This is a genomic window from Undibacterium sp. MH2W (assembly GCF_049340215.1).
Taxonomy (GTDB): Bacteria; Pseudomonadota; Gammaproteobacteria; order Burkholderiales; family Burkholderiaceae_D; genus Undibacterium.
The window spans coordinates 461,373-519,043 of the sequence record NZ_JBMPPA010000004.1 but is presented as its reverse complement, the minus strand read 5'-3'; the positions used below and the strand labels follow the sequence as shown (position 1 = coordinate 519,043).

General features: G+C 47.9%; 45 protein-coding genes and 2 riboswitches (2 of these 47 cut by a window edge). Of the genes, 31 read left to right on the top strand and 14 right to left on the bottom strand.

Annotated features, from left to right (window positions below; genetic code table 11):
* The 4 genes from ACO0K2_RS12900 to gcvP all read left to right on the top strand — a co-directional run.
* A protein-coding gene (locus tag ACO0K2_RS12900) for a penicillin acylase family protein (protein WP_423019371.1) crosses the window boundary here: on the top strand, positions 1 to 1,553 show its 3' portion. It extends 847 nt beyond the left edge of the window; 1,553 of the gene's 2,400 nt are visible here — the last part of the coding sequence; its start codon lies beyond the left edge, outside the window; the stop codon is at positions 1,551 to 1,553.
* Between the two features lie 139 nt (positions 1,554 to 1,692).
* Positions 1,693 to 1,814: riboswitch (glycine riboswitch) on the top strand.
* A 10-nt stretch (positions 1,815 to 1,824) separates the two neighbouring features.
* Positions 1,825 to 1,956: riboswitch (glycine riboswitch) on the top strand.
* A gap of 74 nt (positions 1,957 to 2,030) precedes the next feature.
* Positions 2,031 to 3,158: a glycine cleavage system aminomethyltransferase GcvT gene (gcvT, locus tag ACO0K2_RS12895; RefSeq protein WP_423019415.1), complete on the top strand. Its 1,128-nt coding sequence runs from the start codon at positions 2,031 to 2,033 to the stop codon at positions 3,156 to 3,158.
* 94 nt (positions 3,159 to 3,252) lie between these two features.
* Positions 3,253 to 3,630, top strand: a complete 378-nt coding sequence (gene gcvH / locus ACO0K2_RS12890) for a glycine cleavage system protein GcvH (RefSeq protein WP_423019369.1) — start codon at positions 3,253 to 3,255, stop codon at positions 3,628 to 3,630.
* An 84-nt stretch (positions 3,631 to 3,714) separates the two neighbouring features.
* Positions 3,715 to 6,603, top strand: coding sequence for an aminomethyl-transferring glycine dehydrogenase (gene gcvP, locus ACO0K2_RS12885; RefSeq protein ID WP_423019367.1), 2,889 nt, complete (start codon positions 3,715 to 3,717; stop codon positions 6,601 to 6,603).
* A gap of 217 nt (positions 6,604 to 6,820) precedes the next feature.
* Here gcvP and ACO0K2_RS12880 read toward each other — a convergent pair whose 3' ends face one another.
* The 3 genes from ACO0K2_RS12880 to ACO0K2_RS12870 are packed head-to-tail and all read right to left on the bottom strand — an operon-like array spanning position 6,821 to position 9,009.
* Complete coding sequence (locus tag ACO0K2_RS12880) at positions 6,821 to 7,792, bottom strand: diguanylate cyclase (protein ID WP_423019365.1); 972 nt, start codon at positions 7,790 to 7,792, stop codon at positions 6,821 to 6,823.
* A gap of 45 nt (positions 7,793 to 7,837) precedes the next feature.
* Positions 7,838 to 8,692: an HDOD domain-containing protein gene (locus ACO0K2_RS12875; RefSeq protein ID WP_423019363.1), complete on the bottom strand. Its 855-nt coding sequence runs from the start codon at positions 8,690 to 8,692 to the stop codon at positions 7,838 to 7,840.
* Positions 8,689 to 9,009, bottom strand: a complete 321-nt coding sequence (locus ACO0K2_RS12870) for a hypothetical protein (protein WP_423019361.1) — start codon at positions 9,007 to 9,009, stop codon at positions 8,689 to 8,691. The genes ACO0K2_RS12875 and ACO0K2_RS12870 overlap by 4 nt, the downstream gene beginning before the upstream one ends.
* 280 nt (positions 9,010 to 9,289) lie before the next feature.
* Between ACO0K2_RS12870 and ACO0K2_RS12865 the strand changes: the two genes are divergently transcribed.
* Positions 9,290 to 9,925, top strand: a complete 636-nt coding sequence (locus tag ACO0K2_RS12865; protein ID WP_423019359.1) for a DUF1345 domain-containing protein — start codon at positions 9,290 to 9,292, stop codon at positions 9,923 to 9,925.
* A gap of 83 nt (positions 9,926 to 10,008) precedes the next feature.
* On the opposite strand, the gene ACO0K2_RS12860 is transcribed toward ACO0K2_RS12865, so the two are convergent.
* Together ACO0K2_RS12860 and ACO0K2_RS12855 are read right to left on the bottom strand one after the other, a co-directional pair.
* The gene (locus tag ACO0K2_RS12860) at positions 10,009 to 11,775 is read right to left on the bottom strand and encodes a M14 family metallopeptidase (protein ID WP_423019357.1); all 1,767 of its coding nucleotides are present in this window, start codon (positions 11,773 to 11,775) and stop codon (positions 10,009 to 10,011) included.
* Positions 11,776 to 11,868: 93 nt separating this feature from the next.
* Positions 11,869 to 13,191, bottom strand: coding sequence for a TRZ/ATZ family hydrolase (locus tag ACO0K2_RS12855; protein ID WP_423019355.1), 1,323 nt, complete (start codon positions 13,189 to 13,191; stop codon positions 11,869 to 11,871).
* Between the two features lie 123 nt (positions 13,192 to 13,314).
* Between ACO0K2_RS12855 and ACO0K2_RS12850 the strand changes: the two genes are divergently transcribed.
* Both ACO0K2_RS12850 and maiA read left to right on the top strand, forming a co-directional pair.
* Positions 13,315 to 14,010, top strand: coding sequence for a fumarylacetoacetate hydrolase family protein (locus tag ACO0K2_RS12850; RefSeq protein ID WP_423019353.1), 696 nt, complete (start codon positions 13,315 to 13,317; stop codon positions 14,008 to 14,010).
* A gap of 92 nt (positions 14,011 to 14,102) precedes the next feature.
* A complete protein-coding gene (gene maiA, locus ACO0K2_RS12845; protein WP_423019351.1) occupies positions 14,103 to 14,759 on the top strand; it encodes a maleylacetoacetate isomerase in 657 nt (218 codons plus the stop codon).
* Between the two features lie 73 nt (positions 14,760 to 14,832).
* Here maiA and ACO0K2_RS12840 read toward each other — a convergent pair whose 3' ends face one another.
* Positions 14,833 to 15,468 carry a hypothetical protein gene (locus ACO0K2_RS12840; protein WP_423019349.1) on the bottom strand — a complete coding sequence of 212 codons (636 nt, stop codon included), beginning with the start codon at positions 15,466 to 15,468 and terminating at the stop codon, positions 14,833 to 14,835.
* A gap of 365 nt (positions 15,469 to 15,833) precedes the next feature.
* On the opposite strand from ACO0K2_RS12840, the gene pnuC reads away from it, so the two are divergent.
* Both pnuC and ACO0K2_RS12830 read left to right on the top strand, forming a co-directional pair.
* Entirely contained in the window at positions 15,834 to 16,424 is a 591-nt protein-coding gene (gene pnuC, locus ACO0K2_RS12835) for a nicotinamide riboside transporter PnuC (protein WP_423019347.1), read from the top strand.
* Entirely contained in the window at positions 16,412 to 16,969 is a 558-nt protein-coding gene (locus ACO0K2_RS12830) for an AAA family ATPase (protein WP_423019345.1), read from the top strand. The genes pnuC and ACO0K2_RS12830 overlap by 13 nt, the downstream gene beginning before the upstream one ends.
* 37 nt (positions 16,970 to 17,006) lie before the next feature.
* Here the strand turns inward: ACO0K2_RS12830 and ACO0K2_RS12825 are convergent, their stop codons facing one another.
* Both ACO0K2_RS12825 and rpoD read right to left on the bottom strand, forming a co-directional pair.
* Positions 17,007 to 18,326 carry a diguanylate cyclase domain-containing protein gene (locus ACO0K2_RS12825; protein ID WP_423019343.1) on the bottom strand — a complete coding sequence of 440 codons (1,320 nt, stop codon included), beginning with the start codon at positions 18,324 to 18,326 and terminating at the stop codon, positions 17,007 to 17,009.
* A gap of 231 nt (positions 18,327 to 18,557) precedes the next feature.
* The gene (gene rpoD, locus ACO0K2_RS12820; protein ID WP_423019341.1) at positions 18,558 to 21,494 is read right to left on the bottom strand and encodes an RNA polymerase sigma factor RpoD; all 2,937 of its coding nucleotides are present in this window, start codon (positions 21,492 to 21,494) and stop codon (positions 18,558 to 18,560) included.
* Positions 21,495 to 22,092: 598 nt separating this feature from the next.
* On the opposite strand from rpoD, the gene ACO0K2_RS12815 reads away from it, so the two are divergent.
* Together ACO0K2_RS12815 and ACO0K2_RS12810 are read left to right on the top strand one after the other, a co-directional pair.
* Positions 22,093 to 22,827: a c-type cytochrome gene (locus ACO0K2_RS12815; RefSeq protein ID WP_423019339.1), complete on the top strand. Its 735-nt coding sequence runs from the start codon at positions 22,093 to 22,095 to the stop codon at positions 22,825 to 22,827.
* A 60-nt stretch (positions 22,828 to 22,887) separates the two neighbouring features.
* Entirely contained in the window at positions 22,888 to 24,213 is a 1,326-nt protein-coding gene (locus tag ACO0K2_RS12810) for a c-type cytochrome (RefSeq protein WP_423019337.1), read from the top strand.
* Between the two features lie 70 nt (positions 24,214 to 24,283).
* On the opposite strand, the gene pstS (ACO0K2_RS12805) is transcribed toward ACO0K2_RS12810, so the two are convergent.
* Positions 24,284 to 25,288 carry a phosphate ABC transporter substrate-binding protein PstS gene (pstS, locus tag ACO0K2_RS12805; protein ID WP_423019335.1) on the bottom strand — a complete coding sequence of 335 codons (1,005 nt, stop codon included), beginning with the start codon at positions 25,286 to 25,288 and terminating at the stop codon, positions 24,284 to 24,286.
* Between the two features lie 218 nt (positions 25,289 to 25,506).
* Here pstS (ACO0K2_RS12805) and ACO0K2_RS12800 point away from each other — a divergent pair, with 218 nt between their 5' ends.
* The 3 genes from ACO0K2_RS12800 (at position 25,507) to ACO0K2_RS12790 (ending at position 27,860) form a co-directional block, all read left to right on the top strand.
* Positions 25,507 to 25,989 carry a hypothetical protein gene (locus ACO0K2_RS12800; RefSeq protein ID WP_423019333.1) on the top strand — a complete coding sequence of 161 codons (483 nt, stop codon included), beginning with the start codon at positions 25,507 to 25,509 and terminating at the stop codon, positions 25,987 to 25,989.
* A 219-nt stretch (positions 25,990 to 26,208) separates the two neighbouring features.
* Positions 26,209 to 26,973 carry a GNAT family N-acetyltransferase gene (locus ACO0K2_RS12795; protein ID WP_423019331.1) on the top strand — a complete coding sequence of 255 codons (765 nt, stop codon included), beginning with the start codon at positions 26,209 to 26,211 and terminating at the stop codon, positions 26,971 to 26,973.
* A 35-nt stretch (positions 26,974 to 27,008) separates the two neighbouring features.
* Complete coding sequence (locus tag ACO0K2_RS12790; RefSeq protein WP_423019413.1) at positions 27,009 to 27,860, top strand: UDP-2,3-diacylglucosamine diphosphatase; 852 nt, start codon at positions 27,009 to 27,011, stop codon at positions 27,858 to 27,860.
* A 244-nt stretch (positions 27,861 to 28,104) separates the two neighbouring features.
* Here ACO0K2_RS12790 and sixA read toward each other — a convergent pair whose 3' ends face one another.
* Together sixA and ppk1 are read right to left on the bottom strand one after the other, a co-directional pair.
* Entirely contained in the window at positions 28,105 to 28,584 is a 480-nt protein-coding gene (gene sixA / locus ACO0K2_RS12785) for a phosphohistidine phosphatase SixA (protein WP_423019329.1), read from the bottom strand.
* Positions 28,584 to 30,815, bottom strand: coding sequence for a polyphosphate kinase 1 (ppk1, locus tag ACO0K2_RS12780; RefSeq protein ID WP_423019327.1), 2,232 nt, complete (start codon positions 30,813 to 30,815; stop codon positions 28,584 to 28,586). Before ppk1 ends, sixA begins: the two co-directional genes overlap by 1 nt.
* A gap of 227 nt (positions 30,816 to 31,042) precedes the next feature.
* Here ppk1 and pstS (ACO0K2_RS12775) point away from each other — a divergent pair, with 227 nt between their 5' ends.
* From pstS (ACO0K2_RS12775) to ACO0K2_RS12730, 10 genes are all read left to right on the top strand, one after another.
* Positions 31,043 to 32,086: a phosphate ABC transporter substrate-binding protein PstS gene (gene pstS, locus ACO0K2_RS12775; RefSeq protein WP_423019325.1), complete on the top strand. Its 1,044-nt coding sequence runs from the start codon at positions 31,043 to 31,045 to the stop codon at positions 32,084 to 32,086.
* 218 nt (positions 32,087 to 32,304) lie between these two features.
* Complete coding sequence (pstC, locus tag ACO0K2_RS12770) at positions 32,305 to 33,237, top strand: phosphate ABC transporter permease subunit PstC (protein WP_423019411.1); 933 nt, start codon at positions 32,305 to 32,307, stop codon at positions 33,235 to 33,237.
* The gene (gene pstA, locus ACO0K2_RS12765) at positions 33,237 to 34,109 is read left to right on the top strand and encodes a phosphate ABC transporter permease PstA (protein WP_423019323.1); all 873 of its coding nucleotides are present in this window, start codon (positions 33,237 to 33,239) and stop codon (positions 34,107 to 34,109) included. Before pstC ends, pstA begins: the two co-directional genes overlap by 1 nt.
* A 13-nt stretch (positions 34,110 to 34,122) precedes the next feature.
* The gene (gene pstB, locus ACO0K2_RS12760; protein WP_423019321.1) at positions 34,123 to 34,902 is read left to right on the top strand and encodes a phosphate ABC transporter ATP-binding protein PstB; all 780 of its coding nucleotides are present in this window, start codon (positions 34,123 to 34,125) and stop codon (positions 34,900 to 34,902) included.
* A 130-nt stretch (positions 34,903 to 35,032) separates the two neighbouring features.
* Complete coding sequence (gene phoU, locus ACO0K2_RS12755) at positions 35,033 to 35,752, top strand: phosphate signaling complex protein PhoU (protein ID WP_423019319.1); 720 nt, start codon at positions 35,033 to 35,035, stop codon at positions 35,750 to 35,752.
* Positions 35,752 to 36,438 carry a phosphate regulon transcriptional regulator PhoB gene (phoB, locus tag ACO0K2_RS12750; protein ID WP_423019317.1) on the top strand — a complete coding sequence of 229 codons (687 nt, stop codon included), beginning with the start codon at positions 35,752 to 35,754 and terminating at the stop codon, positions 36,436 to 36,438. The genes phoU and phoB overlap by 1 nt, the downstream gene beginning before the upstream one ends.
* A 240-nt stretch (positions 36,439 to 36,678) precedes the next feature.
* On the top strand, positions 36,679 to 37,974 hold the full coding sequence (gene phoR / locus ACO0K2_RS12745) for a phosphate regulon sensor histidine kinase PhoR (RefSeq protein ID WP_423019315.1): 1,296 nt from the start codon (positions 36,679 to 36,681) through the stop codon (positions 37,972 to 37,974).
* Between the two features lie 154 nt (positions 37,975 to 38,128).
* A complete protein-coding gene (locus ACO0K2_RS12740; RefSeq protein ID WP_423019313.1) occupies positions 38,129 to 39,208 on the top strand; it encodes an HD domain-containing phosphohydrolase in 1,080 nt (359 codons plus the stop codon).
* Positions 39,209 to 39,331: 123 nt separating this feature from the next.
* The gene (locus ACO0K2_RS12735; RefSeq protein WP_423019311.1) at positions 39,332 to 40,480 is read left to right on the top strand and encodes an FIST signal transduction protein; all 1,149 of its coding nucleotides are present in this window, start codon (positions 39,332 to 39,334) and stop codon (positions 40,478 to 40,480) included.
* Positions 40,480 to 44,007, top strand: coding sequence for a response regulator (locus ACO0K2_RS12730; protein WP_423019309.1), 3,528 nt, complete (start codon positions 40,480 to 40,482; stop codon positions 44,005 to 44,007). Before ACO0K2_RS12735 ends, ACO0K2_RS12730 begins: the two co-directional genes overlap by 1 nt.
* Before the next feature lie 126 nt (positions 44,008 to 44,133).
* Here the strand turns inward: ACO0K2_RS12730 and ACO0K2_RS12725 are convergent, their stop codons facing one another.
* Together ACO0K2_RS12725 and metG are read right to left on the bottom strand one after the other, a co-directional pair.
* Positions 44,134 to 45,960, bottom strand: a complete 1,827-nt coding sequence (locus tag ACO0K2_RS12725; protein ID WP_423019307.1) for an aminopeptidase P family protein — start codon at positions 45,958 to 45,960, stop codon at positions 44,134 to 44,136.
* Positions 45,961 to 46,253: 293 nt separating this feature from the next.
* Positions 46,254 to 48,341 (bottom strand): methionine--tRNA ligase, encoded by a 2,088-nt coding sequence (metG, locus tag ACO0K2_RS12720; protein WP_423019305.1) that lies wholly within the window; start codon positions 48,339 to 48,341, stop codon positions 46,254 to 46,256.
* A 424-nt stretch (positions 48,342 to 48,765) separates the two neighbouring features.
* Here metG and ACO0K2_RS12715 point away from each other — a divergent pair, with 424 nt between their 5' ends.
* The 6 genes from ACO0K2_RS12715 (at position 48,766) to ACO0K2_RS12690 (ending at position 54,856) form a co-directional block, all read left to right on the top strand.
* Positions 48,766 to 50,619 (top strand): ABC transporter substrate binding protein, encoded by a 1,854-nt coding sequence (locus ACO0K2_RS12715; protein ID WP_423019303.1) that lies wholly within the window; start codon positions 48,766 to 48,768, stop codon positions 50,617 to 50,619.
* On the top strand, positions 50,616 to 51,254 hold the full coding sequence (locus tag ACO0K2_RS12710; RefSeq protein WP_423019301.1) for a response regulator transcription factor: 639 nt from the start codon (positions 50,616 to 50,618) through the stop codon (positions 51,252 to 51,254). The genes ACO0K2_RS12715 and ACO0K2_RS12710 overlap by 4 nt, the downstream gene beginning before the upstream one ends.
* Positions 51,255 to 51,436: 182 nt before the next feature.
* Positions 51,437 to 52,573, top strand: a complete 1,137-nt coding sequence (locus tag ACO0K2_RS12705; RefSeq protein ID WP_423019299.1) for an acyltransferase family protein — start codon at positions 51,437 to 51,439, stop codon at positions 52,571 to 52,573.
* Between the two features lie 301 nt (positions 52,574 to 52,874).
* On the top strand, positions 52,875 to 53,270 hold the full coding sequence (locus ACO0K2_RS12700) for a GFA family protein (protein ID WP_423019297.1): 396 nt from the start codon (positions 52,875 to 52,877) through the stop codon (positions 53,268 to 53,270).
* 60 nt (positions 53,271 to 53,330) lie between these two features.
* Positions 53,331 to 54,281 (top strand): hypothetical protein, encoded by a 951-nt coding sequence (locus ACO0K2_RS12695; RefSeq protein WP_423019295.1) that lies wholly within the window; start codon positions 53,331 to 53,333, stop codon positions 54,279 to 54,281.
* A gap of 128 nt (positions 54,282 to 54,409) precedes the next feature.
* Positions 54,410 to 54,856, top strand: coding sequence for a hypothetical protein (locus tag ACO0K2_RS12690; protein ID WP_423019293.1), 447 nt, complete (start codon positions 54,410 to 54,412; stop codon positions 54,854 to 54,856).
* 6 nt (positions 54,857 to 54,862) lie between these two features.
* On the opposite strand, the gene ACO0K2_RS12685 is transcribed toward ACO0K2_RS12690, so the two are convergent.
* Positions 54,863 to 55,894: a hypothetical protein gene (locus ACO0K2_RS12685; protein WP_423019291.1), complete on the bottom strand. Its 1,032-nt coding sequence runs from the start codon at positions 55,892 to 55,894 to the stop codon at positions 54,863 to 54,865.
* A 741-nt stretch (positions 55,895 to 56,635) separates the two neighbouring features.
* On the opposite strand from ACO0K2_RS12685, the gene urtA reads away from it, so the two are divergent.
* On the top strand, positions 56,636 to 57,671 hold the 5' portion of the coding sequence (gene urtA / locus ACO0K2_RS12680; protein WP_423019289.1) for an urea ABC transporter substrate-binding protein. 218 nt of this gene lie beyond the right edge of the window; the window shows 1,036 of its 1,254 coding nt (coding positions 1–1,036); its start codon is at positions 56,636 to 56,638; its stop codon lies off the right edge, out of view.

The following is a 57,671-nucleotide window of genomic DNA, read 5'->3' as shown; positions in this document are numbered from 1 at the left end:
TGTGGTATGAGGCGCAATTATCTGCCCCAGATTTTGAGTTGTACGGTCATTTCCAGGTCTTAAATCCGATGGCGCTCTTGGGACACAACCAGCAATTTGGCTGGAGTCTCACGATGTTCCAAAATGATGATATTGATTTGGTCGCCGAAAAAGTGAATCCAGAACATCCCAATCAAGTGTGGGTGCATGGTCAGTGGGTTGAGATGACAACGCGTGAAGAGCTCATTCAGGTCAAAGGCATGGCGCCAGTGAAGCTCTCATTACGCCATTCTCCACATGGACCCATTATTACGGATGCATTTAAAGACAATTATGGCGATGTGCCTATTGCGATGTGGTGGGCATTCCTCGAAACCGATAACCCTGTTCTTGATGCCTTTTATGAACTCAACCGTGCGGACACGTTGACCAAAGCCCGTCAGGCTGCCAGTAAGATTGGTGCGCCGGGGTTGAATGTCGTTTGGGCTAATGCGAAAGGGGATATTGCGTGGTGGGCGTCGGCGAAGCTGGTAAAACGGCCTGCGAATGTGAATCCTAACTTTATCCTTGATGGCACGTCCGCTGATGCGGATAAGACGGCGTTTTATGATTTTGCCGATAATCCTCACGAAGAAAACCCAGCGCGTGGATTTATCGTGTCGGCTAATTTTCAACCAGTTTCACCGACAGGCATCGCTATTCCGGGTTATTACAATTTATACGACCGAGGGCAGCGCTTGATTCAGCTCTTGGGTCAGCCGGGGATGAAATGGGATACGAAAAACTCCCAAGCGCTGCAATTGGATGTGAAAACAGGCTATGCCGATCGGGTGTTAAAGCCATTGCTCCCCGTCTTGAATCAAGTGATAAAGTCACCTGAGGATGGTCGTCTGCTGGATATTTTGACCAAGTGGGATGGAAATTACCAAACGAATTCCATCGCACCGACTTTATTCGCGCAATTGATCTACCAGATTGCTCACAACACGATGGCAACGCGCCTTGGCGAAGTCCAGTTTCAGAATTTGCTCAGAACGCGGGCATTAGATTTTGCCCTGCCACGGTTATTAGATGATCCGCAATCGGTGTGGTGGGGAACCTCTTCGGATTCCCATTTCGATGCGCGCCAGTCGATGCTCGCCGGTGCGTGGAATGACAGTATGGCGCACTTGCGTCAAACATATGGTAATGACACGACCAAGTGGCAGTGGGGCCTTGCCCATACGCTGACACATCGCCATCCGTTGGGGCAACAACCACCATTGGATAAGTTGTTTAATATCGGACCTTTTTCCGTGCCCGGCGGACGTGAAGTGCCTAACAATTTGTCCGGCCCCATTGGTCCTGCCCCTTGGTCGGTCGCTTATGGTCCTTCAACGCGCCGGTTGATTGATTTCGCTGATACGACGAAAGCGCTGGGGATTAACCCAGTTGGTCAGAGCGGCGTTTTGTTTGATGCTCATTACAACGATCAGGCGAAACTATTTGCCGCTGGCGAGTATGTGAATGAGCATACTGAAAAAACGGATGTCGCGTCCCATGCCCGAGAACATTTAGTGCTGCAGCCGCATTAATAATGATTATCTTCATGGTAACTTATTGTCATTCGATTCATCATTTGCAGCTCCGGAGGGGCTGCTGATGGGCTGCTTTTGGTAATTATTTGAATTTGAATATATCCAAGCTCATTCAAGCCTTATATAATCCTCGTACTTGATCGGGAGAGCACATTATTGAAACGAATCTCAAGGTTTTTGAAGAGATTGTGCAGTAGCTGATGTCGCCGAAGGGGCTAATACCCAAAAACTCTCAGGCAAAAGGACCGGTCAACGGGGTGTTCATGACGCCCCACACTCTGGAGAGTGGTAGCAGCACAATCGCTGAACTACCCACCGAAGGTGCGCACGAGATGGTAACGTCAGTAATAGTCTGACGTTGTTCTCGTAATCTCTCAGGTACCAGGACAGAGGGGTATGCGATTTTCGCATGCGATGGACATCGTCCGTCAGCGTGTGTTTGTTCGTCCCTTCTATTTTGGTAATGAGGTTCACATGACGCAAGCGACACCACTCAAGGCAACCCCTCTCAATGCAGCCCATCGTGCGGCTGGCGCAAAAATGGTCGATTTTGGCGGATGGGATATGCCAGTCAACTACGGTTCCCAAATCGAAGAACACCATGCGGTGCGCACAGATTGCGGTATGTTTGACGTTTCCCACATGTGCGTGGTCGACTTGCATGGCGACAACGTTCGTGGTTTTTTACGTGGCCTCGTGGCGAATAATGTCGACAAACTGCAAGTGCCTGGTAAAGCATTGTATTCGTGCATGCTCACACCAGAAGGTACTGTCATCGACGATCTGATCATCTACTTCTTCAGTGAAAACTGGTTCCGCCTTGTTGTTAATGCAGGTACGGCAGAAAAAGACGTGGCATGGATGAATGCCCGTAACGCGGAAACAAATAGTGGTCTCACAATTACCCAGCGCCGCGACGGTGCAAACGCTTTCGCACTCGTTGCTGTTCAAGGTCCTCATGCACGAGCAAAAGCATGGGAAGTATTGCCAGAAACAAAAGCAGCTAGTGCAGAAATCAAACCATTTAACGCCGTGATCGTTGCCGATACTTCTTTCGGTGAAGTCATGGTGGCGCGCACTGGCTACACAGGGGAAGATGGCTTTGAAATCGCGGTCGCTGCTGATCGCGTCACAGAATTATGGAATGCGTTAGCTGCAGCTGGCGTGAAACCAGCGGGTCTTGGTGCTCGCGACACACTGCGTCTCGAAGCGGGGATGAATCTGTATGGTCAGGACATGGACGAAACAGTGAATCCGCTCGACGCCGGTCTCGCTTGGACCATCGATCTGGTGAGTGAACGTGATTTCGTTGGTAAAAAAGCATTGCAAGAGCAGGGTCAGAAAGCGCAATTTTTGGGCTTAATCTTGCGTGAAAAAGGCGGTATCCTGCGTGCACATCAGAAGATTATGACAGCGCATGGCGAAGGTGAAATCACAAGTGGCACTTTCAGTCCAAGTATGCAGCAGGCGATTGCACTGGCACGTTTGCCGATGGGTGTAGCAATCGGTGATACGGTGCATGTCGTTATCCGTGACAAACAATTAGCGGCGACTGTGGTCAAGCTGCCATTCGTTCGTCAAGGTAAAGTATTGGTTGCTTAATTTCTACAGGATGCGAATCCCAAGGATATAAAACGGAATTCGCATCCACCCACGAAAAAAATTTATTACATCATCTTATTATTTGGAGTCCACCATGAATGTCCCAGCAGATTTGAAATACACATCCTCCCACGAATGGGTACGCGTAGAAGCCGACGGCACGTTAACCGTTGGTATTACTGAGTTTGCACAAGATGCCTTAGGCGACATCGTTTTTGTTGATTTGCCAAAAGTAGGTGCTGCATTAACTGCTGGTAAAGATTGCGCAGTGGTGGAATCTGTGAAAGCAGCTGGCGATATTTACGCGCCTGTATCAGGTGAAGTAGTTGCTGTTAACGAAACATTGGGCGATGCACCAGAATCGATTAACGCGGATGCGTTTGCTGCATGGTTGTTCAAGCTCAAACCAGCAAACATCGCCGACGTTGATGGCTTGATGAATGCTGAAGCTTACGCAAAAAATATTGGTTAATCTGCGCTGAACGTTGCACTGGCGGCGTGTCCGTCAGTGTGCTGTTGCATGCTGCTTTCCCCATCTTCTCTGTCTGCCCAAATCATGACCCGTCCTTCTTTACACCAACTGGAAGCGCACGACGCTTTCATCGCCCGCCACATTGCGCCATCTGATGCTGAACAGGCAAAGATGCTGGAAGTCCTTGGCTATGCAACCCGCAAAGCATTAATTGATGCGATTGTTCCTGAGAATATCCGTCGTCACGATGTCTTGCCACTCGCCAGTTTTACTGAACCGAAAACAGAGCAAGCTGCGTTGGCACAGCTCAAAGAATTAGCAGGAAAAAATCGTGTTCTGAAATCGTTTATTGGTCAGGGTTACTACAACACGTTCACTCCTGGCGTTGTTCTGCGTAACGTATTTGAAAACCCAGCGTGGTACACCGCCTATACGCCTTACCAGCCAGAAATCTCTCAAGGTCGTTTGGAAGCGATTTTGAACTTCCAGACCATGATTACTGATCTGACTGGTATGGATATCGCCAATGCGTCTATGCTTGACGAAGGAACTGCAGCCGCTGAGGCGATGACGCTGTTGCAACGTGTCGGCAAATCGAATTCCAATGTTTTCTACGTTGCCGCCGATATTCTCCCGCAAACACGTGAAGTTATCGCTACCCGCGCTAAACCGCTGGGCATCGAAGTTCGCACTTGCCACGGTACCGATGCCTTAGAGAACGAGTGTTTTGGCGTATTGCTGCAATACCCAAGTGTCGATGGTGAAATCCGTGATTACCGTGAATACGCCGCTGCGATCCACGCTAAAGGCGGTATGGTCATTGCTGCTGCAGATTTGTTGGCTTTGACGCTCATCACGCCACCAGGCGAGTGGGGCGCGGATGTCGTTGTTGGTAATAGTCAGCGTTTCGGTGTACCACTTGGATTTGGTGGTCCACACGCAGGCTACATGTCCACACGGGATGCTTTCAAACGTAGTATGCCAGGCCGTCTGGTTGGTGTGACGATCGATGCACAAGGCAAGCAGGCATATCGTTTGGCGCTTCAAACACGTGAGCAGCATATTCGCCGTGAAAAAGCGACGTCCAATATCTGTACAGCACAAGTTTTATTGGCGGTCATTGCATCGATGTATGCGGTGTACCATGGTCCAAAAGGCTTGCGTCAAATTGCGCAGCGCGTTCAGCGCTTTACCGGCATCCTCGCATCTGGTCTGAAAGACATTGGACTGACCATCGCTAACAGCACTTACTTTGACACACTGACAGTCAATGTTGCTGACGCATCCGCGGTTCATGCCGCTGCTGTCGCAAAAGGCTATAACTTACGTCAAATCAGTGCGACACAAGTCGGCGTTTCTTTGGATGAAACAGTGAGCCGTGAAGACGTGAGCAACCTGTGGGCGATCTTTGCACTTGGTCAATCCACACCCGATTTCAATACCATCGAAGCTGCCGTCAGCAACGCCGTGGATGCGATTCCGTCCGCATTGGTTCGTACTAGCGAATTCTTGACTCATCCAACATTCAATCGCTACCACGCAGAGCACGAAATGCTGCGCTACTTGCGTAGTTTGTCCGATAAAGATTTGGCGCTGGACCGCAGCATGATTCCGCTCGGCTCTTGCACCATGAAATTGAACGCAACGAGCGAAATGATTCCAGTGACATGGCCAGAATTCTCCAACATCCATCCATTCGCACCGAATGACCAAACGGTTGGTTACCGCGAAATGATTGATCAATTGGAAGCCATGTTGTGCGCAGCGACAGGCTATGCAGCAGTGTCGTTGCAACCGAATGCGGGTTCACAAGGTGAGTATGCTGGTTTGCTGGTGATTCAGGCTTACCACGCTTCACGTGGCGAAGCACATCGTAATATCTGCCTCATCCCATCTTCTGCGCATGGTACCAATCCAGCGTCAGCAGCGATGGTCGGTATGGAAGTCGTTGTGGTTGCTTGCGATGAACGCGGCAACGTTGACTTGGTTGATCTGCAAGCCAAAGCAGAAAAACATAGCGCGAATCTGGCTGCAGTGATGGTGACTTACCCATCGACACACGGTGTGTTTGAAGAAGGTATCCAGCAATTGTGCGAGATCGTCCATAGCCATGGTGGTCAGGTCTATGTCGATGGCGCTAACATGAACGCATTGGTGGGCGTTGCAGCACCGGGTCATTTTGGTGGTGACGTCAGTCATTTGAACTTGCACAAAACATTCTGTATCCCTCACGGTGGTGGTGGACCAGGTGTAGGTCCTGTGGCAGTTGGCGCACATTTGGCTAAATTCTTGCCGAATCAAAAATCGACTGGCTATCTCCGCAGTGAAGACGGTATTTCTGCAGTGAGTGCTGCGCCATTTGGCTCCGCAAGCATTCTGCCGATTTCTTGGATGTATATTGCGATGATGGGCGCTGAAGGCTTGAAAGCAGCGACAGAGACAGCGATTTTGGCAGCTAACTACATCGCCAAACGTCTCGCACCACATTATCCAGTCTTGTATGCAGGCCATGATGGGCTTGTTGCACATGAATGCATTCTGGATCTGCGTCCACTGACTGATGCCACTGGCATCAGCAATGAAGACGTCGCTAAGCGTTTGATCGACTTCGGTTTCCATGCGCCGACGATGAGCTTCCCAGTGCCTGGTACATTGATGATTGAGCCGACAGAAAGTGAATCACTGGCCGAACTCGATCGCTTTATCGATGCAATGATTGCTATCCGTGAAGAAATCGCGAAAGTCGCGAGTGGTGAGTTTGATCCAAAAGACAACCCGCTCAAACATGCGCCACACACGATTGAAACACTGATTTCTGGTGAATGGACGCGTTCTTACAGCCGTGAAACAGGTGCTTACCCAGTCGCTACATTGCGTCATCAAAAATACTGGGCGCCAGTTGGCCGTGCAGATAACGTTTATGGTGACCGTAATCTGTTCTGCTCTTGCGTTCCTTTGTCAGACTATCAGTAAGCGGTTTGCTCACACCCTTGAACTGACTGATTCTGTATTTTTATCAGTCAGCTTAATGTGCGAAATAGACTGAACGCATGAAAAAAGCGTAACACCGAAAGGTTGTTACGCTTTTTTTGTTTCAGATCAGTTTAAATAAACGCAGAAGAGATCGACCTCTCATTACTGATGCAATATGGATGATGATCGGAATGACAATGGCATCAGCAGAAGTTGATTAGGACGCCACTTGATTACGTCCTGCGTTTTTCGCTTTGTACAAGGCCATATCTGCTGCATTAATCAATTGGCCGCTATCTTGACCGATTTCTAGGCAGGCAACGCCAAATGATCCAGTGATGTGCGGCATGGCTTTACGATTATCTGGAAAAACGCTGGTCTTGGCGAGCTTTGAACACAAACGTTGTGCAACACCCGTCGCCGCTTTGAGCGACGTGCCAGGTAAAATGACCATCATCTCTTCACCACCGTAGCGGGCTGCAAAATCGGTGGGGCGCAAGCCAGCATTCAAGACCTTTGCCGCCGTTTGTAGGGCATCATCACCAAGAAGATGGCCGAATTCATCATTAAAGCGTTTGAAGTGATCCAGATCGACCATGATGATGCTGAGTGGATTGCCGGTGGCGTGGGCATTTTCTACCAAACCTGGTAATTGTGCATTCAGCCAAGCGCGGTTATGTAATCCAGTCAGGCCGTCCACCATCGATAACTGCCGATAAAATTCCCCGACCTTTTGGCGACTTCGAATCTGCGCGTTGGCAGCGCGAATCCTGAACGACAACAGTTGCAATAAGTTGCGTGCCACACCGTTCAGTTCATCAATGAGCCGCCACAATATTTCTGCTTCGATCACGAGCAATGCGCTGTCAGATAAAGCGCAGATCGTTGCTGAGTGAATTTCTTCATCTAACACTGAAATTTCACCAACACACTCTCCCGGTAGATACTGGGTAATGGCGTTTTCGATGTGGTTATTATCTTCATTCAGTTTCGTGACGCCCAGTGCCCCACTTAAGACGATAAACAAGCGCGAGCCGGAACTATTGGCGTCAAGCACCACTTGGCCTTTCGCCGCTTTGACGATAGGGCAGTGTTTGATGATTTCGCGACCTAACAGGAGGTTTTCTTCGTCAACGTCACGAAATAAGTGGATGTCTTCAAGATGATAATGCGTATCCTTGAAATACATCAGTTGTTCCAAAATTGTTTTATCCAAGTACATGATAACGTCTGTTCAAATGAGGATTTGGTTCAATGCTTCGAATCGCATTTCTGTTTCTTTGAAAATCGCCAAGTAATCCGCTTCCTTGAGTCCGAGCGTATCCCACGCCTGCTGAGATAAGGCCGGAACGAGTTCGTCGTCATTGTTAGCGAGATCTAACGCGTGCACGATTGCATTGGCAACGTGAACGACCGGTGCGAGGGCGTGAATGCCCTTGATGTCCGGATCATGATGACCTTTGATCGCCTCTTTCACTGCATCCGCGAAATGCCATTGCTGCGCCAGAGCAAGCCCTGCATCAATATGGTCAATGTGGAGGACGTGGCGTTCCGCTGCGATTAATTCGCAGTCATTCATGTGCCTGTAACTGAGTACCTCTGTATATTCTTCTGAATAATAAGTCACCAGCACTAGGCGACCTATATCGTGTAACAAGCCCGCCGTGAATGCAAAATCGTGCTTCATATGAAGTGCGCGTGAAATGAGCTCGGCGCAATTTGCCGTCGCGATACTATGACGCCAGAATCCACGGAAGTTGAATGCGGCGCATTCCGGGTGAGGGAATCGGTCAACCATAATGCTCATGCGGATCAGATTTTTAATATTCTGAACCCCAAGCATTGCCGCCGCTTGTTGTATGGTCACGACGTGCGAGTTGTGACCAAAATGCGACGAGTTTGCCAGCCTTAACAGTTTTGCAGTAAGCGCATGATCCATAGCGATTTTTTCGCTGATGGATTCTAGGCTGCTGTCTTCGTTGTCAAGTTCGTACAACAGTTCTTGAGCAACTTCAGGTAAGGTTGGTAAATCCTTAATATGCCTGACGATCGCATCAAGGCGTGATCGGATATCATCATCAGTGCTCATTGCAACTGCTCCTCGCGATAATGAACCAGATACTGTTTGAGCGTTTTCGCGGGTTCTTGATTTTCTTGCGTTCGAAATAATCGTTCGACTCGTGCTAATTTTTCTTGCTGTTCTTTTTTGACTTCGAGTGCATCAGCATCGTCCATTTGAACGCACAGCTGAAGGATATGATGGTGTCCGATTGATTGAAGCATGGACGCTGTGAGTTGAGTGCCTGCTGGAAGCAGAATGTGGCCGACTTTATCCAAGAGATCCTCAGCGAGCATCATCCCCTCGGTCACGTTAGCCAGTGGCAGGTAATGGCTATGTTTGCTCATACCTATTTACTCCAGTCTCGGTCATCAATGGGGTCACTTTACGCTTAAAGAAAGGAAAGTGATCGTTGATGACAACAGTGTACATCATTGATTCAAGGCAGCTTCTTTAATGAACATATAATAGCAAATCCTATTATATAAATCGCAAAAATGAAAAAATATGCTTCGACAATAGCGTGATCTGCGTATCTTCTGCATCAGTTAACCTCGGTAGAAATCACTTTTCATGTAATTTATTTAATCCTTTTTGACGATAACGATGCCCTCTACAAAAAATTTTATGCTTCACCGTCCGCGTCTTGTTTCCGCCTTTGTGCTGGCCTGCATTTGCTTGTTCTTTTTGCCAGAAACATGGCTATGGACGACCCGTGCTCTGTTTGCGTGGGATATCGCGGTGTGGGGTTATTTGGTGCTGATGGGGTGGTTGATGGTGCGGGCGAACAAGCATCGCGTTAAAGCGATGGCCATTCGCGAGGATCGTAGTGCAGTGACGGTGTTAGTGCTGATTTCGTTGTCCGCGATGATTAGTATCGGCGCGATTATTGTTGAGTTATCCGGCACCAAGGATTTGTCGTCCGATGTTCGCGCTTTTAAATACCTTTTTACAGGAATGACGGTGTTGGGATCGTGGTTTTTAGTTGCCGTGGTATTTTGTTTTCACTACGCGTTATTGTTTTATCGCTCCCCTGAATCGCAACGGGCACTGCAGTTTCCGGACGGGGAGCAAATGCCCGATTTCTGGGATTTTTTATATTTTTCATTTACCATCGCCGTCGCCGCGCAGACCTCGGATGTGGCTGTGATGTCGCGTAGCGCACGCAAAACGGTATTGGCGCAATCGGTTCTGAGTTTTTTCTTTAATGTGGCGGTACTCGGGTTTTCAATTAATATCGCCGCTAGCTTAGTTGGGAACTAAAAAAAACCACGTCAGTGATGCTGAACGTGGCCTTGGTGGAGCGCGTCGATCTTACCGATATCTCATGGTTTGTATCGCGATGTTTACTTTGGACCGATATTGGTTCGATAGATCGGATATTGTTGGTATTCCTGATCCCAGGAGCTATGCCTTCTGGCGAAAAATTCAAGACGCGCTTCCGGACTGGCGGCAAATGCCTTGTCCTCTTTTACTTTTCTCTCAAAGAGCTGTTTGAGTGCTGGATCTGCCGCTAGTTGTTCTCGCGCAACATCTTCAGCGACATAGGCCTCCATGTACTCTTTTTTCTCAAAATTGTTGTTAAAAAATCCCCAGCTTACCAAGGAATCAGGTGAGTCTGGTTCGAATAGTGCGGCTACCATTGCCGATTTAGGCTGCGCGATAGGAATAAATAGCGCACCCTTACCGAAAGAATGGTGACTGGAGATCCAGTCGCCTTGAAGGTTCAGCGGCTGATGGCTTTCGTTCGATGTCGGTGAAATGACGGCGCTACGTGTTTTAAATTGCTCTACGTCGATGTCACTCAACGGCATGGTCAATGCTTCAAATTGAATGCCGTGTACCCGAAGTTTTTCGAGAATAAGATGTGCATACGCTGCTGGTACCAGATAGCCGCCTTGAGGAAGCTTGACGGTTTTATCTGGAACCATCTCATTGCGTAGTTTTACCTTCCAAATCTGAGGGGTCGTTTCGTCATATCGGGTCATCAATGCGCCAGAGATGTCTGAAGGTTTTCGTGTATAGGCATACCCATGAAAATCGATCATGGTAAATTGATCGGTGGTCTTGTAGGTCAGAGGAATTGTTTGGCCAGCCAGATTCACTGACCGCATATCTGCCTCTAGTGCCTGTTTGCGCCACTCAGCGCCGTGTTGCGCCATTTGGTCTAACACCGAAATAATGGTATTTCGCGTAATTTTCACGCGTGTTGCGTAGTTTTTCCATGAGTGGGTTTCCACCAGAATGCCAAAGCGATTTCGTAACTGGAAATAACCGTGTGACAAGCGTGGTGAGGGCACGCGGTCGACAAAACCCGACATCGGATCGTCTATTTTGTCGAACTCCATGTAAAAGGGAAGGGGCATGGAGCCCTGCGCACTGAGATCTGACAGGATGTTTTGCTGGAAGAGCTTACCTGATTGTTGGAGTACCGTATCGCCTGCCTGAGAGGGTTGAATCTGCACGGAGATATCGTGCTCAAATTTCGCCCCGTCCGTCACGTGGAGATCAACAGTGACCAAGGGGTCCCACTGATTAATGAGGCGCAACATGGCCTGCATTTCGGGTGTATCTGCTTTCAGATAATCGCGATTTAAATTGAAGTTTTGCGCGGTTGTGCGCCAGCCCATCGCTTCCGGACCACGTTGATTGGGGCGGTTCCACTTGGCGAATCGTTCATGTCCATCAACGTTGAATACCGGTACAAATAACAGCACTTGGTTATCTAGCGCATTTTTTGCAGCAGTGTTATCCAGCGCTTCTCTTAAAGCGAGAAAGCCAGCGTCTTTTCCATCGATTTCACCAGCGTGAATTCCACCCTGTATCAAGGTGACAGGAACTTGTTTATCTTTGGCTAAATAGGGGACAAAAATGTTGGTGCGCGTGGCAATTAGTGCCATCATTGGGCGACCTTCGGCGGTGCGACCGAATTCTTGGCAGCGCACAAACTTGGGATAGTTTTTTTGAAAATTACGGCAAAGTGTTTCAACTTCCTCGTAACGCCCAGTTTGTTGGTACCCAGTTTGTTCTGCGATGGTCGATAGTTTTTCGACTGACAGAACAGGACTACTGAAGAATGCAAAGGCAAGATAGATAGAAAGACGTTTTATCATTTTTGCGAGTGTAAGAGGTGATTCGGATAGAGCCTAGAAAACGAACCAGCCATCTTACACTATGCATTGCGCATCAGATCACTCGGATGGTTTCTAATGTGTAACTTGATTTGCAATACGTTCTTGCCACCAGTGCGCCTTATCGAGTTGCTCTTCTTCGTCGATGTGGGTGAGCCCGTGGTTGAACATCAGGCAATGACCGTGGACCCACACGTGACTAATTTGGTTTCTACTTGCCGCGTACACGATTTGTGACACAGGATCAAATAAAGGCTGCGTTTCGATAGCGCTTAGGTCAATGGCAATGATATCTGCCAACTTACCTGGCAGAAGACTGCCTATCTCTTTGTCCATCCCCAGCGCTTTTGCACCAGAGAGCGTCGCCATCTTAAGTGCAGCGTGCGCATCCAGCGCCGTCGGATTGTTTGATTGGGCTTTTGCGAGTAGGGCAGCCATCCGCAGATCGCCCAACAAATCAAGTTTGTTATTGCTCGCTGCACCATCTGTACCGATGCCGACGTTGACACCTGCAATCTGCATCGCATGAATCGGCGCAAAACCTGACGCGAGTTTGAGGTTGCTCGCAGGGTTGTGCGCGATATGCACTCCCGTCTGCGCTAACATGACTATCTCTTCCTCGTTGGCATGCACCATATGCGCGGCAATTAACCGGTCGCTTAGTAGTCCTAGGTGATGTAAGCGTTTCAGCGGTCTCACGCCATATTGTTTCAAACTGTCGTTGACCTCTTGGGCTGTTTCGTGGATGTGGCAATGAATGCCCATCTCATGTTGTTCAGAAAGCGCAATAATTTTGTGGAAGGTGTCGTCGGACACTGTGTACGGGGCGTGAGGGGCGAGTCTGAATGAGACGCCTGTTTGATGATTAAATTCGTTTTTTGCCTCGATCGCTTTACTCAGGTATTCGTCCGCGTTTTGTGCATAACCGGTTGGAAATTCCAGCACGCTACAGCCCACAATCGTTCGCATTCCTGTATGTAGTCCGGCGCGAGCAACGGCGTCGTGATGGAAATACATGTCGTTGACGGTCGTCGTTCCGCCGCGTAGCATCTCTGCCATCGCATACACCGTGCCATCGAAAACAAACGCATCACTGACATGTTTTTTCTCTGCAGGCCAAATATGGTCGTTTAACCAGTCCATCAATGCTAAGTCATCCGCCAAACCACGTAACAGGCTCATGGCAGAATGTGCGTGAAGGTTGACAAAACCAGGTAGCAGCGCATGTTTGTCGAGCAAAATATGGTTTGCATCAGGATAGCCCTGCCTCGCCTCGGATTCTGGCAGAATAGCGATGATTTTTTCGTCTTGCATGACCAATGAATGGCCGCGAAGCACCGTTGCGGCGGGTTCGATGGGAATGATGTAGGCAGGATGAAGGCAGGTTATTTGTGTCATAGCAGTCCTCAAGGTGAGGCTTTCATTATAGCCGTCTTGAGGAAATGCGTTATATTTCAGCGAAGACGGCGTTCAACGGCGATAGCGCTACACTGGTACTGTATTTTCATTTTAGGAGACCTCATGGAACTGACTTTTGCTGCCCCATCAACGCCGGTAATTCCGGTCACTGGTTCAACCGCCTTATTTCCGGTTCACCGTATTTATTGTGTTGGACGAAATTACGCCGAGCATTCGATTGAAATGGGCGGTACAGGGCGTGAGGCACCTTTCTTCTTCATGAAGCCCGCTGATGCCGTGGTACCAGTGGCAGCCGGCGAGGTCGGGCACATGCCGTACCCAACAAAAACAAGTAATTTGCACCACGAGGTTGAACTGGTCGTTGCGATTGGTAAAGGTGGTGCCGCTATTCCTGTCGAGAAAGCACATCAACATATCTGGGGTTATGCCGTTGGATTGGACATGACTCGCCGTGATTTGCAGGCACAATCTAAGCAACAAGGTCGTCCATGGTGTACATCAAAGGGCTTTGATTTGTCCGCACCGATCGGGCCGATTTTGCCTGCTGCCGCAGCGTCTGATGTTGAGACAGCAGCGATCAGGCTAACGGTCAATGGTGTTGTTCGTCAGGAGAGTCAGCTCAATAAAATGACGTGGAATGTCAATGAAATTATTGCTGAGCTATCGCAGTTTTATACACTCCAACCTGGTGATCTGATTTTTACCGGAACCCCTGAAGGTGTTGGTGCTGTTGTCGCAGGCGATACCTTGGAAGCCAACATTGAGGGTATTGGGCAATTGACATTGAAGATCACCTGACTGAAGATCACCTGACCATTCGTGAGACCGACACGCTCGCTGTCGGTCAACGCAGCTTTAGATACAGGCACCGAAAGTAAAAAGGATAAAAAATGAAACTGTATAGCTATTTCAGAAGTTCCGCGTCTTACCGGGTTCGGATTGCGCTTAATTTAAAGGGGCTCGATTACGAGCAAGCCGCGATTCATTTGGTGAAGAACGGCGGTGAGCAATTGTCAGAAGCGTTCAAAACACTCAATCCTGAGGCACTTGTTCCGGCATTTGTTGATCAACATGGTGGTGAAGAGCATGTATTGACGCAGTCAATGGCGATTATTGAGTACCTCGATGAAGTCTATCCGCAGCATCCCTTGTTGCCCGCCGATCCCGTATCTCGTGCCCACATCCGCGCATTTGCGCTCTCAATTGCGTGTGAAGTACATCCGGTGAATAACTTGAGGATTCTCAAATATCTCACGAAGACACTGGGTGTCACAGAAGATCAAAAGAACGCATGGTATCGGCATTGGTGCGAAACCGGCTTGCTCGTCCTTGAGCAGAAGTTACAATCGCTCGGGCAACAGTGGAAGTATTGTTTTGGAGATGAACCGGGATTTGCTGATTGTTTCCTGATTCCACAGATCGCCAATGCGCAACGTTTTCAGTGTGATTTGTCGGCGATGCCACGCCTCATGCAGATTAACCAGCATTGCCTTGCGCATCCTGCCTTTATCAAAGCAATGCCAGCAAATCAGCCAGACGCAGAATAAACGTTGAACCTCATTGGTTTAACGTCTTTCTGTGCTGGCTTTTCTGTGATGTATCAGCGAGTTCGAGCCTGATTTAGTTCGGTAAGCCCGGATTGTGGTCAGGCTCAGCTAATGTGTCCTGAAGGACAGAAATTAACAACGATCGTGTTAATTTTGATTTGGTTGTGTAGCCATTAATCGCCAGTTGGTGGCTGACTAATTCTTCAGGGGCGTAGCCGGGTTGACCCGTGCGTAGCACAATGCGCAGTGCGGATTTGCCTAATTCATCGCGGATAACCGACACCAATTTGAGCCCCGCGTCGACGGTTTCCATCACCACATCCAATAAAATCAACGATAGATCAGGATGCTGGACGATGATTGCTTTTGCCTCTTTTGCTGAGTAGGCATGCAAAAATTCGAGTGGCCGACCGTGAATACGTACGCCGCTCAACGCTAGCAACGTTGTTTCATGGACGTTGGCATCGTCATCAGTGATGAGAATTTTCCAAGGGTGTAATTGTGACTTTTGCGGGACATTTTGACTGTCCTCTTCGAGGAAATCAATCATGTCATCCGCGTTAGAGGACGATGAGCCATCCTCCGGCGCGAAGTAATTGCAAAACATCGGGCTTGTCGAATTGAAGTGCGTTCTCAACATAGTTTTACCATTTGTAGCAACAAAGTTGCCTTTATCTAAGCAGAGCGTTTTACTGTGTTCGTAGTCCATCAGTCTTCTCCCTCTTGCTTTCGGTTGCCGTAGAGCCACTTTTTATCTTATTTTAAGACTATAGCTTAATCAAGATGTAAATCTGATGTTTTATTTGAAAAGTGATATTGAAACTAATTCTAACCGTATTTTTAACTCTTGTCGTAGCGCACATAAATAATTTGCAATTGTTTAACTTTTATTGTTTTATTCGAACCGCAAAGTATCTTTTGTCTGCACCTAAAAAGGGGAGGGAGTGATTGCGCGTTGGCGGTAAAACGTGTGTTTGAGAGGAAATAAATACGTAACCGCGCATTTTTGCAGCAAAACATGACACCTCAGTGTCTTTCGCCGATAATGCGGGCATTCAAATAATACGGATAAGTATGAACGACGCGATTGTGCTGTTAGGAATGACAACCAGCTTGTTAGAGTTGATTTCGTTTTTGTTGGCGGTGATGACCGTCGCCTTGACGATCCGTCAGGTTCACTGGGGGTGGTTATTTTCAATCCTCTCATCCGGGCTCTACGCTGCCGTATTTTTCGATGCGAAGCTCTACGGTGATATGGGCTTGCAAGTCATGTTTATTCTCCTGTCCTTCTGGGGGTGGTGGCAGTGGTGGCGCGGCGATGGTGAAGGGGAGCAATTGCATGTGACGTCGCTGACGCGGGCTCAGCAATTATTCGCTGTGCTGGCGTGGGCGGCATTGTTCGCGGTCTTGGTGTTTTTTCTTAAGGCGTATACAGATACCGATGTGCCCTACGCAGATGGGTTTTTAACGGCGGGGAGTTTGGTCGGACAGTTTTTACTCTCTAGAAAAAAGATTGAAAATTGGCTTGTCTGGATTCTGGTTGACGTGTTGTATGTTGGCTTATACGTGTATAAAAACCTGCACTTAACGGCATTGTTATATGCGGTGTTCGTCATCATGGCCATCATGGGCTTACGTTCTTGGAGTAAATCATGTCAGCAGTAACGTCTACATCGTCCGTTAAACAAGTACAAAAAATCGCCATACTAGGAGCGGAATCGTCCGGAAAGTCGGCGCTGGCAGAAGCGTTGGCAAGTTTTTATCACACAGTGTGGGTGCCTGAGTATTTGCGCGAGTTCGTTGAAGTGCAGGGACGGGTGCCCAAGGCAGAAGAGCAATTATTGATCGCAAAGACACAAATTCAGCGTGAAGACGAGGCGTTGCCGAGAGCGAGTGGCTGGCTATTTTGTGATACGACGCCGTTAATGACTGAGATTTATAGCGATTATTACTTTGACGGTGGCGAGTCAGCCTTGATTGGACTAGCATCGTCGCACGCATCTCGCTATGCGTTTACGCTCGTGACGGCACCTGATTTTCCTTGGGAAGCGGACGGACTCCAACGCGAATCACCTGCTGTCCGACAAGCCATTCACCAGTGTTTACTGGATGTTTTGGAGGAGCGTGAAATCCCGCATATGCTCATTGAAGGGAGTCTTCAAGAGCGGGTGAATCAGGTCGATTTTGCGCTGTCTTTTTTGACGCAATAAAAAGGCGTCTGGCATCGAAGTGCTTCTTCCCAAAAAATTACGCGTAGATCACGCTAATGTGCTGTGTTTTTGGTTTGTCTTCGTACATTCGGCGATCGGCAATCGTTAACAGTTGCGTCTGCGTCAAGCCGTCTTCTGGAAAGATCGCAGACCCGAAGCTCGCGCTGGCGTGGTAAGGGGTATGGTCAAATACCATCGTGTCTTGGAGTGACTTGATTAACTTCTCTTTGACGACGTCAATATGTTGCCGATCACTCGCTTGTTCAATAATGACCGTGAATTCGTCTCCGCCAGTGCGTGCAATGGTATCCGTATCTCGCAATACCTGACTAAATCGGTTGCTGACTTCTTTTAACAATGCATCACCTACCTGATGACCATAGGTGTCATTGACATGCTTAAAGTCATTTAAATCGATGACGATGAGGGCAAATCCCGTGTGATTTCTCTTGGCGCGGGAAACGACCTGGTCAAAACGATCGTTAAACAAGCGACGATTTGGCAGTCCCGTTAATTCGTCATGGGTGGCAAGGTGAATAATTAAGTCCATCCGGTTCTCTAGTAGGACCAAAATCATGCTGGCGGCAGCGAGAAATTTAGGTAAGTTCCAGACGCCGGATTCTACATGGCTGAAGGCCGCTTGCGCGTAGATGCTCATCAGTTCAGCAACAGGGAAGACGAGACCCCACAGCACAAAACTCAACGCGACAAACATGACGCCCATGGAGAGTTTTGGCGCTTGTCTTATAAAAAAATAGGCTACCGCGAGATAGCTCCAGCACAATTGCCAGATACTCGCCATTTCGAAGCCAAACCATTGGATCGTGGCATATAAAATAATCTGTGCAGTGAGAACCAAACCGATGGAGAGTTTTCGATGCCACTGTTGGTCGCCAGCATTGTCTGCCATCGCAAGCCACATGGAACTGAAGGCGGCGATCACCGCGAAAAGATAGGTGAGTTGGGAGAGAGATTGATTGGGTGCGAGCCCGGCAACCGTTGCCAATGAAGAAAAGATGACATTGGAAATGCCCGATAAGATCATGGGCCATTTGATCTGTGAAAATGGTGCTGTTTTTTGACCTTGATAATACGCTGCGAGAATGAAGAACTGACTCGCCAAAATAAGCGATCCAGCGGTGAGCACATCGTAGACGGTGCTACCAGAGAATAACAAGAAAAAGGCCGAGTGGACGAGGATAAGCAACCAGCCGGTGCGCCAGAATCTCAGTGAAATCTCTTGTTTTTTTCCGATGAGCGCAAATGAAATGCCGAGCAAAATGCTGTAGGAAAAAAACTCAGGAAGGCCATAGAGGTTGAAAGTCAGCAAGTTCGTTTCTCCTGAAATACCATTCACGATGAGAGTCCAGCCATATTTGTGCGATTGCTCTTAAAACAAAGCGACGTGGATACGCGATGAATCAGAAAGACTCTGGTGACAGAAATCTCTATCAACATTAAATTAGCATGAACTATGCCACGTAGTCCACCAATCTACATTATGGTGGTGATGCTTACATAAAATCATGGTATAAAAAAAGCCACTCGGACAAGGTGTCGGAGTGGCTGATGTGGATTTTTACGGTATTTATTGGCTTTCCATGAGGCTCTTGAGATGGTCTGCCTTGCCTGGGTGGCGTAACTTCTTCATCGCTTTTGCCTCAATCTGACGAATACGCTCACGAGTGACTTCAAATTGTTTACCAACTTCTTCGAGGGTGAATTCGCTCGTTGTCTCAAGACCAAATCGCATCCGCAATACTTTCGCTTCGCGTGGGCTCAGTGAATCGAGCGCTTCTTTCAATTTTTCCTGTACTGACGCCTGCATTGCTGCGGCCATTGGCGACATGGTCATACTATCTTCAATGAAATCGCCTAACTGGGAGTCGCCATCGTCGCCAATAGGCACGTCCAAAGAAACGGGCTCTTTTGCGATTTTAAGGATCTCACGGACTTTGACTTCTGGAAGACCCATTTTTTCAGCGATCGCCGCTGGTTCCGGTTCGAGCCCAGTTGCCTGCAGTAATTGGCGACGGACACGATTCATTTTATTAATCGTCTCAATCATGTGTACTGGTACGCGGATCGTACGCGCCTGATCGGCGATGGCACGTGCGATTGCTTGACGGATCCACCACGTTGCATAGGTAGAGAACTTATAGCCGCGGCGATATTCAAATTTATCGACGGCCTTGAGCAAACCAATATTACCTTCTTGGATCAGATCCAAGAACTGCAGACCACGATTGACGTATTTCTTTGCAATCGAAATAACAAGACGTAAGTTGGCCTCTGTCATTGCACGTTTTGCCTCACTGGAGCGTTTTTCACCAGCGATCATCTGTTTATTGATGTCTCGCAGGGCGCTCAAAGGCAATTCAACTCGCTGTTCCAGTTGAATAAATTTTTGCTGTAACTCACGTGCAGCGTGGATGTGGCGAGACAGCACCGCACCGTAACTTTGCGTCGACTGCATTTCATGCTCAAGCCAAGTTGGATTTGTGGCATGGGTACGCAGCATGTCGATAAAGTAGTTTCTTGGCATGCCACATTTATTGACCAGCAATTCCATCATCTGCTTCTCAGACTGACGCAATTCCTTCATCTGTTTGCGCAATGTATCGCACAATTTTTCAGCTGTTTTGACAGTGAAACGCATTCCTTGCAACTCGGCAGAAATCGCTTGCTGCGCCTTGGTGTAAGCCAGTGACTGGTAGCCATCTGTTTCACGCGCGGATTGCATCTTTTCAAAGTTTTTGCTGACGATCGCTAATTTTTGTAAGCAGACGGTTTTCAACTGCATTAATTGCTCGTCGCTGATGCCGCCAACGCTATCGGCAACGACGTCGTCGTCTTCGTCGTCTTCTTCGTCGCTATCATTGAGCGTTAATGCGACGGCATCGCTTTCTTCGGTGCTGATGAGACCGTCAACGATATCGTCGATCCGGACTTCATCTTTGGCGATTTTGTCGGCAATAACGAGAATTTCTTTGATGGTACCTGGGCAGGCGGAAATCGCTTGCACCATGTCTTTTAAGCCATCTTCGATACGTTTCGCGATTTCGATTTCGCCGCTACGAGTGAGAAGCTCGACGCCACCCATTTCACGCATGTACATCCGGACTGGATCTGTCGTGCGACCGAAATCAGAATCAACCGTCGCCAGTGCTGCAGCGGCAACCGATTCTGCTTCGTCATCACTAACGGCTGTGGCGACATTATCAGTCAACAGCATCATTGCGGCATCAGGGGCACGGTCATACACCGCAATACCCATATCATTGAGCGTGCTAATGACATCCTGGATGGTTTCTTGATCCACCAGTTCTTCAGGCAAATGATCGTTAATTTCAGCGTGAGTCAGATAGGTGCGGTCTTTACCCAAGCGAATTAACTTGGTCAATTGCTTACGGTATTGCTCAAGTTGTTCTTCGTTGGTCGCAGTCGAGCCAGGTTTTTTCGCTTTCGCGCGTGCAGCACGTTTTAATTCAGCGGTTTCAGCTGCATTGAGTGCCTGAATTTCATCATTTTCGAATTGAAATTCAGACGGCTTGCGACCGCGTTTCGCCGGTTCTTTACTGCCTTGCAACAGGTAACCTGACGTGTCGATCTCGTTGATGTTCGGTGTTGCCGTCGCTGGCGCAACATTTTTCATCGTACTACTGATCGGCGTGCTGACTTCTTTATTTACTGCCGATGTTGACGCTGCGTTGATCACTGCCGGGGTAACGCTGGAAACGTCAGCACCAAAAGCAGCAGTGATTGTCGATGCTCTGGCGGCAATGCTTGGCGGTGTCACTGGAGCACTGGTGCTTGCTCGCAGCGCAATGGATGGAGCAACGGATGGCGCGATGGGCTTGAGCGTCGTCACCGGTGCTGCTGGCGCAAATTTGCCAGAACCGATGCGTGCCTCACGTTTTACCGTGCTTGGCACTGCTTTTGCTGGCTGTTGGTCCGACAATAAGAGCTTTTTCGCCATTTTAGGCGCCGTTTTACGGATAACGGCCGCGCGCGGTTTGGCGATGTCTGCGCCAGAAAGTGTCTGTAACCCAGCGCGTAAATCTGCGCGTATCTCTACTTTTACTTCGGGCTTGATTGTCGGTGCGGGTTGCTCGGTCGATGTGTTCTCGACTGGCTCCTCCGTCAGTGCTGGCGGCGTCACGGCATCGCCAGAGACGCTGCTTGCATCGACGACATCTGGCGTCATTTCAGCGGTCGGATCAAAAGGCATAGAACTCATTGCCTCGATATCTTCCGCCGTGAGTGCTTTTGCGGGTGCAATGATTGCTTCAGCAACGACAGGCTGCATCCGTGAACGACGTTTCAACATCACCGTGATGGGTGCTGTGGGTTGACCACCCTCAGGTGATTCTGCTTGCGCAGAGGCCGTCACGGTATCAGCCTGAGGCTGAGCAGAGGCGCTTGCTGCGGCAGGGCGATTCAACTGGAGGGTTTTTTTACCTAAAGTGAGCGTGGAACCTGATTTGGGAATAGCAATAGTTGAGTCAGTTAAGCTGTTTTTCATGTAACAAAATCGTATGCGACAACAAAGGCTTGTCAATAGTATATGGCGATGGCAATGGCGATAGGCTGTTGACGATCATATTTTCTGATCAACTGCCGACACGGACGAAAAAGCCCGCTGATAAAAGCGGGCCACGCTGACGAGGGCGATTCATTCGTCTTGCTCAAACTAGATCTCGGAAAGAGACGCGAGGGCAGAATTATCCTCGCGTTAGCACTTCTTGACAAGGATTGTCTGCATTTCGAGCAAAGAATTTGGATGTCTTTTCGATGATGGTGCTGTTTCCACCGTTTGAAGTGATGACGATGACCGATTTTCTGGTTTTTTGCCTCTTTTTGTTGCAAATCGTTTGTTCATTTAAATCATTTATCTTTTTTAATCGTACGCTTCGTTTATCCGTTAGATGGGTACATGATCACTTGCTTTGTCGTTCGTTTGTAGCCTCAGATTGCTTTCCTTGATTTTTAGTATTGATCAGCGAGCGTTGTGGTGCGTCTATTTTGTCGTTAATTTGATGAATAGATAACAAAAATGCGCGTCACGTTATTTTGATCAGCGTTACTCTATGGTTTTCCAGTCGATCGCGGATTAAATAAGGATGAATGTCGTGAAACTGTTGATGCACTCTTTTGTAACGCGCCTCATCATCGTCAGCGCGCTCCTGGTTGGAGTGGCCCCTGAAACCCTAGGGCAAACGGTGCCGGACACGCTTGCCCAGCGACTCAAAGCGTGCACTTCATGTCACGGTGCCCAAGGTCGCGCTAGTACGGATGGCTATTATCCGCGGATTGCTGGTAAGCCTCAGGGCTATCTTCTGAATCAGCTCAAGAATTTCCGTGAAGGCAGACGCACATTTCCGATGATGAATTACATGGTGGGTCATCTCGGTGATGATTATCTGATTGAGATTTCTCGCTATTTTGCGGATCTTCACCCGCCCTACGCCGCGCCGCAACGACTTGATCTGGCGCCAGAACTATTGGAGCGGGGCCGTCTTTTGGTGTTGAATGGGGATGAACAGCGGCGTATACCAGCTTGCATCCACTGTCATGGCAAGCAAATGACAGGACTCGCTCCTTTTATTCCTGGCATTGCTGGTTTGCCGCGGGACTATCTCATCGCGCAGCTCGGTGCGTGGCAAACGGGAAGTCGACATGCGGCATCGCCCGATTGCATGCAAACGATCTCGCGACAACTGAGTCCGCAGGATGTGAGCGCCGTCTCCGGGTGGCTATCACAGCAAGTAATCCCAGACCAAGGAATTGCACCACAGATGCCAGCGGATGCGGTACCGCATTTGCCTTTACATTGCGGAAGTGTTCCTGGAAGTTAAGCCGCAACAACACGGGAGTGGAAAAGAGATGACAACAACACCGAACAGGGCTGGTGGGCAATGAAACGAATCATTCGACAGTGTTTTATCGCAGTGGGAATTCTTGTGGCAATTGGCGCGTGGTACGTGTTCCAATTTGGTTACCTAGTCTCTGATATGTCAGCGCTGCACTCGCCTAGTGGGAATAAGCAGATTCCACAGGTCGATTTGATTAACCGAGGTGCGTATTTAATACGGGTGGCGAATTGTGGCGGTTGTCACACGGCGTTAGGTGGCGCTCCGTTTGCAGGCGGTCGGATTATTCCAACACAATTTGGCCAGTTCGTTGCTCCCAACATCACGCCTGATGTGCAAACAGGCATTGGCTCTTGGACGGCCGATGACTTTTGGCGGGCGCTGCACTTTGGTCAATCGCCAGACGGACGCTTATTGTATCCAGCGTTTCCTTATCCTAGTTACACGCTCGTGTCTCGTGAAGATGCTGATGCGATGTTTGCTTACCTTCAACATTTGCCAGCAATTCATCAGCCATCTGCGCCCCACCAGCTCAAGTTTCCCTATTATCTACGCCCATTGCTATCCATATGGCGTGCCCTTTTTTTTAGGCCGCAAAGTTACCAACCAGACCCAGCTCAGTCGACCTTGTGGAATCGTGGAGCCTACCTTGTCAATGGACTCGGTCACTGCAGTGGCTGCCATGGAAGTCGCAATATGCTTGGCGCCACGATCAATGGTGAACAACTTCATGGCGCCGTTATGCCGGTGGTTGAATGGTACGCGCCGTCATTGGTACGGTTTGATGAGGCACATCTCGGTGCCATGAGTGAAGAACAAGCAAAAAGATTGCTGACGACGGGGATTGCTGATCAAGCCGCATTGACAGGACCAATGGCAGACGTTTTTGCCGATAGCCTTCAGTATTATTCGCAAGCAGATGTCGATGCCTTGGTTTCCTATTTGCGTAGCTTGCCCGCAACAGCGATGGCCAATATCGACCAGACGAATAATGACACTGTCCCAATGACCGTCAAGCCAGAAGTGATGGCGCGATGGATGGCCCAAGGTGAAGCACTGTATAAAACGCATTGTGCAGATTGTCATGGTACTTCGGGGCAGGGGGTGTCGAATATTTATCCCGCCCTTGCGCATAACAATGCGGTACAGATGACGAACATCGCCAATCCGATTCGTCTTATTTTGTATGGTGGATTTCCCCCAACATCCATACGCAACCCGCGACCCTATGGCATGCCGCCTTACGGTCCTGTCTTAAGCGACGATGAAGTAGCGTTGGTGTTGACGTATATTCGCCACAGTTGGGGAAATCATGGTGATGCGGTGAGTTCTGCTACCGTCAATCATTATAGGAATGCACCGGTTAATTGATGTGATAAGAGTGAAAAAAAGAGCGCCGCATCAATGATGGGCGCTCTCTTTGATTGCATCTGTTGCGATTTTACTGGAGGCTCCAATTCAACGGCTTTCCTGCAGTGTCCGTGACGGTCGTCATTTCCTTGAACACGCGAGCTTGCAGCGCATCAGGAAGTCGCACGAAGTCGACATTGTTTACAAAACGGTCGCCGTTCATGAATGCCCAAGTGAAGAACTTGAGCGTGGCTGTCGCCGTTTCGACATTTTTTGCTGCTTGTTGGGTAATGATGAATGTACCCATTGTGATCGGCCATGATTTAGGGCCGGATTTATCGGTCAACATTTCTTCGAATGTTCCTTGGGTTTTCCAGCTACTTGCCGCAAGCGCTGCAGAAAATCCTTCGGCGGAAGGCATGACGTAGCGACCATCGTGGTTTTGAATCTGTGCCACTTCTAATTTATCTTGTACAACGTAGTTGTAGTCGATATAGCTGATCGCATAGGGTGTTTTTCTGACGGCAGCAGAAATAGAACTACTTCCTTTGACTTGGGTAAATTTGCTATTCCAATTGATCGTGAAATTTTTACCGAAGGTGGTCTGCCACGTTTTACTGATTTTACTCAAGTAATCAGTGAAGTTATAAGTCGTTCCTGATCCATCCTGACGAACAAACGGCTGGATTGTTTTGCTTGGTAGCTTCACGCCTGGATTGAGTGCGGCGATGGCAGGATCGTTCCAATCTTCAATTTGGCCTGAAAAAATCTTCGCAATGACGTCACCGTTTAAATGGAGGTCGCCAGATCGGATGCCAGGCAGGTTCACGATCACGACAACGCCTGAAATGGCGGATGGAAACTGAATTAATTTGAATTTTTTCAGGTCCGCTTGTGGTAAGGCAACATCACTTGCACCAAAGTCAACGCTGCTTTCTTTGATTTTTTTGATACCCGATGATGAGCCTGATGGTTCATAACTGAGCGTATTACTGTTGGTTTTCGAGTACGCCTCACCCCAAATTCGGTACAGTGGTGCAGCGGCCGATGAGCCTGCGCCTTTCAGCTCTATGGCGTGTACCGGCAGGACAGTCATAAGCATCAGCGAAATTAGATAGTGTGAATATTTCATGGTTTTGATGATTGGAGGCAATGAATACAAAAATGTCGGCGCGATTATCGCATAGCTTCATATTCTTGCGAGCGAGCAATTTTGGTAATCTCCTTGTCATCTGAAACGGTTATCCTTAACGCTTGTTGTTTATGCACATATTGTTTATATTGTTTACATGCATTTAACCTGGAGGCTCATTTATGGCAACCGTTACCAGCAAAAAAGAAGCACCTGTAGTGAAAACAACTGCGTCAAAAACTCCTGCTGTCAAACCTGCTGCATCCAGAACGGCGCCTGTAAAGAAGGCAATCGCTAAAAAGCCGACAGCCGCGCAAGAGGTAAGTGCAACGGAAAAAACATCCGCACGCGTAACCAATGGCACGAAACCTGCTGCAAAAAAAGCAGTGGCAGCGAAAGCGGATACATTGAAAGTAGTCAATGATGCCGCTGAAAAAGGTAAAAAGGCCAAATTGGTCCGTGATAGTTTTACGATGCCAGAAGCGGAATACGCTGTGCTTGGTCAAGTGAAACGTGCTTGCCTTAAAGCGGGTGTGGAAGTGAAGAAAAGCCAGCTGTTGCGTATTGGTTTAGCTTTGTTGAACAAAACAGACGTACCAGCGTTGAAAAAACTGATCGCCGATCTTGCACCACTCAAAGCGGGTCGCCCCAAAAAAGAAAAATAAGTCACAACGATTTTTCTTGATATTTTTTTATTAAGATTTCTATCAAGAAAATGATCGCTCTTGATCCTCTGCAACCCTCAATTATCACGTGATATTGAGGGTTTGTTGTTTTTTTGATTGTCATAAAACCGACATCATTTTGTCATCTTGCTGAAGTAATAGTCATCTATTCTCTGTTCGTCGAATGAACGACATCTTGAGACATAACAAGGATGATGAATGCGATTACTCACGATACCCGCGGATGCTAATCCCAGTTTTTCTAAACTCAATCTGAGTCTGGCAACAACAGCTGAAGAAGTACGCGAAGTACAACGCCTGCGTTATAAAGTTTTTATTGAGAGCATGGGTTTGTCCGCGTTATCCAACCCAGATGGCTTAGATAAAGATGAGTTTGACGCCTACTGCGATCATCTCATTGTCCGCGACACAAAAACACTGAAAGTCGTTGGTACCTACCGTATTTTAGGACCGAACGCTGCCCGTGAAATGGGACGCTACTACTCCGAAACAGAATTCGATTTGTCCCGCTTACACAACGTGCGTCACTCCGTTGCTGAGGCAGGTCGCGCGTGCATCCATCCTGACTACCGTAGTGGTTCGGTCATTATGTTGCTGTGGGCAGGTTTGGCTGCATATATGCGTCGTGAGCGCTGCTCTCACCTGATTGGCTGTGCAAGCATTAGTTTGACAGACGGTGGACAAAACGCAGCAGCAATTTACCGTAGTTTGACGGAGAAAGATTTCTGCCCGCTGGAGTACCGTGTCACGCCACACGTTCCGTTCCCGTTGGATGAGATTGATACGAGCAATGTTGTTGCACGTATTCCACCGCTCCTGAAAGGCTACCTACGCGCTGGCGCTTGGGTATGTGGCGACCCAGCATGGGATCCTGATTTTCATAGTGCTGATTTGTTTGTGATGTTGCCATTAGCGAATCTGGATGACCGTTATGCGCGTCATTACAATACCGGAGATCAGTGATTGTGAAGTCTGCAGAGAAGTTCCTTAATAAAAAAATGCACAAGATCAGTAAAAAAGATGTTGTGCGTTTTCGGACAATATGGATTTCCGATTTGCATTTGGGAACAAGCGGTTGTCAAGCGTCAAAACTTCTTGAATTTTTACGCGCCACAGAATCTGAAACCCTGTACTTGGTGGGCGATATCATCGATGGCTGGCAACTGAAACGACGTTGGTACTGGGATCAAACGCATAACAACGTCGTGCAGACAGTATTGAAAAAAGCGAAGAAGGGGACGAATGTGATTTTCGTTCCTGGTAATCATGATGAATCCATCCGGCAATTCATTGATTTGGACTTTGGCGGCATTAAAGTCCGTGACGAATTAGTGCATACGACAGCCGATGGACGTCGTATGCTCGTTCTCCACGGCGATCGTTTCGATGGCGTTATCGCCTGTGCGAAATGGCTCGCTTATGTTGGTGATAGTTTATATACCGTCATTTTGAAGTTTAACCAGATTTTCAATAACTGGCGTGCAAGAGCAGGCTTGCCTTATTGGTCACTTTCGCAGTACCTGAAGTTGAAAGTGAAAAATGCGGTGAGCTATATCACCCAGTTCGAAGACGCGCTGGCAGACGAAGCACGTAGAAAAGGTGTGGACGGTATTATTTGCGGTCACATCCATAAACCAGAGATCAGGGATATCAACGGTATTCTGTATTGTAATGACGGCGATTGGGTGGAAAGTCTCTCTGCGCTGGTAGAAGATGCCCAAGGACAGTTAAGTCTAGTCACCTGGCTCGATATCATGCAGTCAATCACATCCCGTCCAGTAGCGACCGATGTGGAACCGGAAGTGGATGCGGAGATCGATATGGATGCTGAGGTATCCGTCGCAGTTTGATGCTCAAGCCATCGAGCAGTAAAAAACACGTCATCGGCACTTCTTTGAGAAATCGACTATCTCGCTGCTTTTCCCCACGAAGGACAAAGCAGCAACATCGTATCTCGTAATGATGGTCGATGTGTGTTCTGTCGACGCTGTTCCATCAATGTCCATGTCGTTGAGGGCGCTACTAAATAAGTAGCATCATCCTCAAATGAGACCAGTTCAAATCAAATCAGATCAAATCAGATCATTGCGGTCGTTATTTCACCACCAAATCCGGCGACATGATGGCTTTCAGGTAGGTTTGTAGTTCCTCACCCTGACGCTGCTTTTGCGAAATCCACCAAACATTGCCTTTGCGGATACTGTATTCCTGTAATGGGTGTCCAAGTAACTCGCCGGCGACTTGTCCCAAATAAGGTTGATGCCCAACGATCATGACGGGCTCCCGGCTATTGGGCCAGTTGACGAGTCGCAGCACGGCTTCAACGGTCGAGTCGGGCGCGAGCTCAGGCGCTATCTTAAATTTACGACCACTCGAAATCAGCGCTTCGGCGGTATCGCGGGTTCGAACTGCTGGGCTTACAAAAATGCGGCATGTTTCTGGCAGCGTACTATCGAGCCAATAGGCAATTTTACTGGCCTGTTTCATTCCCTTGCCAGTTAATTTTCTGAACTCGTCGGTAATTTCTTCCGTTGCAGGTTCAGCTTCAGCATGCCGCCAGAGTATTAAGTCCATTATTCAGTATCCGGTGTAGAGAGGGAGCCTAATTGCTGCATTAAAAACTGTTGTGCACTAAAACTTGCCTGCTGACCGCGTGCTTTCTTTCGCTCGTAGTTACCGTTGGAGTCGAGTACCCATGCGTTGACATTGTCTTTGAGGTACGGATCTAATCCTTCGGCAATCACACGTTTTTTCAGGGCTCTATCGAGCACTGGGAAAGCAACTTCAATGCGTCTAAATAAGTTACGGTTCATCCAATCAGCGCTAGCGAGGTACACATCGTGTGCTAGATCGTTGCGGAAGTAGTAGATACGACTGTGTTCTAGGAAGCGACCAATGATGGAGCGCACGCGGATATTTTCGGACAATCCCGGCACGCCTGGACGTAAGGTACAAGCGCCACGGACGATCAGGTCGATTTTGACACCATCAGCCGATGCTGCATAGAGTGCACGAATGACTGATTCGTCGGACAAGGAATTCATTTTTGCAATGATGCGTCCAGGACGACCCTCGCGTGCGATACGGGCTTCATTCCGAATCGCTTTGATGAGTTGTGGTTGCAAGGCGAATGGTGCGAGCCAGAGATACTCGAGCTTCTTGGGTTTGGTCAATCCAGTTAAGTGGATGAAAACCTCATTGACCTCGGCGGCCATTGCTGGGTGGGCAGTGAGTAAGCCGAAGTCAGTGTAAAAGCGCGTTGTGGAAGGATGGTAGTTACCTGTACCCATGTGGGCGTAATGGCGCAATACACCGCCTTCTTCACGTCGAATAACCAATGCTAACTTCGCATGTGTTTTAAGACCGACGACACCATACACGACCTGTGCACCAGCACGTTGTAGCTTATCTGCCCAGTTGATATTGGCTTCTTCGTCAAAGCGCGCCATCAGTTCAACAATCACTGTGACTTCTTTACCCAGGCGAGCCGCAGTAATTAAGGACTCCATGAGGTCGGAGTTCATCCCCGTACGGTAAATGGTTTGCTTAATTGCGACGACCGCAGGATCGAGCGAAGCTGATCGAATGAAGTCGATCACTGTCTGGAATGGCTGGAATGGATGGTGCAACAGAATATCTTGCTTGCGAAGCAATGTGAAAATATCAGTGTGCGAGTATTTTGCAATTGCTTTCGGTGAAAATGGAGGGAAACGAAGGTTAGCTTGTTTGACGTGGTCAACGAGTTCGCCCAACCGCACCATATTGACAGGCCCATCGACGGGATACAAACGATCTTTGTCTAATGAAAATTGCCCCAAAAGGAATTTCGCCAAGTCATCTGGGCAATTTTTGGCAACTTCGAGCCGTACCGCAGCGCCAAACTGGCGTGTTTGCAATTCGCCCTGGAGTGCTTGCCGCAAATTTTTTACTTCTTCCTCGTCCACCCATAAATCACTATCCCGTGTAACGCGGAACTGCGAGTAGCTGAGTACTTCTCTGCCGTTGAACAGATCGGCGATATGAGAATGGATAATGGAAGAGAGCAAGCAGAACGTGATCCCTTTTTCAGACAGTTCATCTGGCAGGCGAATGATACGCGGTAGAACCCGGGGCGCTTTGACGATGGCGATTCCTGTGCCGCGCCCAAAGGCGTCCTTGCCAGCTAATGAGATAATAAAATTGAGACTCTTATTAACGACCTGCGGGAAAGGGTGGGCTGGATCGAGACCAATTGGTGTCAGTAGCGGACGCACTTCGCGCTCAAAATACTCTTTCACCCATGCTCGTTGCGCCTCTGTACGTTCAGAGTGGCGAAGGAGGTTGATGCCTTTTTTGGAGAGTTGAGGAAGAATTTCCTCATTTAAGAGTTCGTATTGACGTTGTGCCAGTTGGTGACATTCTTTGCTAATACGCTCGAGACTTGCTTGAAAATTGGGATGTTGAACGAGTTCACCGTCTACCGTGTTTTGCGCCAACAGGCTGGCAACTCTGACTTCAAAAAACTCATCCAGATTACTACCAACAATGCATAAATACTTTAAACGTTCTAGCAGAGGGATGTTTTTGTCTTCTGCCTGAGCTAGAACACGCCAGTTAAAAGCAATTTGTGACATTTCTCGGTCGAGAAATATGACAGATCTGGGTAACTCGCCTCGCGTTTCTTTTATTCCTTTTGGTGCGGGACTTTTGCTACTTTTTTGTGCCTGTTGCGTATCATTAGGCTTTTCGATGGCACTGATGTTCGTTTTCTTCGATTTTTTTTCGGGATCATCAGTAGTAATTGGCGCGACTTCTTGAGTGGTCATATTTTTCTGCATGTCATGCATGTCATAAATTCTGGAATGGCTGAAATCAGTATCTTAGACTATTGTAGTTGCTTAATATGTCAGTTTTATGACAAAAAAGATGGTAATAATATTAAATATTTCATCAATATTTCACAATTATTTCATGAGGTCATCGTATTGTCATAATTGGCTTGTAGAGTGCTGGACGTGGTAACTAACCCCTGTAACTCACATCCGAGGTAAGTATGCAAATGAATAAAATTGTGAAGAAATTGATCCTGGTTGGCGGCATTGTTGCTTCCTTTTCGGTTGCTCAAGCAGCTGACATCACAGGTGCTGGTGCAACATTTCCTTATCCAATTTACGCAAAATGGGCAGAAGCCTACAAGCAATCAACTGGAAATGGTCTGAACTACCAGTCAATCGGTTCTGGTGGTGGTATCAAGCAAATCAAAGCAAAAACAGTCGATTTCGGCGCGTCCGATATGCCTTTGAAGGCTGATGAGCTCAATGCTGAAGGTCTGACACAGTTCCCAGCAATTATTGGTGGTGTTGTTCCTGTCGTCAACTTGGATGGTGTCGCTGCAGGCAAAATGAAGATGACTGGCGATGTGCTCGCAGGCATCTACATGGGCAAAATCACAAAGTGGAACGCTCCTGAAATCGTTGCGATTAACCCAGGCATCAAGCTGCCAGCAGAAGATATTACTGTTGTTCACCGTTCTGACGGCTCTGGTACAACGTTTTTGTGGACAGATTTCCTGAGTAAAGTTAACGCTGAATTTAAAACAGCAGTGGGTTCTTCTACTGCTGTGAAATGGCCAGTTGGCTTGGGCGGCAAAGGTAACGAAGGCGTTGCTGCTAACGTTCAACGTATCAAAAATTCGATCGGCTATGTCGAATATGCTTACGTCAAAAAGAACAAAATGGTTTATACCACTGTAAAAAATGCAGATGGTCAGTTTGCCGAACCAGATGACGATAGCTTCAAGGCAGCTGCTGCTAATGCTGATTGGTCTAAAGCACCTGGTATGTTCTTGGTATTGACAAACCAGCCCGGTAAAGCATCTTGGCCAATTACTGGTGCATCGTTCATTCTGATGCACAAGTCGCAGGCAAATCCAGCTGAAGCAAAAGAAGTGTTGAAATTCTTCGACTGGGCATTCAAAAACGGTGGCGCAATGGCTGCTGACCTTGATTACGTCGCTTTGCCACCAGCACTGATTAAACAGATTCAGGATGGTTGGAAAGCAAACATCAAGGATACTGCTGGTAAATCTGTTTGGTAATCTCAGAAGTGATTTATTCGTTGTAGATTTTCTGTGTTTTATTGAATGTTCTTGATGAGGGCGATCCGGTGTACACCAGATCGCCTTTTCGGTGAAAAACACCCATGCCAACTCCAATGACCTCTGTCGATATGACCGTACCTTCCGCCAATCAATCCGCATCGAACGCAGATGTTTCGCAATCAACGCAGTTGAGTGACGAAAATCTAGCAAATGTCATGCGTCGCCAACGTTGGCAAGATTTCTTTTTCCATAAACTGACACTCAGCTTTGCTGCGTTGGTATTAATCGTACTACTGGGAATCATTTTCTCATTATTCATCCGAGCAGTACCTGCCATGCAGGAATTTGGTCTTGCTTTTGTGACGACCATTGAGTGGGATCCGGTCAACGATAAATACGGCGGTCTGATTGCCATCGTAGGTACGTTGATTACTTCGGTGATCGCGTTATTGATCGCGTTTCCAGTGAGTTTTGGTATTGCGTTGTTCTTGACTGAAATCTGTCCATCGTGGTTGAAGCGTCCTTTGGGTACGGCCATTGAATTGCTCGCAGGTGTGCCAAGTATCATTTATGGTATGTGGGGTTTGTTTGTTTTTGCACCGTTATTTGCGCAGTACATTCAACCTGCGTTGCATGCGACGTTGGGTCAATTGCCAGTGGTTGGTGCGATGTTCTCTGGTCCGATGATCGGTATTGGTATTCTCTCTGCTGGCATCATTCTGGCCATCATGATTATTCCCTTCATCTCCTCAGTCATGCGCGACGTGTTTGAGGTGGTACCGCCGGTCCTGAAAGAGTCTGCTTACGGTCTCGGTTGCACCAAATGGGAAGTCGTCAGAAAAATCGTGCTGCCATACACAAAAATTGGTGTCGTTGGTGGTGTGATGTTGGGACTTGGACGTGCATTGGGCGAAACAATGGCCATTACGTTTGTGATTGGTAATGCGAACCAATTGTCGTGGTCCTTATTCGCAGCTGGTAACAGTATTGCGTCGACATTGGCCAATGAATTTGCTGAGGCCGAAACACCGCTTCACGTTTCATCGTTGTTCCTGTTAGGTTTAATTTTGTTTGTTATTACGTTTATCGTGTTATCTGCAGCAAAGCTGATGTTGCTTGGTCTGAGCCGTAAAGAGGGAACTAAATAATGGACAACACGTTGACTCAATCTGGTCGCAACCCCGTATACCGTCGCCGCTTGTGGGTACACAGAGTGGGGATTTTCCTCTCCTCAATGGCGATGGCGGTCGGTGTTGCATTTTTAATGTGGATTCTTTTTACACTGTTGATCAAAGGTTTTTCGGCGATCAATGTGGGGATGTTCACGCAATCGACACCAGCGCCTGGTTCGGATGGCGGTGGTTTGCTGAATGCGATTGTTGGTAGTTTTATGATGGTGGGAAGTGCCACCCTGATTTCCACGCCTATCGGTATTTTGGCGGGGATTTATTTGGCAGAATATGGTAACAAGAGCTGGTTTGGTGCTGTAACTCGCTTTGTAACGGACATTATGTTGTCTGCACCATCCATCGTTATTGGTTTGTTTGTCTACGCTATTTACGTGGCGAACATTAAGCACTTCTCTGGCTGGGCAGGTAGTATCGCGATTTCGTTGATCGCTATTCCTGTTGTGGTGCGTACGACGGATAACATGCTTGGACTTGTTCCTGCGAGCTTGCAAGAGGCAGCATTTGCGCTGGGTGCACCACGCTGGAAGGTCGCGCTGCTGATTCGTTTGCGTGCCGTCAAAGCGGGTGTTATTACTGGCATTTTGCTGGCTGTAGCGCGTATCTCCGGTGAGACTGCGCCGTTATTGTTCACAGCGCTCAATAATCAGTTCTTCAATGGCAATATGAATAAGCCAATGGCGAACTTGCCTGTTGTTATTTACCAGTTCGCGATGAGTCCTTATGACAACTGGCGTGATCTGGCTTGGGGTGGCGCATTACTTATTACTTTTAGTGTTCTGGGCTTAAATATTTTGTCCCGCACATTATTTAATCAAAAATCACAGCATTAATCCGGGCATCGACATGACCACTACACAAACAAACAACTTGAAAAAAGCAATCGAGATTGATGGACTGAATTTTTTCTACGGTGCAACCCGTAGTTTGCGTGACATCAATTTGAATATTTTCGACAAGAAAGTGACCGCTTTTATTGGTCCTTCTGGCTGCGGTAAGTCGACGTTATTACGTACCTTAAATCGTATGTATGATTTGTACCCAGGTCAGCGCGCTGAAGGTAAGATCATTTACAAAGGTAAAAATATTTTGGACGCCGACCAAGATATTAATTTATTGCGTGCAAAAGTTGGTATGGTGTTTCAGAAGCCAACACCGTTTCCAATGTCTGTTTATGACAACATCGCTTTTGGTGTGCGTTTGTACGAGAACTTATCTAAAGGTGAAATGGATGAGCGCGTAGAATGGGCACTGAAAAAAGCGGCGATTTGGACTGAAGTCAAAGATAAGTTAAACAAAAGTGGTTTGAGCTTGTCCGGCGGTCAACAGCAACGTCTGTGTATCGCACGTGGCGTATCGGTCAAGCCAGAAATTTTGTTGCTCGATGAGCCAACTTCCGCATTGGATCCGATTTCGACGGTGAAGATCGAAGAGTTAATCAACGAGTTAAAAGAAGAGTACACGATCGCTATCGTCACCCACAATATGCAACAGGCAGCGCGTTGTTCGGATTACACTGCGTATATGTATCTGGGTGAATTGGTAGAATTCGGTGAGACCGATCACATCTTCATGAATCCAGTAAAAAAAGAGACGCAAGATTACATTACCGGTCGTTTCGGTTAATGATCCCCGGGGCCTGGGTCGGCGTCACCAACGTGCCTGCAACGATGTTGCATTTTATCGTTGCTGCGCGGGTGAGCGTTACAGGTCCTTATTCATCCTTAGTGATTAAGAGAAAATTCAGGAGATTCCAGTGACTGGCGAACACTCTTCAAAACAGTATGATCATGATCTTGAAACGATTCGTTCCAAGGTTTTGTTAATGGGTGGCTTAGTTGAAAGTCATTTTCACGACGCGATGTCTTGCTTCCGTACAGGAAATATCGATCAGGCTGAAGCAGTTATTCAGTCGGATCTCGAAGTCAATCGGTTAGAGGTCGCGTTGGATGACATGTGCAGTCATTTGATTGTGAAACGCCAACCCGCCGCGAACGACTTGCGCACAGTGATGGCGACAGGAAAGGTGATTACCGATCTGGAGCGCATTGGTGACGAGTCGACGAAAATCGCACGTATCTCCAAAGAGGCTAGTACGAGCCGCCGTGGTACGGTCATTTTCAATGGTTATGACACCGTGCGCGTTCTTGCTGGTAGCGTCGCAGATATGTTGCATCATTCTCTCGATGCGTTTGCCCGTCTCGATGACGCCAAAGCAGTACAGTTGATTGCGCAAGATGCCATCATCGATAATGATTTCCGCTCGATTATGCGGAACTTGATCACATTTATGATGGAAGATCCAAGTACGATCACGTCTTCCTTAAATACAATGTGGGTTGCGAAAGCAATCGAACGTATTGCCGATCACGCGAAAAATATTGCTGAACATACGATTTATATTGTTGAAGGCAAAGATATCCGTCACTCGGATTATGTCGCAATTAAACAAGACCAGAAAATTGACCACGAATAATGGCTGCTGATACTACAATCCTCATCGTTGAAGATGAACCTGCAATCGTCGAGTTAGTGAGTTTTACGCTACGAGCTGCCGGATGGAATACCTTTGCTGTCAATAATACGGCAGATGCATGGGATTTCATCCAGCGTCGGACGCCGCAACTGATTTTGCTGGACTGGATGTTGCCAGATCAAACTGGTTTGCGTTTGTTATCCAAGATTCGCTCTGATCGTCAATTCAACGAAATTCCTATTATTATGCTCACCGCAAAAAGTATGGAAGAGGATAAGATCGCTGGGTTGGATCATGGTGCTGATGACTATGTGACGAAGCCGTTTTCGCCGCGTGAACTCACGGCCAGAATCAAGGCGCTGTTACGTCGGAAAAGCCCAGAGCATTCTCAAACTGCATTGACTGCGGGTACGGTAGTGTTAGATCCTGTCAGTTGTACGGTCAAGATTGAAGATCAAAAAGTGGATATCGGCCACGCTGAATATAAGTTGTTGAAATTCTTCATGGCGCATCCCGAACGTGTGTTTTCTCGTAGTCAGTTGCTCGACAAAGTGTGGGGCGACCACGTGGTGATTGAAGAGCGGACTGTCGATGTGCATGTGCTACGTTTGCGCAAAGTATTGAAATCAGCAGAGTCCCTGATTAAAACCGTCCGTAGCGTCGGGTATATGTTGTCTGAAAAATAGAATAAGAAATATAAACAAGGGTCACTCCTAGTTCTTGGAGTGACTTTTTTTAGGTTGAACTCACAAACCTTCCATCATTTGCGCTGGCATTCTTGATTTATCAGCGGATGCATATAGATAATGAAAGCTGTCAATTCTGTCGGTTGCATACGGATAATTGTCTGTTGAAGCTGTTTGTCGCATCACTTTTCGTTTCTAAAACGACAATATTCCCATATAAAAACATATCAGGGATTTTTCATGTCTCCTCGTCTTATTTTCTGGATCTCTAACTCCGTCCGTATTTTGTTGGTCGCGATCGGCACTATCGTTGCTTGTTACATGTGGGGCACCGTCGCTGGATTGTTGGCTGGTATTCTGGCTATGACGTCGTTAGTGCTTGTGCAGTTGTTTTATTTGCAGCGCTTGGCTGATTGGCTTGATCATCCCAGTAGCTCGCGGCTTCCAGACGGTTGGGGCGCGTGGACTGATATCTTTTCGAGACTCTATAAGTTGCGTCGTGGTGACGAAAAAAACCAGACGGAATTAACTGAATGGCTTGCTCGTTTCCGTCAGGCAATGACGTTACTCCCTGATGGCGTCGTCATTATGGATGACGTGCTGTTTTTGGAGTGGTGTAATCCTGCCGCTGAACGCCATCTCGGTTTGAGTCTGGCGAAAGATAAGGGTATGCGGGTAACCAACCTCGTTCGTAGTCCTGAGTTTATGGATTACATCATCCTTGGGCGGTACGAAACGCCACTGACCTTGTCTTTCCGCGATCGCAAGTTAATCGCTCACATTATTCCTTTTGAAAATCGCCGCCAGATCCTTGTGACGCATGACGTAACAGAGTCGGAGCGTATCGATATGATGCGTCGCGATTTTATTGCCAATGCTTCTCACGAGCTACGAACACCTTTAACGGTCATCAACGGTTTTCTTGAAATTGCCTCTTTGCAACCGGATTTAGATATTCCAACACGAAACGCCCATCTCAAGTTGATGTCTGAACAAGGTGAACGGATGCAACGATTAGTGGAGGACATGTTAATCCTGACGCGTCTCGAGTCAATGGATCATTTGTTGCGGACTGAGGTGATCAATATGCGCGGCTTGCTCGAGCAGATTCTGCAAGAGGCACATGCGCTTTCCGCAGGGCGTCATCACATTACGCTGGATTGTCAGGGACCTGACATTCGTGGCAGCGCAGATGAAATCCGCAGTGCGCTGACGAATCTGGTCACGAACGCGATCAGATACACCCCGGAAAATGGTGATATTCAGATTAAATGGTGTAACGGCGCCCAAGGACCGAAGTTTGTGGTGATTGATAACGGAATCGGCATCAGTTCAGAGCACATCTCCCGCTTGACAGAACGCTTTTATCGGGTCGATAAGAGTCGCTCCCGTGAGACGCAAGGCACTGGCTTGGGCTTAGCGATCGTTAAGCATGTGTTGCTAAGACATAATGCGAATTTGCTGATTGATTCTGTGCCAGACCAAGGAAGTAAGTTTTCTGTTCAGTTTCCACCGACAGTTGCCGTCGAAAATTAAGCATTTTCGTTGAAACGTGCACACGAACCGTGTTAAATGTATAAATTTTGTGATTAGTCATTAGTCCCGAGTTGAAATACGGTACACTAAATTCAATTTTTGATCATGGACATGTGTTTGACATGCAAGGTGTGGTTCCTGGAGGCGATGTTCAATGGAGATGAACGTTTTAGTGCTGGATGATGCGCAGATTAACGTGACGTTGTTGTGCCTGTTGCTGAAAAAAATAGAAGATTGTAAGTCCGTTAGCTTTACTGATCCAGAACCCGCACTTCAATGGTGTGCTGGAAACGTTCCTGATCTCGTCATGGTGGATTACATGATGCCGACCATGGATGGTATCGAATTTATTCGTCGTTTTCGAACAATGCCGGGCTGCCACGACATCCCGGTACTCATGATCACTGCCAATAACGAACTCGCATTACGATACCAAGCGCTGGATGTTGGCGCGAACGATTTTCTCATTAAACCGATCGATAAGATCGAATTTCTTGCGCGGACCAAGAATATGTTGGCCTTACGCAAGAGCCAGCGTTTTCTTGAAGACCGCGCTATCTGGCTTGATGTTGAGGTGAAAAAAGCCACCGCAGAAATCCGTGCCCGTGAGCGCGAGACCATTTTTAGACTCTCTAAAGCAGCAGACTCCCGAGATCCCGAAACAGGCGCACACATTTTGCGGATGGCTAATTATTCCCGCATCATTGGCGAATACCTTGGTCTTTCAGATGCTGATCAGCAACTTTTGCTGGAAGCTGCGCCAATGCACGACATTGGTAAAGTAGGTATCCCTGACAATATATTGCTCAAGCCTGGAAAGTTGACGGTCGACGAGTTCACCATCATGAAACGCCATGCAACGCTTGGCTATGAAATTTTATCTGGTAGCAGTTCCGATTTGCTCAATGCCGGTGCAGTGATTGCACTAGCACATCATGAAAAGTTTGATGGTTCTGGTTATCCCAATGGTTTGGCGGGTGAAGAGATACCTCTATTTGCTCGAATCGTCGCTGTTGCCGACGTCTTTGATGCGTTGACCTCTGAGCGACCTTACAAGGCCGCATGGGAGATCGAGAAGGCGCTCGCTTTTCTGCATGAGGGGTCTGGGCAACATTTTGACCCACGTTGTATCGATGCGTTTGTTGCGGGTTGGGACAAGATTTTAGAAATCAAGAACCTTTATCGCGAAGAGAAAAACGATCAAAAGACATTTGGCGCTGAATGGAACTTGTAACTGCAGAATTGTTGATTGCGATAAAACAACGGAATCGATCAACCTCAGCCAGCACGTTCCATCTTCGTTTGATTTGTCTTCGTTCTTCTTAGATCCACTCTCTATCAACCACGGGAGCTACGAATGAAAATTTCACAAGTAGTAGTTGATGATCTTTCTAACGCCGCTGAGAAATTGTCTGTCGCAGCACAGATAGCGCCACAACTTGTGTTTGTCTTTGGTTGTGTTGCCCATTTCACGCATCCTGAATTTTTTCCCCTTTTAACATCAGCATTTCCCGGTGCCGAACTGGTTGGGTGCACGACTGCGGGGGAAATTTCATCGGTCGCCGTCACGAATAAAACCTCGGTGATTACGGCGATTCATTTTGAGACCGCTAATTTTCAAGTCGTCACAGCAGAACTCGCGACAATGGATGGATCTCATCAGGCAGGGTATGACTTGGCGACGCGCCTACAAGCGCCTGATTTACGTGCCGTAATGCTGTTTGGTCAAGGGGTGAACATCAATGGTAGTGCGCTCATCGAAGGGATGACGAGCGTCCTTGGTACCTCCTTGCCGATCACCGGTGGATTGGCTGGCGATGAAGGGGCATTCTCTCGAACGTATACCTTGTCGTCGTCAGGAATATCGACAACGACTAACGTTGCTGTTGGTTTGGCAGGCGACAAGCTGTTATTCTCGCACGGTAGTTTTGGTGGTTGGAAAGCCTTTGGCCCAACGCGTAAAGTGACGAAATGCATCGGTAATGTCTTGTATGAATTGGACGATAAGCCCGCGCTCGATGTCTATAAGCGGTATCTCGGTGACTACGCCAAGGATTTGCCGGGTTCGGGGCTGTTGTTTCCTTTTGAAATGCTTGGGGATAGTCGTGAATCGCTGGGGCAGATCCGTACTATTCTTGGTGTGAATGAAGAAGATGGCAGTCTGATCTTGGCGGGAGCGATTAATCCGGATGGCTATTTACGGCTAATGCATGCGCACACGAACGATCTCGTTGACGGTGCGGAGACAGCGGCCCATGCAAGTATCGAGGGATCTCCAGATATCGTTGGACAACGGCTGGGATTACTTGTCAGTTGCGTCGGTAGAAAGCTCGTGATGGGTGGCAGGGTGGACGAAGAGGTGGAGGCTGTTCAGGATATCCTTGGTGATCAAACGACACTGTGTGGTTTCTATTCGAACGGCGAGATTTGTCCAGGCTACAAACTGGAGGTATGTAGCCTCCACAATCAAACAATGACGATCACTTATCTGGCTGAGATGAACTGATGGCGCACAAGCTATCCTTACGTCAATACAAACGACTATTGGGAATTCAAGACGAAGCAGCCCTTGAGCACGTCTTGTCAGAAATGGAAGCGCTGGCGTCTTCAGGGGGGATCAGTGCATCCCTCAAATCAGTGTTGGGTGGCTTTCGTCAATTTTTGTCTCAGGTCGATGATGCCTATCATCAGGCGGATCGGGATCTGGCGCTAGGAAAATTAAGCCTTGAGTTGAGTTCGAATGAGCTCAGTGAAGCCAATGAGACCTTGCGTCAGGATGCCGAAGCGCGCAAGCAGGTATTGGTGACGTTGCGTCAGACCACCAATCAAGTCTTGGCCCAACTCGGCAAACATCTGGATGACGATAGTAGTCTTGAGAATTTGAGTCATTTGCTTTCTGGTTTGGTGAGTGAATTGCTTGATACCAGAAAGGATCTTGAGCGGGCGTTGGCGGCAGTCGAAAAGCAAAAATTTGCGCTCGATCAGCATGCCATTGTCAGTATCACGGATGAGAATGGCACCTTAATTTACGCCAACGAAAAATTTTGCGAAATCAGTAAATTTACCGTCACCGAGTTAATTGGGAATAACCATCGCATCGTTAATTCTGGCTACCATACCAAAGAGTTTTTTCACAACTTATGGTCGACCATTCAGGCCGGCAGCGTATGGCACGGCGAAATCAGAAATGTCGATAAAGAGGGTGGCTTTTATTGGACCAATGCCACGATTGTCCCTTTTTTAGATCACGCTAATCGTCCATACCAATACATCTCAATCCGCACTGACATCACTGAGCAGATGCGCTTGCGAGAGAAAATTGAGGCAAATCAGGCGCTGTTACAGAACATTATGAATACCTTAGGCGAGGGCGTATTTACCCTTGACGCCCAGGGTCTTTGTACGTTTATGAACCCCGAGGCCGAGAAAATTCTGGGGTATGAGTTTGCCGCGTTATCGGGTCGACGCATGCATGACATTATTCATTGCAGGTTACCCGATGGCAGTTATTTACACGAGGATGACTGCTTAATAAAGAAAACAGTATCTTCAGGTCAGGTATTCCGATCAGATTTGGAATATTTTCAGCACCAGTCTGGCAGACTATTTCCTGTCGCCATTGTTGCTTCTCCCATCTTTGAAAATGGCGTGATCGTTGGGTCGGTTTCTGCATTTCAAGACGTATCAGCACGTATTGCGCCTGATAATGCGCTGCGTGAAAGTGAGATGAAGCAGCGGATGCTGATTGATAATGCGGCGGACGCCGTTTTTGTTGGGAGCGCTGACGAACGGTGGATTTATATCAATGATCTTGCCCTGACAATGCTTGGCTATACGAGGGAAGAACTGGTGGGGACCAAGATGTATGATTTACTCCCGCCCGAGCTGAGCGTGGTTGCTGAAAAAACCTTCCTGCAGCACATCCGTGAAAAAAAATTAGTCCGGACTGAAATTAAATTACGCAAAAAAGATGGCAGCTTGGTCCCTGTTGAGATGAATGCGGCGCTATTGCCAGATGGAAGCATGTATGGCTCGTGCCGAGACATTACTGAACGCCTCCGATTTGAAGCAGCGTTGATTCAAGCGAAAGAAGATGCAGAGGCCGCCAATACCGCCAAGAGTGAGTTCTTGGCGACCATGAGTCATGAAATTAGAACGCCAATGAACGGGATTATTGGCATGACGGAGTTGGCGCTCGATACTTACCTAGCGCAAGAGCAACGTGAGTATCTTGAGTTGGTGAAATTTTCATCCTACTCGTTGCTGGGCATCATCAATGACATTCTCGATTTTTCAAAAATTGAATCGGGTAAAGTCATTCTTGAGAAAATCGACTTTGAAATACGCGAATTGCTTGCTTCGTGTCTTAAAGCGCTGGCTGTCAGAGCATCGCAAAAAGGTATTGAGTTAGTGTATAAGATTGACGCTGAGGTACCTGATGTCCTGGTCGGCGATCCTGGGCGTCTGCATCAAATTATTACCAATTTGGTGGGGAATGCGATCAAGTTCAGCGAAGAAGGCGATATCGTCTTAGACGTACAACTCGTGCGCCGCGATGATCGCGAAGTCGATGTTTATTTTGCGGTGACGGATCACGGCATTGGGATTCCGCTCGAAAAACAAGCGACGATCTTTAGTCCGTTCAGCCAGGCGGATGCCTCGACCACACGCAAATACGGTGGAACCGGTTTGGGTCTGACGATATCTTCTCGGCTTGTACAGAGTATGCAAGGAAGCCTTGCCTTGAATAGTGAGCCCGGACGAGGCAGTACCTTCTACTTTACGGTGCGATTTGGGATTGGTGTCAGCAGTGTAGCGGAAGTCTCTTCCAAAGAATTAACTGGATTACATGCGTTAATTGTTGATGATAATGCCATAAACAGACACTTTTTTTTAGATACACTCCGAAACCGCGGCATTCATGCCACTGCCGTGTCGTCTGGTGCTGAGGCATTGAAATTATTGACAGATTCATCGCCAACACAGCAGAAGATCGACGTCGTGTTGCTCGATGTTTGTATGCCAGAGATGGACGGATTTGATTTCTTGATGCAGCTACGTGTGAATTCGGAAGGATCATTACCTAAGATCATTGTATTGTCATCAGCAGGTTCTCCAGAAGACGCGCGTAAATGCCGTGAGATCGGTATTCAAGAATATGTGACCAAACCAATTAGCCCACAAGAACTGTTGAATTCGATCCGCGCTGCAATCGATGGTGTCCCGCTCCGTCATCAGGTGAGACTCAGTGCACCAGACGCGCATTTTTCAGGACTAACACCACTGAAGATATTGGTCGTTGAAGATAACGTGGTGAACCAGAAGCTTGTGATTTCACTGCTAAATAAATGGCATCATTCTGCAACGATTGCAGCGACTGGATTAATTGCCTTGAGAAAGTACGAGCAGGAGCAATTTGATTTAATTCTGATGGATATGCAAATGCCTGAAATGGGTGGTATCGAGGCAACACAACGTATCCGCGAGATGGAAGTAAGTCATCCAGAGCGCCGTCATACGCCAATTATTGCCATGACAGCGAATGCGATGCCCGGCGACTGGGAACGTTGTTTGGCGGCAGGTATGGATCATTACCTCTCAAAGCCAATTAAGGCCACTCAATTACAAAATCTGTTGCATCAGTATCAAAAAGCGTTGCCAGTCACGTCCACTACGAAAGACATCATGATGAATGCGAATTCTTTTGATTATAGCCAAGCGCTGCAATCCGCTGATCAGGAAATTATCCAGATTATTGCGCAGTCGTTTCTTGATGCCTACGACGGATACGTCAAAGAAATTGCAGATGCTATCGCAAACCATGACAGCGAGTTGTTACACCGGTCCGCTCACACAATGAAGGGTGTGGTGAGTAATTTCTGTGCCTTTCCGATAGAGACCTTGGCCGAAAAGTTAGAGAAAAAAGGAAAAGGTCATCAATTCGATGGTGCAGGAGAGTTGCTCGCAGAAATGCGTAGCGAATTGGCATCATTTACCGTGGCGTTACAGCAATTCGTTGCGGTGCGGAGCTAGGCCACGGCAATGACTGTCTGCGACAGTGCCGTGGTGAGCGATGTTAAAGTGCGGAAGGTGCGGCGATATGTCGCATTGACGAATCTCTCTCGGCCGAGAGAGATTCATTTGGGTAATGTAAAGCGATCAGCAAATAGAACGGGTTCGCGTTTCAAGCCACGCTAACGCTTTGCCTGACACGCGCGGTGATAAGCGATGGAAGACCATCGTGTGATACGCATTGAGCCAATTAATTTCTTCGTCATTGAGCATCGTACTGATAATGCAGCGCGTATCAATCGGGCACAATGTCAGTGATTCAAATTTCACGTAATCACCAAATTCGGTCTGTACTGCAGGCACTGTCATTAACAGATTTTCGATACGCACACCCCATTGGCCTGGTCGGTAGATGCCCGGTTCATTTGATGTGATCATCCCAATTTCCATTGCGGTGTGCGGCTCAGGCATGGCGGCAGAGATTGATTGCGGACCTTCGTGCACATTGAGGAAATAGCCTACGCCATGGCCAGTACCATGGCCATAGTTAATCCCCTCAGCCCAGATCGGTGCCCGTGCGAGCGCATCGAGCATCGGGGAGGGTGTTCCCTTAGGGAATACTGCTTTCGATAACTGAATCATCCCTTTTAAGACGAGCGTAAAGTCACGCTTTTGTGCCTCAGAAACTTGACCAACGGGGACGACACGTGTGATGTCAGTCGTACCATTGAGGTATTGACCTCCTGAGTCGATCAGCAATAAACCATCGCCTTCGATGACCGCATGGGATTCCGGCGTTGCGCGGTAGTGTGGCATTGCGCCGTTACCATTAAAGCCAGCGATGGTGCCGAAACTTGGTGAAATAAAATGCGGCTGACGCGCACGGGCTTCGCAAATTTTTTCATCAATAGTGATTTCAGTGATGCGTTCGCGTCCCAAGGCAGACTCAAGCCAGCTAAAGAATTCGCATAACGCTGCACCGTCTTGCTCCATCGCTTCGCGCACAAAATCCGCTTCTTGCGCATTTTTTCGTGACTTAATGAATACCGATGGGTTGATCGCATCAATCACTTTAACGTGAGAAGGGATCGCTTGTTGGAATCCGAGTGTAATGCGGCGTGGGTCGATCAGAATCGACGTCTTCTCTGCAGCGCTCAGCTGTGACAGTGCATTGGCAGCTTGTGCATAAGGGCGTACGTGAATGTGGTCTTGCGCCAAGATCGTCTGCAAGTCAGAGGAGACCTTACCTTCTTCCACAAAAATCGTGGCGTCATGATGCCCGATCAGTGCGTGCCCTGCAAAGACAGGGTTATAACTTACGTCACTACCGCGTAAGTTGAAAATCCATGCAATGTCGTCGACCGTCGAGACGAAATGCCATTCTGCGCCTTTGGCACGCATCTGTTCGCGAATCTGTGCAAGTTTATCTTTGCGCGATACCGTTGCAAACGGTGGGAGATGTTCAAAGATAGGAGCCAATGGTAGGCCAGGGCGGTCGCTCCAGATCGTCTGCAAAAGATCGATGTCTGTTTTTAATTGCACCGATTTTGCTGTCAGTTGCTGTGCCAACATGCGTGCTGTCATCAAGCCCAAAACATCCCCATCAACAGCGACGACTTGTCCCTCTTGCATGTTGTTAGCAAGCCATTCAATATGCGCGACGGAGGCAGCAGAAGCAATTTTCATCATCTCGATGCCTGTTGGCGCGAGTTCTTTCTCCGCTTGGCTCCAATAGCGGCTATCGACCCATAATCCTGCAAAATGTGCCGTCACAATCAACGTGCCAACTGAGCCAGTGAAACCTGACAAATAGCTGCGACCTTGCCAACGTTCTGGCAGATATTCAGAAAGGTGTGGGTCAGCGGACGGAATGATCATCGCATCAATCTGATGCTCCTTCATCGCGGAACGTAATTGCACCAGGCGAGCAGGGATGGGGGACGTGATGGCAACTGAAGTGCTTGGGTTATTCATGAAAAGGTCTTTCCGGAGAAAAAATCTGCAAAAACGGTCATAAGGCAGTCAGTATACTTGATGTGAATTTTGATGCCTTTACTATGCAAATTTCGTCATTTTCTTAAGTTTTCTGGCATAAAAGCGGAATGTTCTGACTTTAAAAGAAGGCCTCTTCCTAATTAAATTCAACCTGTATCGGTAGGTTCAAGGGCTGCTATAAAAAATAATGGCGGCTTAAACCTCAGGTTCAAGCCGCCATTATTTGTGCGGGGACTGTTTTGCCGATAGCTAAACAGATGTCCGATCAGTGATTATCTGACACGCATCCCTGGTTGTGCACCAGGCCATGCTTCCAGAATGTACAGACCAGGATTCGCTTTCTCGTCGGCTGCGGAAGCTGCCAATACCATACCTTCGGACATACCAAATTTCATTTTACGTGGTGCCAAATTGGCCACCATGACAGTGAATTTACCGATTAATTGTTCTGGTTGATACGCTGATTTAATGCCTGAGAAGACATTCCGTGTGCGACCTTCGCCCACGTCGAGCGTTAAACGCAGTAATTTGTCGGATCCTTCCACATGTTCGCAATGGACGATTTTTGCAATCCGCAGATCCACTTTGGCAAAATCATCAATCTTAATTTCTTCCGCCAGCGGCTCAATGTTGCTCGCTGTTTCAACGGCGTCTGTCCCAACTGCTGCAGCGGTTGTTGGTGCTGCTGGTGCTGCTATTGGCGCTGTCGGGGCGTCGAATAATTGATCGAAAATCTTCGGATCCACGCGCTGCATCAAGTGAGCGTAGGGGTGGATTGTGTGTTGATGCGGCAGAGGAATGCTCACATCGGCCCATTGCAGAGGTGCGATATTCAATTGTGCTTCCACTTGCGCTGCCAGTTGTGGCAAGACAGGTTTGAGGAAAATGGTCAGGATACGGAACGCCTCGAGCAAGCGACTGCATACTTCTTGCAATTTCGCATCGTTTTCTGGTTTTTTCGCGAGTTCCCATGGCTTATTGGCATCGACGTAGGCGTTGACCAAATCGGCTTGCTCCATCGCTGCACGTAATGCTTTGCCATATTCGCGCGCTTCATAGAGCGCTTTGATTTCTGGCGCTGCTTGATACAAGTTGTTGAGGAACGCGTCATCGGCATTCGCCCAGTCACTTGTCACAACACCATGAAAGCGTTTGGTGATGAAGCCTGCCGCACGGGAAGCGATATTGATGTACTTACCGATCAAGTCTGAATTGATACGGGCAACAAAGTCATCGGGGTTTAAATCAAGATCTTCGACTTTCGCGTTGAGTTTTGCTGCAAAGTAGTAGCGCAGCCACTCTGGATTCATACCGATTTCCAAATAACGCAATGGGGAAATGCCCGTACCGCGCGATTTCGACATTTTTTCGCCAGAGACAGTGACAAAACCGTGGGCATACACGTTGTCTGGTGTTTTGTAACCAGAAAACTTCAACATCGCAGGCCAGAACAAGGTATGGAAGTAGGTAATGTCTTTTCCAATGAAATGTACTTGTTCTGTTGTTGGGTCAGCCATGAATGCATCAAAGTCACGACCGGTTTTACCAAAATAATTTTTAAGCGACGCCAGATAGCCGACAGGTGCATCCAGCCAGACGTAGAAATATTTACCTGGTTGATCAGGAATTTCAATGCCGAAATAAGGCGCATCACGGCTGATGTCCCAGTCACCCAAGCCACCTTCACCTTCGAGCCATTCTTTGCATTTATTTGCTACTTCAGATTGCAGACGATTATCTTGCAACGCCCAGCCGCGGAGGAAATCAACACATTGTTGGTCTGATAATTTAAAGAAGAAGTGCTCAGAGGACTTCATCACTGGTGTGGCACCGGTCAGAACCGAGTAGGGATTGACGACTTCGGTGGGGGCATAAACCGCACTGCAGACTTCGCACGAATCGCCGTATTGGTCTTTCGCGCCGCATTTTGGGCATTCGCCTTTGATGTAGCGGTCCGGTAAAAACATATTTTTTACGGGATCATAAAACTGCTCGATCGTCTTGCTCGTGATGAAACCAGCTGCTTTCAGTTTGCGGTAAATATCTTGGGACAACGCGTGGTTTTCTGGACCGTCGGTGGAATGCCAGTTATCAAACTGAATGTGGAAACCATCCAGATATTGCTTACGACCAGCCGCGATCTGTGCCACGAATTCTTGTGGCGTAATGCCTGCTTTTTCAGCCGCAATCATGATTGGTGCGCCATGCGCGTCGTCCGCACCAACGAAATGCACTTCGTTACCTGACATTCGCTGATGTCTCACCCAGACGTCAGCCTGGATGTATTCCATGATGTGTCCAAGATGGAAGGGCGCATTTGCGTAGGGAAGGGCAGTGGTAACGAACAGCTTACGGGTCATGTTGATGCACTTTTGAATTAACGGACAAGGGCATTATTCTAACAGCGAATCCATCACTGAAAATGCTCCCGAACACAGAAGAGCCTGTTGCGTTGTGTAAACGGTTATTTTTTAGATCATTTTTTATGGATGCACCGCCCTGATTCGCGACTTTTGCTGCTACTGATGGCGATTTATTTTAAAAATGCACCGCCTTGTGGCTTTTTACTGCTGAAAAGCAATCTTTTTTCATGTTCTTTGTGGTGAATCGACGTAAGCACGTCATAATTCCAAGAATTTATTTCTATATGGAAAAATATTTGGCGGCGGGTCATTGAGCGATCCGACGGCGCGACCTCTATCGTCATGTTTTCCTCTGTTTCATTTGTCGTGCGTCATGTGTTGACGACGTGTTTTGCGAGAAAGTTACGTGTTTGTTATTCCAATGAGAGTATTACTGCGGCTCAGTGTGTTGTTATTGCTGATGATCGGCAATGGGTTGGCTTTTGCCGCCAATCGACCTGAAACGGTAAAAAGTGTCTTGGTGCTCAGCCCAGATATGGGACAAACCACGTATCTACAGGAATTCTATACTGCCCTCAATACACAACTGAAGAGTGAATCAACCGACACTGAAAAGGTCGTACTTTTTCATGAAAATCTGGATCTGGCTTTATTCCCCCAAGAGACACATCGGGATTCACTCGTTAGATGGTTGAAAGAAAAATATCGTAACCAACGTTTTGATGCCATTGTTGTGGTCGGACATACGGCGTTGAAATTTCTTCTGACTTACAACAAAGCATTGTGGCCCACAGTGCCAGTGGTCTTTACCTTGGCCAATGATATTGATGTTGTGCATATGGTTTTGCCCCCGAACGTCAATGGAAAAGTATTGCGGAATAATTTCTCTCATGTTGTTGCAGCGACCAAGACCTTATTCCCTAACAGCACACACCTCGTGCTGGTCGGCGAAGTGCCTTTTTCTGCGTTAAATAAGACGTTTTTACCGTCGCAGTTAGGTCGGACCTCCGATGGGTTGACTGTCCAAGATTTACGCGGACGTCCTTTGGAACAAATCAAACATGAGCTTTCTAATCTTTCCCCAGAGAGCGTCATTTACTTTGGTACCCTGACCGATGATCTGGCCATCGGTCGATCGTACGGGCAAGAGTTGATGGCTGTGTTGGCGCGATCTGCAATGAGCCCGATGCTGGTCGATGACCCGCGTTTATTGGGAAGCGGGCCTCTGGCAGCCTTAAGCTTTAATTATCAAGAGTTGGGAAAAGAGGCTGCAGAGCAGGTATGGAAAGTGATGAAAGGAGAGCGACGGTCTGAGGTTGAATTGCAAAGTGCCGGCTATGCTCCCTTGCTCGATCATTATCAGGTCACGCGCTGGCAAATTAAACCGGCTGATTTCCCTAGTGGTAGTGAGGAGCGTTTTTTTACGCCGAGCACGTGGCAGACCTACCGATGGGAAATCATTGCTGCTGCCTCGTTCATGGTATTGCTGATTATCTGGGTTCTCTACCTGATTATTGATAAGAAACTCAGTGCACTCGCCTTGAGCGCATCGCGCCAAGTGTTAGGTCAGATCACGCAAATGAACCGTAAAATGACGGCCTCCATCTACAACGAAGCGATTGGGCATGAACTGGTGCAGCCGCTCGCGGCCATTCTCAGTAATGTCGAGGCGGCACAGATTTTCCTCAAGCGGGATCCACCCCCGTTGGATCTCGTGTACGAAACACTCGCCAATATCCGACGCGATAATTTACGTGCCGATGCATTAATTAAAAATATGCAAGGTCTTCTCACAAAATCAGACAATGAATTGGGCCCAGTGGATATCAATTGGTTGGTCAGAAAAGTCTTAAATTTCTTGTCAGTGGAAGCAAAAGTAAGGCGTATTCATATTGATCTAGACCTTGCCGCCGACGGCATGATCGTGTCGATGAATATCGTACAGATGCAGCAAGTGATGGTGAATCTGCTACTCAATAGTATGGATGCGATTGATCGCCGTAAGGGGAAAGAGCGACGAATTACCATTGAGACCATCCGCTATGGCGTGGATAACGTTCGCGTCTCTATTGTTGATACCGGGACGGGTTTTGATGAGGGCGTAGAGCGGGTGTTCGATTCCTTTTTTACGACAAAACCCGAAGGTGTGGGATTGGGCTTGTGGATCACCGCCTCGATCGTACAGGCACATGGCGGCCATATTTGGGCTGAAAACCGCATCGGCGGAGGCATCATGCGTTTTAAATTACCGTTAGCCAGGAGTGAAGATCAATGAGTAATGAGTTATTGCCGATGGTTTATGTGGTGGATGATGACTCATCGGTCCGATCGGGGCTGGGCATGTTATTAATGGCGTGTGGCTATCGAGTATTGACTTTTGAATCTGGGACACATTTTTTTCAGGCTGAATTTAAGGATGAACCCAGTTGTATTCTGCTTGATGTGAATATGCCGGGCTTAAGCGGCTTAGAAGTACAGGAACATCTCAATAAACGCCACTGTCCGATCCCTGTCATCTTTTTGACCGCTTATGGGGATATCTCGATGAGTGTGCGAGCGATGAAGGCTGGCGCTGATGATTTTTTAACGAAGCCAGTGCAAAAAGAGGATCTACTCCGTGCGGTGAATAATGCTCACCAGCGTGATTTGGAAGCCCGAAAATCGCGTACTTTGATTGATGAACTCCGCTATCGTTACGCCACGCTATCCGAAAGAGAGTTGGAAGTGTTTCATTTGGTGGTGCGCGGCAAGCTCAATAAGCAAATCGCTTATGAGTTGGGAAATTCTGAACGAACGATCAAGGCGCAACGGAGTAGCGTCATGGAAAAGATGCAAGTAAGCACATTGGCAGAATTAGTGCTGCGTGCGACGCAGCTTGGCGTCTTTGATTTGGATACACCAGGCGACTGACCGCCGGTATTCATGTGGTGAATTGATTTCGGCCGTAAACCCTCTTCGTCATTGTTTTTATTTGATGATCGCTTGACAACATCGGTACATTCGTTGACCCTAGTGAGTCGGCACAAACACCTGCGTAATGCGTTGTGCCAAACACAGAACGTTGTCTTGATGATCCTTCCTATTTAACAATAATGAATACGCTTTCAGCCTCAGGCAGGCTTCATGGTCTTGATACCCTTCGTGCTTGCGCGATCTCTTTGGTGTTGATGTCGCATTATGCGGTTGTTGTTAGTCACCAATCGACCTTTGGCTTCTTGACCGACATGGGCTGGATGGGCGTCGATTTATTTTTTGTTCTGAGTGGCTACCTGATTGGGAATCAGGTCATCTCTGCATTAGTCAATGGAGAGGGGTTTTCCCTTACAACGTTCTTTGCACGACGTTTGTTGCGAACCTTGCCCAATTACTATGTGGTGCTGGCATTGTATTTTTTATTGCCAGAGAACTTGGCCGGATCCGCAACAGCCTCGATATGGCGGTTTTTGAGCTTCACGCAAAATATGGGGCTGCATTTTGGTGAGACTTTTTCTCATTCTTGGTCGTTGTGCGTCGAGGAACAGTTTTACCTTCTATTACCTCTTCTTGCTGTCCTCATAGTAAGCGCAAAAAAGCCATTAACATTGGCTTGGGTGACCTTGTTTGCGGCAATCGGTGTGGGGATGGCGGTACGCGGCTATGCTTGGTGGGCGCATGGACAGCAAGCAATGACAGATATCGATTATGCCGTTCGCGTCTACTATGCTAGCGCGGCCCGCTTCGACGAGTTGCTTCCTGGCGTAGCGATCGCTTTGCTACAGAATTGCCATCAAAAGCGGTTTGCACAGATCCTGCGAAGAGGGAATCTCTTGCTGACGTTGGGTATCGTTTCGTCCTGTTTGATGATGTATTTGATGAAGACCTACTTCGACAACGACAGTGGCTTTAACGGCTACCTGATGACGTTTGGATTCAGCTTGTTAGCGTGGAGCTTCGCGATCCTAACGATGGCAGCACTCAGTCCAACGTCGTTATTGCATCGGTGCCGCGTGCCAGGTGCTGAACGGCTGGCTTTATGGTCCTATGCTATTTATCTAGCGCACAAACCGATTTTTAAACTGCTATTAGCGCCAATGGCACATTTTAATATCGATATCAACGCACCATTGGGTATCAGCTTGATCATGGTGTTGGCGATCGCGGGCGGTTGGTTGCTCTTTCGGGTTGTTGAAACTCCCTTTATGACTCTGCGGTCGACTTATTTTCCTTCGACAAAGACATATTTGGGCTAGGTTGATGGGTTGGGAGCATGTAACGAAATTCGGTTTATTTTCTTCCTACTAGCGTCGATTAACCCTTTTTATATCTTCATTGCCAGCGTTCGATGGTTTCCATGAATGAGCGATAAGTCTGGGTGTTTATGGGAAGCGCTTGCTGGTGCGTTATCGGCAACCCATTTATAGACGCGGTAAAATATGACGGCTAGTCCCGATGAGTCAGCAAAACAGCTGGCGATCGGTGAATCTAGGACGATGCTCAGTATATTGATAGCCAGTGTGTCACATGAGTTCAATGCGCGAATAGGATTGGATAATGATCAAGAAGGTCGGAAGTACTCTCATTAACGCCCAACATCGATTAACGTGCCACTGTGGTGCGGTCGAGTTACTGCTTGATCTCCCTGACGGTATCGTCGATCCAAGGCGATGTGATTGTTCAATGTGTCGGCGAAAAGGCGCTATCGTCGCCTCTGTGCCGCTTGACGCCATTTCCATCGTCAAAGGTCAAGACGTCTTACGGCTCTATCAATTCAATACCCATACCGCGAAACATTATTTCTGCTCGCAGTGCGGCATTTATACCCACCATCAGCGCCGCTCTCAACCTCACCTCTATGGATACAACGTTGGATGCCTCGAGGGCGTCAATCCATTTGATATCGAACATGTGACATTGAACGATGGGGTGAATCATCCAGCGGACAGATAGGTAGGAAGTGCCTGTCGGTGTCGGAGTAGTGAATGTGGGGGGAAGATTTTGAGGGCTTCGATGATGTCAATGTACCGCTTATACCAACGAATCCAACGATACCAACACGACTTACAGCGCATACCATGGTTGTCCTTAGTGGGATATGGTCTATGGATCGTGCTTAATGGCATGCTGGTCTCACTGTTTTTCCCAGCCGCCTGGAGAGGTGCATTGGTTCGGGTTCTTTTTACGTTACCGTTGATTTTGTTCGTTGCCAAAGACCTCGTGTGTTTTCGAGTACACATGATGCGGGTGCTGACGGCTTTTCATGCAGAGGTGAAGTGGTCGCAAAAATTGTATGCACTCGTCCCTCCTGGTTTTCTTGCTTACCTTCGTTTAGAGCGCGCTATGTGGTGCGGTGTGTATCTTTGGCTGATGCGCAGAGGGAAACCGAACACTGACCTTGGTGAAAGAGTGCATTACCTCGAGAAAGGAGCGTACGAGACGATGACTTATATCGTCATGATCGTCTTATTTTTTGAAATTCCTTTTGACGTGCTCATTACTTCCGTCATCGCGAAATCGCCTAGTCAAACCAGTAAATTACACTGGGTTTTCGGTCTGTTGAGCGTTTACAGTTTTGTCTGGTTGATGGGCGATCGCTGGCATGTGCTGGGAAGTCGCTATCATCGCTTAACGGCTACACATCTTATTTTAACTATTGGCCCCCGTGCAGATGGAATGATTCCATTGGAGGCAATTGCAAACTGTGAAAGACTGCACGAATCGCGGCGAGAATGGTGTAGAAAACAGGGGTATTCGTTGTATGCAACGCGGCAGATAACGCCGTTTGATGCCCCTAATGTCGTGCTGACATTACATCACGGATCAGATGTGCAGCTCAGCTTGTTGCAAAGCGTATCGGGTGGTGATGGGCCTATTTTTCTGTATGTTGATCGCCCGGATTTATTGATCACTGCACTTCATGTGAAGAAGTCAGGCGCGTTAGCGGGTCGTTGTCATGCATAAAATGTGTTTTTGCACCAAAGTACGATAGTCAGCTGTTCTATATCTCTCTAGACTTCGCTTTTTTATCTAGTCTGCCTGTGTCACATGCTGTGACGAGGAGGGGTGGAAAGCGTGGTAAGGGTGATGGCGTGACAGACTCGGTAGTTCCATTTTATGTGCACTTGATCAATGAGGATGAGTTTGAGGTCTCAGTCCTGAGTCTCGTATTGCGTACCAACGGTCTGGAGGTGGTGAGCTATCCATCTCTTGACCTGTTTTCACAAAGTAATTCCTTATTGCGTCACGCTTGTGTTTTGCTTAGGGTATCAGTCGATGTCCTTGGTCAACCAGACATGACGGCGTACCTTGATCAACTGGCGGTAACTTGTCCGGTCATTTTATTGATTAAAGAGCAGCGACGCATACCGCGTCTGCCTTGGCAGGCCCATCCGGCGATTTCGTTTGTTCATCGCCCCGTGAGTAAAGATGCCTTATTGGATGCCATCGCTGCTGCGCAGTTGATCGTGCAACTGAGGCAGTCGGGAGGCGTGGAAGAGCAGCCTCACATGAATGAGGCACACTTGTTGTCAGCCTAGGTCGCGTCAGACGATCCACTGCCCATCGCGGTAGACTTCTTCCTCGCCAAAGCGCACGGATTTGGTCACTGCGAAGACGTCGACGTGATGCCGTCCTTCGCCGCGTTTGATATGGGGTTTTGCATAACTACCGTGTTTCGATCCCAACGATAAATGGATCCCGCACATTCTTTCGTAGGTACCAATGTCACGCACAGTCCGGTCTTTGCTGAATGCGCGATTCATACCCAAACCAAGCTCTCTCACCCAGACGACGCCATCATCGGCGCGGATATTGGCGAGTACCTGATCAAACTCGGGCGTTGAGTTTTCGGTGTCAACGACTTGTCCCTTCTCAACGACGAGGGTGATTGGCGTTGCTGGCTTGTTGATACTGAACGTGGTGTCACCAAAAATGAAGACGCGCACTTTGCCGTGTACATCTTCTAAATTCACCGATTCGGTAAACACCTCACCGATTGGAAACTGTCCACCGATGTTTTTCATTTCGCTATAGTCGCCAACATTGAGTTTGGCTGATTCAAACTTGCCACTAAAGACTAATTCTGCGCCATCACTGTCGACGATGCCGTAGGGAGCAGAATCAATTTTTTCTTTTAGTTTACGACCAACGATACGGTAATAATCTGGATCGTAGGCGAGTGCATCGATGTAATAATCGATTTCATTCCCTTCCATGCGACCTAGATGGGGGTGTTCAATGACTTTGAGACCTTGTTTAAACAATTCAACCCGAAGGCGGTAGGCCTCTAGGCGGAAATTGGTGGATTGCACCAACACTGCCAGATCGCCTTGCTGCAACGTGCCTAAGATACGTAGAATCTCGTGGGGGGCAGTACTATCGAAGTCAATGCAAAGCGCATCCGGCAGGCATTGTCTGTAGGCAGCACTTAATACTTGCGCCAACACACAACGCGTATCGTAGACCAGCACTGCTTTATGCTGATTGGTGTGCGCAAAGGCATGCTCCAACACATGGGATAAATGCGAATAACTGGTTGTAACGCGGGACTCAAAAACAAGGCTGTTGGATGGCATGGGTAACTTCGGTCAATAAAATGTCCGCTGGCAGGGGCGAGCGACGATCAGCAAAGGTGTAACGATCTAGAGACCTGCATTTTAACAGAGGTGCTGGATCGCCTTCTCGGCATAGACCGCGTCACTTGATGAAGATCAGTGTGACCCATCACTGGCGATGAATACGCGTGATGAGTGTTGTAAATACAACAATTTCATGTCTGATAACGATTCCGACACATTTCTTTTGATCTTCGTCATGTGAATGTCATATTTTTTTGATATGATTCTTCCTACCTGCTGTACATACAACTGATATGTATGACGGCAGCGAGGTGGGTTTTGTCTGCGACTAGCGGGCAAACCACCGATCTTATTCAAAATGCGGAACTGGGTCACCAGCTTCCGCATTTTATCTTTCCGGGACGCATTTTTCCGCTGACTACATCATCGCCATGATTCGATACAGTGATCCACTGTCCTCACTGTGTCCTGATTCTTACTCATCGCCCCGTTCGCACCGGAATAGGAAGTTTTTTTCACCGTAATTGTGCGCTGCAGCGTTTTTCCTCATTTTGAATCGTTTTTGCGATCGTTCATCGCTTTCGTTCGCTTTCTTTGCACCCCTTTGTTCCTCTGTTTGCCCTATTGCCCTTTGAGACATGGCAATCAACGCAATGCAAAAATAGGCTGGCACGTTTACTGCTAATTCACTGATGAAGCTCGTAGTCTTTTTGTATTTAACCATCATCAGGAGAAATCATGACACGTCGCACCGTTTTAAAAGCTGCTGCTTTGGCAGCAATGACCTTGGCAGGTACTGGTTGGATGTCACAAGCAGTGGCTGCGGACACCATTAAAGTGGGTATTTTGCATTCCTTGTCCGGTACCATGGCGATATCAGAAACGTCCCTAAAAGACGTGGCGCTGATGACGATTGATGAGATCAATGCCCATGGCGGTGTGTTAGGTAAAAAGCTTGAACCGGTGGTAGTTGATCCTGCTTCTAACTGGCCACTGTTTGCTGAGAAAGCACGTCAGTTGGTCTCGCAAGATAAGGTCTCTGTGGTGTTTGGTTGCTGGACTTCTGTATCACGTAAATCAGTCTTGCCTGTGTTTAAAGAGCTCAATAGTTTATTGTTTTATCCAGTCCAGTATGAAGGTGAAGAGCTGGAGAAAAACGTGTTTTATACCGGCGCAGCACCAAATCAACAGGCTATCCCAGCGACAGAATATCTGATGTCGAAAGAGGGTGGTGGTGCCAAACGCTTTGTCTTGCTGGGGACCGATTATGTCTACCCACGCACAACTAACAAAATTCTGCGCGCATTCCTGCACAGCAAGGGCGTGAAAGACAGTGATATCGATGAGGTCTACACACCATTTGGTCATTCCGACTATCAGACCATCGTCGCCAACATCAAAAAATTCGCAGCAGGTGGAAAAACGGCCGTGATCTCTACGATTAATGGTGATTCGAATGTGCCATTCTATAAAGAATTAGGTAATGCCGGCTTGAAAGCGACGGATGTGCCAGTTGTCGCATTTTCAGTTGGTGAAGAAGAATTGCGTGGCGTTGATACAAAACCTTTGATTGGTCACCTCGCAGCATGGAATTACTTTGAATCAGTTAAAAATCCTGTCAATACTGAATTCATTAAAAAGTGGAAAGCCTACGCTGCAGCGAAAAAATTACCGAATGCCGCAACGGTTGTGACGAATGACCCGATGGAAGCAACGTATGTCGGTATCTACATGTGGAAGCAAGCCGTTGAAAAAGCGAAATCTACCGATACCG

What these genes read in the sequence shown, in the direction of transcription:
- ACO0K2_RS12685 (WP_423019291.1), bottom strand. Translation starts at nt 55,894, where the DNA reads ATGCCATCCAACAGCCTTGTTTTTGAGTCCCGCGTTACAACCAGTTAT.
- ACO0K2_RS12855 (WP_423019355.1), bottom strand. Translation starts at nt 13,191, where the DNA reads ATGACACAAATAACCTGCCTTCATCCTGCCTACATCATTCCCATCGAA.
- rpoD (WP_423019341.1), bottom strand. Translation starts at nt 21,494, where the DNA reads ATGAAAAACAGCTTAACTGACTCAACTATTGCTATTCCCAAATCAGGT.
- pstC (WP_423019411.1), top strand. Translation starts at nt 32,305, where the DNA reads ATGCGTCGCCAACGTTGGCAAGATTTCTTTTTCCATAAACTGACACTC.
- ACO0K2_RS12735 (WP_423019311.1), top strand. Translation starts at nt 39,332, where the DNA reads ATGAAAATTTCACAAGTAGTAGTTGATGATCTTTCTAACGCCGCTGAG.
- phoR (WP_423019315.1), top strand. Translation starts at nt 36,679, where the DNA reads ATGTCTCCTCGTCTTATTTTCTGGATCTCTAACTCCGTCCGTATTTTG.
- sixA (WP_423019329.1), bottom strand. Translation starts at nt 28,584, where the DNA reads ATGGACTTAATACTCTGGCGGCATGCTGAAGCTGAACCTGCAACGGAA.
- ACO0K2_RS12790 (WP_423019413.1), top strand. Translation starts at nt 27,009, where the DNA reads ATGCACAAGATCAGTAAAAAAGATGTTGTGCGTTTTCGGACAATATGG.
- ACO0K2_RS12710 (WP_423019301.1), top strand. Translation starts at nt 50,616, where the DNA reads ATGAGTAATGAGTTATTGCCGATGGTTTATGTGGTGGATGATGACTCA.
- pstS (WP_423019335.1), bottom strand. Translation starts at nt 25,288, where the DNA reads ATGACTGTCCTGCCGGTACACGCCATAGAGCTGAAAGGCGCAGGCTCA.
- ACO0K2_RS12810 (WP_423019337.1), top strand. Translation starts at nt 22,888, where the DNA reads ATGAAACGAATCATTCGACAGTGTTTTATCGCAGTGGGAATTCTTGTG.
- ACO0K2_RS12700 (WP_423019297.1), top strand. Translation starts at nt 52,875, where the DNA reads ATGATCAAGAAGGTCGGAAGTACTCTCATTAACGCCCAACATCGATTA.
- ACO0K2_RS12830 (WP_423019345.1), top strand. Translation starts at nt 16,412, where the DNA reads ATGTCAGCAGTAACGTCTACATCGTCCGTTAAACAAGTACAAAAAATC.
- phoB (WP_423019317.1), top strand. Translation starts at nt 35,752, where the DNA reads ATGGCTGCTGATACTACAATCCTCATCGTTGAAGATGAACCTGCAATC.
- metG (WP_423019305.1), bottom strand. Translation starts at nt 48,341, where the DNA reads ATGACCCGTAAGCTGTTCGTTACCACTGCCCTTCCCTACGCAAATGCG.
- ACO0K2_RS12860 (WP_423019357.1), bottom strand. Translation starts at nt 11,775, where the DNA reads ATGATAAAACGTCTTTCTATCTATCTTGCCTTTGCATTCTTCAGTAGT.
- gcvH (WP_423019369.1), top strand. Translation starts at nt 3,253, where the DNA reads ATGAATGTCCCAGCAGATTTGAAATACACATCCTCCCACGAATGGGTA.
- pstA (WP_423019323.1), top strand. Translation starts at nt 33,237, where the DNA reads ATGGACAACACGTTGACTCAATCTGGTCGCAACCCCGTATACCGTCGC.
- ACO0K2_RS12870 (WP_423019361.1), bottom strand. Translation starts at nt 9,009, where the DNA reads ATGAGCAAACATAGCCATTACCTGCCACTGGCTAACGTGACCGAGGGG.
- ACO0K2_RS12850 (WP_423019353.1), top strand. Translation starts at nt 13,315, where the DNA reads ATGGAACTGACTTTTGCTGCCCCATCAACGCCGGTAATTCCGGTCACT.
- ACO0K2_RS12840 (WP_423019349.1), bottom strand. Translation starts at nt 15,468, where the DNA reads ATGGACTACGAACACAGTAAAACGCTCTGCTTAGATAAAGGCAACTTT.
- ACO0K2_RS12795 (WP_423019331.1), top strand. Translation starts at nt 26,209, where the DNA reads ATGCGATTACTCACGATACCCGCGGATGCTAATCCCAGTTTTTCTAAA.
- ACO0K2_RS12800 (WP_423019333.1), top strand. Translation starts at nt 25,507, where the DNA reads ATGGCAACCGTTACCAGCAAAAAAGAAGCACCTGTAGTGAAAACAACT.
- maiA (WP_423019351.1), top strand. Translation starts at nt 14,103, where the DNA reads ATGAAACTGTATAGCTATTTCAGAAGTTCCGCGTCTTACCGGGTTCGG.
- ACO0K2_RS12865 (WP_423019359.1), top strand. Translation starts at nt 9,290, where the DNA reads ATGCTTCACCGTCCGCGTCTTGTTTCCGCCTTTGTGCTGGCCTGCATT.
- ACO0K2_RS12715 (WP_423019303.1), top strand. Translation starts at nt 48,766, where the DNA reads ATGAGAGTATTACTGCGGCTCAGTGTGTTGTTATTGCTGATGATCGGC.
- ppk1 (WP_423019327.1), bottom strand. Translation starts at nt 30,815, where the DNA reads ATGACCACTCAAGAAGTCGCGCCAATTACTACTGATGATCCCGAAAAA.
- pnuC (WP_423019347.1), top strand. Translation starts at nt 15,834, where the DNA reads ATGAACGACGCGATTGTGCTGTTAGGAATGACAACCAGCTTGTTAGAG.
- ACO0K2_RS12880 (WP_423019365.1), bottom strand. Translation starts at nt 7,792, where the DNA reads ATGTATTTCAAGGATACGCATTATCATCTTGAAGACATCCACTTATTT.
- ACO0K2_RS12815 (WP_423019339.1), top strand. Translation starts at nt 22,093, where the DNA reads ATGAATGTCGTGAAACTGTTGATGCACTCTTTTGTAACGCGCCTCATC.
- gcvT (WP_423019415.1), top strand. Translation starts at nt 2,031, where the DNA reads ATGACGCAAGCGACACCACTCAAGGCAACCCCTCTCAATGCAGCCCAT.
- ACO0K2_RS12695 (WP_423019295.1), top strand. Translation starts at nt 53,331, where the DNA reads ATGATGTCAATGTACCGCTTATACCAACGAATCCAACGATACCAACAC.
- ACO0K2_RS12725 (WP_423019307.1), bottom strand. Translation starts at nt 45,960, where the DNA reads ATGAATAACCCAAGCACTTCAGTTGCCATCACGTCCCCCATCCCTGCT.
- pstS (WP_423019325.1), top strand. Translation starts at nt 31,043, where the DNA reads ATGCAAATGAATAAAATTGTGAAGAAATTGATCCTGGTTGGCGGCATT.
- ACO0K2_RS12875 (WP_423019363.1), bottom strand. Translation starts at nt 8,692, where the DNA reads ATGAGCACTGATGATGATATCCGATCACGCCTTGATGCGATCGTCAGG.
- gcvP (WP_423019367.1), top strand. Translation starts at nt 3,715, where the DNA reads ATGACCCGTCCTTCTTTACACCAACTGGAAGCGCACGACGCTTTCATC.
- ACO0K2_RS12740 (WP_423019313.1), top strand. Translation starts at nt 38,129, where the DNA reads ATGGAGATGAACGTTTTAGTGCTGGATGATGCGCAGATTAACGTGACG.
- ACO0K2_RS12705 (WP_423019299.1), top strand. Translation starts at nt 51,437, where the DNA reads ATGAATACGCTTTCAGCCTCAGGCAGGCTTCATGGTCTTGATACCCTT.
- ACO0K2_RS12730 (WP_423019309.1), top strand. Translation starts at nt 40,480, where the DNA reads ATGGCGCACAAGCTATCCTTACGTCAATACAAACGACTATTGGGAATT.
- pstB (WP_423019321.1), top strand. Translation starts at nt 34,123, where the DNA reads ATGACCACTACACAAACAAACAACTTGAAAAAAGCAATCGAGATTGAT.